The organism is Micromonospora cathayae (assembly GCF_028993575.1).
In the GTDB taxonomy this organism is placed as follows: Bacteria; Actinomycetota; Actinomycetes; order Mycobacteriales; family Micromonosporaceae; genus Micromonospora; species Micromonospora cathayae.
The window spans coordinates 1592423-1648543 of the sequence record NZ_CP118615.1; the positions used below are offsets into that span (position 1 = coordinate 1592423).

Annotated in this window: 53 protein-coding genes and 1 tRNA gene (2 of these 54 only partly in view); 31 read left to right on the forward strand and 23 right to left on the reverse strand. The window is 73.1% G+C overall.

The features are described from left to right. Positions 1-1263, forward strand: partial view of an AfsR/SARP family transcriptional regulator gene (locus tag PVK37_RS07440; protein WP_275033032.1) — the 3' portion only. 921 nt of this gene lie to the left of the window's left edge; the window shows 1263 of its 2184 coding nt (coding positions 922-2184); its start codon lies off the left edge, out of view; it ends in the stop codon at positions 1261-1263. Positions 1264-1295: 32 nt separating this feature from the next. Here the strand turns inward: PVK37_RS07440 and PVK37_RS07445 are convergent, their stop codons facing one another. Both PVK37_RS07445 and PVK37_RS07450 read right to left on the reverse strand, forming a co-directional pair. After that, positions 1296-1850 carry a murein hydrolase activator EnvC family protein gene (locus PVK37_RS07445; protein ID WP_275033033.1) on the reverse strand — a complete coding sequence of 185 codons (555 nt, stop codon included), beginning with the start codon at positions 1848-1850 and terminating at the stop codon, positions 1296-1298. A 212-nt stretch (positions 1851-2062) separates the two neighbouring features. After that, positions 2063-3484: a hypothetical protein gene (locus PVK37_RS07450; RefSeq protein ID WP_275033034.1), complete on the reverse strand. Its 1422-nt coding sequence runs from the start codon at positions 3482-3484 to the stop codon at positions 2063-2065. 192 nt (positions 3485-3676) lie between these two features. Here PVK37_RS07450 and PVK37_RS07455 point away from each other — a divergent pair. From PVK37_RS07455 to PVK37_RS07475, 5 genes are all read left to right on the forward strand, one after another. Next, positions 3677-3749, forward strand: a tRNA-Lys gene (locus PVK37_RS07455). A 1073-nt stretch (positions 3750-4822) separates the two neighbouring features. Beyond that, positions 4823-7186 carry a beta-ketoacyl synthase N-terminal-like domain-containing protein gene (locus tag PVK37_RS07460; protein WP_275033035.1) on the forward strand — a complete coding sequence of 788 codons (2364 nt, stop codon included), beginning with the start codon at positions 4823-4825 and terminating at the stop codon, positions 7184-7186. Then, the gene (locus PVK37_RS07465; protein WP_275033036.1) at positions 7183-7515 is read left to right on the forward strand and encodes a PqqD family protein; all 333 of its coding nucleotides are present in this window, start codon (positions 7183-7185) and stop codon (positions 7513-7515) included. The genes PVK37_RS07460 and PVK37_RS07465 overlap by 4 nt, the downstream gene beginning before the upstream one ends. Positions 7516-7522: 7 nt before the next feature. Continuing rightward, positions 7523-8497: a TIGR03560 family F420-dependent LLM class oxidoreductase gene (locus tag PVK37_RS07470; RefSeq protein ID WP_275033037.1), complete on the forward strand. Its 975-nt coding sequence runs from the start codon at positions 7523-7525 to the stop codon at positions 8495-8497. Further along, a complete protein-coding gene (locus PVK37_RS07475) occupies positions 8490-8747 on the forward strand; it encodes an acyl carrier protein (RefSeq protein ID WP_275033038.1) in 258 nt (85 codons plus the stop codon). The genes PVK37_RS07470 and PVK37_RS07475 overlap by 8 nt, the downstream gene beginning before the upstream one ends. Before the next feature lie 26 nt (positions 8748-8773). On the opposite strand, the gene PVK37_RS07480 is transcribed toward PVK37_RS07475, so the two are convergent. Further along, a complete protein-coding gene (locus PVK37_RS07480; protein ID WP_275033039.1) occupies positions 8774-9511 on the reverse strand; it encodes a thioesterase II family protein in 738 nt (245 codons plus the stop codon). A 92-nt stretch (positions 9512-9603) separates the two neighbouring features. Between PVK37_RS07480 and PVK37_RS07485 the strand changes: the two genes are divergently transcribed. The 6 genes from PVK37_RS07485 (at position 9604) to PVK37_RS07510 (ending at position 17597) form a co-directional block, all read left to right on the forward strand. Beyond that, positions 9604-10461 (forward strand): hypothetical protein, encoded by an 858-nt coding sequence (locus PVK37_RS07485; RefSeq protein WP_275033040.1) that lies wholly within the window; start codon positions 9604-9606, stop codon positions 10459-10461. 200 nt (positions 10462-10661) lie between these two features. Beyond that, complete coding sequence (locus PVK37_RS07490) at positions 10662-11921, forward strand: MFS transporter (RefSeq protein WP_275033041.1); 1260 nt, start codon at positions 10662-10664, stop codon at positions 11919-11921. Between the two features lie 71 nt (positions 11922-11992). Next, positions 11993-12229, forward strand: a complete 237-nt coding sequence (locus tag PVK37_RS07495; RefSeq protein ID WP_275033042.1) for a phosphopantetheine-binding protein — start codon at positions 11993-11995, stop codon at positions 12227-12229. Next, entirely contained in the window at positions 12226-13803 is a 1578-nt protein-coding gene (locus tag PVK37_RS07500) for an amino acid adenylation domain-containing protein (RefSeq protein WP_275033043.1), read from the forward strand. Before PVK37_RS07495 ends, PVK37_RS07500 begins: the two co-directional genes overlap by 4 nt. Continuing rightward, positions 13800-17081, forward strand: a complete 3282-nt coding sequence (locus PVK37_RS07505; protein ID WP_275033044.1) for an amino acid adenylation domain-containing protein — start codon at positions 13800-13802, stop codon at positions 17079-17081. The genes PVK37_RS07500 and PVK37_RS07505 overlap by 4 nt, the downstream gene beginning before the upstream one ends. 195 nt (positions 17082-17276) lie before the next feature. Further along, positions 17277-17597 carry a DMT family transporter gene (locus tag PVK37_RS07510; protein WP_275033045.1) on the forward strand — a complete coding sequence of 107 codons (321 nt, stop codon included), beginning with the start codon at positions 17277-17279 and terminating at the stop codon, positions 17595-17597. Between the two features lie 81 nt (positions 17598-17678). Here PVK37_RS07510 and PVK37_RS07515 read toward each other — a convergent pair whose 3' ends face one another. From PVK37_RS07515 to PVK37_RS07530, 4 genes are all read right to left on the reverse strand, one after another. Further along, complete coding sequence (locus PVK37_RS07515; protein WP_275033046.1) at positions 17679-19919, reverse strand: DUF4153 domain-containing protein; 2241 nt, start codon at positions 19917-19919, stop codon at positions 17679-17681. Positions 19920-19989: 70 nt separating this feature from the next. Next, positions 19990-20691: a dihydrofolate reductase family protein gene (locus PVK37_RS07520; RefSeq protein ID WP_275033047.1), complete on the reverse strand. Its 702-nt coding sequence runs from the start codon at positions 20689-20691 to the stop codon at positions 19990-19992. Positions 20692-20789: 98 nt separating this feature from the next. Then, positions 20790-22004: an RNA polymerase sigma factor gene (locus PVK37_RS07525; protein WP_275035002.1), complete on the reverse strand. Its 1215-nt coding sequence runs from the start codon at positions 22002-22004 to the stop codon at positions 20790-20792. A 95-nt stretch (positions 22005-22099) separates the two neighbouring features. Next, positions 22100-22474 carry a YciI family protein gene (locus tag PVK37_RS07530; protein ID WP_275033048.1) on the reverse strand — a complete coding sequence of 125 codons (375 nt, stop codon included), beginning with the start codon at positions 22472-22474 and terminating at the stop codon, positions 22100-22102. Positions 22475-22555: 81 nt separating this feature from the next. Between PVK37_RS07530 and PVK37_RS07535 the strand changes: the two genes are divergently transcribed. Then, positions 22556-23641 (forward strand): NAD-dependent epimerase/dehydratase family protein, encoded by a 1086-nt coding sequence (locus PVK37_RS07535; protein ID WP_275033049.1) that lies wholly within the window; start codon positions 22556-22558, stop codon positions 23639-23641. A 33-nt stretch (positions 23642-23674) separates the two neighbouring features. Here PVK37_RS07535 and PVK37_RS07540 read toward each other — a convergent pair whose 3' ends face one another. The 3 genes from PVK37_RS07540 to PVK37_RS07550 form a co-directional block, all read right to left on the reverse strand. Further along, complete coding sequence (locus PVK37_RS07540; protein ID WP_275033050.1) at positions 23675-24910, reverse strand: hypothetical protein; 1236 nt, start codon at positions 24908-24910, stop codon at positions 23675-23677. An 82-nt stretch (positions 24911-24992) separates the two neighbouring features. Then, the gene (locus tag PVK37_RS07545; protein ID WP_275033051.1) at positions 24993-25742 is read right to left on the reverse strand and encodes a ZIP family metal transporter; all 750 of its coding nucleotides are present in this window, start codon (positions 25740-25742) and stop codon (positions 24993-24995) included. 40 nt (positions 25743-25782) lie between these two features. Then, a complete protein-coding gene (locus PVK37_RS07550; protein WP_275033052.1) occupies positions 25783-26988 on the reverse strand; it encodes a GNAT family N-acetyltransferase in 1206 nt (401 codons plus the stop codon). Positions 26989-27116: 128 nt separating this feature from the next. Between PVK37_RS07550 and PVK37_RS07555 the strand changes: the two genes are divergently transcribed. Further along, positions 27117-27866 carry a TetR/AcrR family transcriptional regulator gene (locus PVK37_RS07555; RefSeq protein ID WP_275033053.1) on the forward strand — a complete coding sequence of 250 codons (750 nt, stop codon included), beginning with the start codon at positions 27117-27119 and terminating at the stop codon, positions 27864-27866. Between the two features lie 3 nt (positions 27867-27869). Beyond that, complete coding sequence (locus tag PVK37_RS07560) at positions 27870-28607, forward strand: VC0807 family protein (protein ID WP_275033054.1); 738 nt, start codon at positions 27870-27872, stop codon at positions 28605-28607. On the opposite strand, the gene PVK37_RS07565 is transcribed toward PVK37_RS07560, so the two are convergent. The 4 genes from PVK37_RS07565 to PVK37_RS07580 all read right to left on the reverse strand — a co-directional run bounded on the left by PVK37_RS07565 (position 28573) and on the right by PVK37_RS07580 (position 31803). Next, complete coding sequence (locus tag PVK37_RS07565) at positions 28573-29292, reverse strand: PP2C family protein-serine/threonine phosphatase (protein WP_275033055.1); 720 nt, start codon at positions 29290-29292, stop codon at positions 28573-28575. The genes PVK37_RS07560 and PVK37_RS07565 overlap by 35 nt on opposite strands. A gap of 78 nt (positions 29293-29370) precedes the next feature. Further along, the gene (locus PVK37_RS07570; RefSeq protein ID WP_275033056.1) at positions 29371-29766 is read right to left on the reverse strand and encodes a hypothetical protein; all 396 of its coding nucleotides are present in this window, start codon (positions 29764-29766) and stop codon (positions 29371-29373) included. Between the two features lie 120 nt (positions 29767-29886). Beyond that, entirely contained in the window at positions 29887-30624 is a 738-nt protein-coding gene (locus PVK37_RS07575) for a 5-formyltetrahydrofolate cyclo-ligase (RefSeq protein ID WP_275033057.1), read from the reverse strand. 12 nt (positions 30625-30636) lie between these two features. After that, the gene (locus PVK37_RS07580; RefSeq protein ID WP_275033058.1) at positions 30637-31803 is read right to left on the reverse strand and encodes a helix-turn-helix transcriptional regulator; all 1167 of its coding nucleotides are present in this window, start codon (positions 31801-31803) and stop codon (positions 30637-30639) included. A gap of 234 nt (positions 31804-32037) precedes the next feature. Between PVK37_RS07580 and PVK37_RS07585 the strand changes: the two genes are divergently transcribed. From PVK37_RS07585 to PVK37_RS07595, 3 genes are read left to right on the forward strand one after another with little or no spacing between them, the layout of a single operon-like run. Beyond that, positions 32038-33246, forward strand: a complete 1209-nt coding sequence (locus PVK37_RS07585; protein WP_275035004.1) for a helix-turn-helix domain-containing protein — start codon at positions 32038-32040, stop codon at positions 33244-33246. Positions 33247-33249: 3 nt separating this feature from the next. After that, positions 33250-33480: a hypothetical protein gene (locus PVK37_RS07590; protein ID WP_275033059.1), complete on the forward strand. Its 231-nt coding sequence runs from the start codon at positions 33250-33252 to the stop codon at positions 33478-33480. 57 nt (positions 33481-33537) lie between these two features. After that, positions 33538-33930, forward strand: coding sequence for a YybH family protein (locus tag PVK37_RS07595; protein ID WP_275033060.1), 393 nt, complete (start codon positions 33538-33540; stop codon positions 33928-33930). A gap of 43 nt (positions 33931-33973) precedes the next feature. Here PVK37_RS07595 and PVK37_RS07600 read toward each other — a convergent pair whose 3' ends face one another. After that, a complete protein-coding gene (locus PVK37_RS07600; protein ID WP_275033061.1) occupies positions 33974-34519 on the reverse strand; it encodes a helix-turn-helix domain-containing protein in 546 nt (181 codons plus the stop codon). 63 nt (positions 34520-34582) lie between these two features. Here PVK37_RS07600 and PVK37_RS07605 point away from each other — a divergent pair, with 63 nt between their 5' ends. Beyond that, a complete protein-coding gene (locus PVK37_RS07605; protein WP_275033062.1) occupies positions 34583-35842 on the forward strand; it encodes a benzoate/H(+) symporter BenE family transporter in 1260 nt (419 codons plus the stop codon). On the opposite strand, the gene PVK37_RS07610 is transcribed toward PVK37_RS07605, so the two are convergent. The 4 genes from PVK37_RS07610 to PVK37_RS07625 form a co-directional block, all read right to left on the reverse strand. After that, complete coding sequence (locus PVK37_RS07610; RefSeq protein ID WP_275033063.1) at positions 35784-36152, reverse strand: hypothetical protein; 369 nt, start codon at positions 36150-36152, stop codon at positions 35784-35786. The two genes, PVK37_RS07605 and PVK37_RS07610, sit on opposite strands and share 59 nt — an antisense overlap. Positions 36153-36220: 68 nt before the next feature. Then, positions 36221-36517 (reverse strand): hypothetical protein, encoded by a 297-nt coding sequence (locus PVK37_RS07615; RefSeq protein WP_275033064.1) that lies wholly within the window; start codon positions 36515-36517, stop codon positions 36221-36223. 80 nt (positions 36518-36597) lie between these two features. Further along, positions 36598-37071: a large conductance mechanosensitive channel protein MscL gene (gene mscL / locus PVK37_RS07620; protein WP_275033065.1), complete on the reverse strand. Its 474-nt coding sequence runs from the start codon at positions 37069-37071 to the stop codon at positions 36598-36600. A gap of 40 nt (positions 37072-37111) precedes the next feature. Continuing rightward, positions 37112-37795, reverse strand: coding sequence for a FadR/GntR family transcriptional regulator (locus PVK37_RS07625; RefSeq protein ID WP_275033066.1), 684 nt, complete (start codon positions 37793-37795; stop codon positions 37112-37114). A 49-nt stretch (positions 37796-37844) separates the two neighbouring features. Between PVK37_RS07625 and PVK37_RS07630 the strand changes: the two genes are divergently transcribed. Further along, positions 37845-39170 carry an MFS transporter gene (locus PVK37_RS07630; RefSeq protein ID WP_275033067.1) on the forward strand — a complete coding sequence of 442 codons (1326 nt, stop codon included), beginning with the start codon at positions 37845-37847 and terminating at the stop codon, positions 39168-39170. Between the two features lie 20 nt (positions 39171-39190). Here the strand turns inward: PVK37_RS07630 and PVK37_RS07635 are convergent, their stop codons facing one another. Then, the gene (locus tag PVK37_RS07635) at positions 39191-39547 is read right to left on the reverse strand and encodes an STAS domain-containing protein (protein WP_275033068.1); all 357 of its coding nucleotides are present in this window, start codon (positions 39545-39547) and stop codon (positions 39191-39193) included. A 149-nt stretch (positions 39548-39696) separates the two neighbouring features. Here PVK37_RS07635 and PVK37_RS07640 point away from each other — a divergent pair, with 149 nt between their 5' ends. From PVK37_RS07640 to PVK37_RS07665, 6 genes are read left to right on the forward strand one after another with little or no spacing between them, the layout of a single operon-like run. Continuing rightward, entirely contained in the window at positions 39697-40563 is an 867-nt protein-coding gene (locus PVK37_RS07640) for an STAS domain-containing protein (protein ID WP_275033069.1), read from the forward strand. Next, positions 40563-40976 (forward strand): STAS domain-containing protein, encoded by a 414-nt coding sequence (locus tag PVK37_RS07645; RefSeq protein ID WP_275033070.1) that lies wholly within the window; start codon positions 40563-40565, stop codon positions 40974-40976. Before PVK37_RS07640 ends, PVK37_RS07645 begins: the two co-directional genes overlap by 1 nt. Next, positions 40973-41392 carry an ATP-binding protein gene (locus tag PVK37_RS07650; protein ID WP_275033071.1) on the forward strand — a complete coding sequence of 140 codons (420 nt, stop codon included), beginning with the start codon at positions 40973-40975 and terminating at the stop codon, positions 41390-41392. Before PVK37_RS07645 ends, PVK37_RS07650 begins: the two co-directional genes overlap by 4 nt. Then, positions 41389-42399, forward strand: coding sequence for a SpoIIE family protein phosphatase (locus PVK37_RS07655; protein ID WP_275033072.1), 1011 nt, complete (start codon positions 41389-41391; stop codon positions 42397-42399). The genes PVK37_RS07650 and PVK37_RS07655 overlap by 4 nt, the downstream gene beginning before the upstream one ends. Continuing rightward, the gene (locus PVK37_RS07660) at positions 42396-43754 is read left to right on the forward strand and encodes a sensor histidine kinase (RefSeq protein ID WP_275033073.1); all 1359 of its coding nucleotides are present in this window, start codon (positions 42396-42398) and stop codon (positions 43752-43754) included. The genes PVK37_RS07655 and PVK37_RS07660 overlap by 4 nt, the downstream gene beginning before the upstream one ends. Before the next feature lie 2 nt (positions 43755-43756). Continuing rightward, the gene (locus PVK37_RS07665; RefSeq protein WP_275035005.1) at positions 43757-45295 is read left to right on the forward strand and encodes a SpoIIE family protein phosphatase; all 1539 of its coding nucleotides are present in this window, start codon (positions 43757-43759) and stop codon (positions 45293-45295) included. A 19-nt stretch (positions 45296-45314) separates the two neighbouring features. Here the strand turns inward: PVK37_RS07665 and PVK37_RS07670 are convergent, their stop codons facing one another. After that, positions 45315-46133, reverse strand: a complete 819-nt coding sequence (locus PVK37_RS07670; RefSeq protein WP_275033074.1) for a helix-turn-helix domain-containing protein — start codon at positions 46131-46133, stop codon at positions 45315-45317. Between the two features lie 31 nt (positions 46134-46164). On the opposite strand from PVK37_RS07670, the gene PVK37_RS07675 reads away from it, so the two are divergent. The 3 genes from PVK37_RS07675 to PVK37_RS07685 all read left to right on the forward strand — a co-directional run bounded on the left by PVK37_RS07675 (position 46165) and on the right by PVK37_RS07685 (position 48351). Next, positions 46165-46743 (forward strand): TIGR03086 family metal-binding protein, encoded by a 579-nt coding sequence (locus PVK37_RS07675; protein ID WP_275033075.1) that lies wholly within the window; start codon positions 46165-46167, stop codon positions 46741-46743. Between the two features lie 168 nt (positions 46744-46911). Further along, positions 46912-47343, forward strand: a complete 432-nt coding sequence (locus tag PVK37_RS07680) for a hypothetical protein (protein WP_275033076.1) — start codon at positions 46912-46914, stop codon at positions 47341-47343. Positions 47344-47391: 48 nt separating this feature from the next. Then, positions 47392-48351 (forward strand): threonine ammonia-lyase, encoded by a 960-nt coding sequence (locus tag PVK37_RS07685; protein ID WP_275033077.1) that lies wholly within the window; start codon positions 47392-47394, stop codon positions 48349-48351. A 63-nt stretch (positions 48352-48414) separates the two neighbouring features. Here PVK37_RS07685 and PVK37_RS07690 read toward each other — a convergent pair whose 3' ends face one another. Next, on the reverse strand, positions 48415-50511 hold the full coding sequence (locus PVK37_RS07690; protein WP_275033079.1) for a S9 family peptidase: 2097 nt from the start codon (positions 50509-50511) through the stop codon (positions 48415-48417). Positions 50512-50612: 101 nt separating this feature from the next. On the opposite strand from PVK37_RS07690, the gene PVK37_RS07695 reads away from it, so the two are divergent. After that, positions 50613-52334 (forward strand): FAD-binding oxidoreductase, encoded by a 1722-nt coding sequence (locus PVK37_RS07695; RefSeq protein ID WP_275033080.1) that lies wholly within the window; start codon positions 50613-50615, stop codon positions 52332-52334. A gap of 138 nt (positions 52335-52472) precedes the next feature. On the opposite strand, the gene PVK37_RS07700 is transcribed toward PVK37_RS07695, so the two are convergent. Continuing rightward, positions 52473-54563, reverse strand: a complete 2091-nt coding sequence (locus tag PVK37_RS07700; RefSeq protein WP_275033081.1) for a SpoIIE family protein phosphatase — start codon at positions 54561-54563, stop codon at positions 52473-52475. A gap of 214 nt (positions 54564-54777) precedes the next feature. Here PVK37_RS07700 and PVK37_RS07705 point away from each other — a divergent pair, with 214 nt between their 5' ends. Further along, positions 54778-56121, forward strand: partial view of a hybrid sensor histidine kinase/response regulator gene (locus tag PVK37_RS07705; protein WP_275033082.1) — the 5' end (the start) only. It continues 3024 nt past the right edge of the window; only the first 1344 of its 4368 coding nucleotides appear in the window; the start codon lies at positions 54778-54780; its stop codon lies off the right edge, out of view.

Here is a 56121-nt window from a genome sequence, read left to right on the forward strand (position 1 = left end):
CGGTCACCGCTCACCGCTCTGCACCGGGCCGGGGCGTTCGCCCGTGCCCACGGCGGATTCGACGAGGCCGCGGACTGCTACCGGGGCATCCTCGAGCTGACCGACGAGCCGTCGACCCGCGCGGAGGCACTGCTCCGGCTGGGCGAAGCCCTTTACCACAAGTCCGGTCAGGGCCGGGCCGAACTGGCCCACGCGGAGCTGCTCTTCCAGCGACTGGGACAGGAGCACCGGGCTGCGGAGGCGCGATCCTGGCAGGCCCGGGTGGAGTGGCTCGCCCCCACCGACGGCCGGTCGGCGTCCGAGCGCGCGTTATCCGTCCTGGACCTCGTCGACGCCGGCCGCCCGGACGAAGCCGGCGCGAACGCCCTGGTCAACATCTGCGGCATCCTCGCCGTCACCGATCGGCACACCCATGCGGAGCGGGCCGGACAGCTCGGTCTCCGGTGGGCCCGTCGGCTCTCGCTCGCCACGCTGGTGCTGCGGGCCCGCGCCAACCTGGCGATCCTGAGCATCGAGGCCGGACGGCCGGACGTGATCACCGAACTGGTCGACGTCGCGCGGGAACACCAGTCCCGTCTCGGCTGGGTACCGTCGTCGCTGTACGTGACCCTGGCCGACGGGGCCGACCGCCTTGGTCGTCTCGACCGCGCCGCGGCCCAACGCAGGCTCGCCCGACGATCGGCCACCCGGACCGCGTCCCCGGTCGATCTGGAGTGGCTCGCGGCGGAGCACGTCCGCGAGGAGTACCACGGCGGACGGCTGCGGCCCGCCGAACGCGCGGCGCACGAGTACCTGGCCGGTCCCGGCGGTCGACACCGGATGGCGTCGGAGGTGCACGTCCTGCTGGCCCGCATCGCACTCGCCGGACGGGGCCTGCGGACGGCGCAGCGGCACGCGCGCAGCGCGGAGGCGATGGCCCGGCGGGACGGCGGCTGGTCGCTGCTCGGGCCCGCCCTCGTGGTGCAGACCCGGGTGGCGTTCGCCACCGGACGACCACGTCGGCGTACCGCCCCGCTGGTCGAGGAACTCCTGCACGTGATCGCCGGAAGGACGCTCACCAGCAGCTTCGGGGCCGACCTGCCGCTCGCCCTGCGGGAGGCGGGCCTGCGCCGGGCCGACCTGACCGGACTGTCGCCCGCCGACTCGCCGTGGTGGCGGGCGGCCGAGTCGGCCCTGTCGGGCGATCCCGGTACGGCACGCGAGGCGTACCGGCGGCTGGGTAGCCGACCGGACGCCTGGCGGATCGTGGCGGCGGACAGCTGAGCCGTCCGCCGCCACGGCAGCAGGGCCGTCGGTCAGTTCAGACCGACGAAGTCGAACGGGATCGAGTTCCCCCTGGTCACGCTCTGCCCACAGCTTCCGGCGGAGTTCCACACCTGGGGGCTGTTGTACCGGAGCATCTCGAAGTGGAGGTGGGTGCCGCCGACGCCGGGCGGGGAGACGCCACCGGTGTAGCCCATGTAGCCGATGCCGTCGCCCCGGTTGAAGTACTCGCCCACCCGCATCCGGGACACGTAGCCGTCGAGGTGGGCGTAGAGGGTGCTCCAGCCGTTGACGTGCGAGATGATCACGTAGTTGCCGTACCCGCCGGTGTCGTACCCGATGTAGCTGACCGATCCGCTGTAGGCGGCGGACACCACGGAGCGGTAGTTGCCGGCGATGTCGTAACCGTCGTGGTTGTCGTATCCGGGGCACCGGTCGTCGACCCTGCTGGTGATGACGCCGCTGGCCGGCCACTTGACGGCGCCGTACGCGGCGGAGGCCGGCGCGGGGCCGAGGGCCGCGCCGAGACCCACCGAGCCGAGCATCAGGCCGATGACCGTGAGCAGCCGGAGAAACCTGCTTCGCATAGCGGTTGGACTCCTTGCCTGGACGGAGAGGGTGGGGTCGCGCAACCCGTCCCCATCGTGCGGCAGGTGGATTTCATTACCCTTACACCCGCGAAGGCGGCGCGGGAGCGGGGCACGGTCCGGAGTACGGCGACGGGCGCCGTGCCCAGCCCGGCAGCGGGGCCGGGACGAGCAGCCGGCGGGCCACCCGGCGCTCGGCCGGGCCGTACCTGTCAGGACCGGCGGACCGTACAGGTCCAGTCAGTGTCGCCCGATCCCGCGTACGCCTCCAGGTCCAGGTAGTAGGTGGCCGAGCCGGATGCGGTCCGGGTCAGGGTGACCGCCTCGTCCGCCCCGGCACCGTCGTTCACCGAGCGGGTCAGCGTGCTCCCGGTCGAGCTGAGCAGGTAGAGGTCGGCGTCGTACGCGTCCGGGATGGCGCAGTTCGCGGTGAACGTCTCCCCGGCGGCCAGCGTGAACGCGAAGTAGTCCCGGTCGCTGTCGCTCTTCATGTCGCCGCTGAGGGCGACCGGCCAGGTCAGGCGGCTGATGTCGTCGGCGGCGGAACGCGAGTCGTTCGGCTCGACCTCGGCGTGGCTGGACCCGTCGGAAGGCGGCGTCGAACAGTCGGTCACCGGAGTGCCGCTGTAGAGGTTGCCGTCCGGCACCCCGGCTCGCACGCTGCGCAGGTAGTAGCCACAGGACGGACGGTTGGCGAAGTCGTACGTCTGGCCGTTGGTGAGCTTCCAGATCTTGAAGTTGGTGTAGGTCAGTGGCCGCCCGGGGACGGCCACCTCGGGCTGGTGGTCGCCGAGGACGACATGAGCACTGGGTCCGCTCAGGGTGGCCAGGCCGTTGCGGTCGAGGTAGAGCGAGGCACCCTCCTCGACGCCGACGGCCCATGCTCTGCCGCCCGGGGCGAGCCCGTCCTTCACGGCCCGGGCCACGAACGCCATGCTCCGGCCCATCCGGTCCCGGGCGACGAAGTGCGAGTCGTTGACGGTGCCGGCGTAGTGGGGCCACCGGAACATGCCGGTGGTGAAGGTCATCGACCGGTCGTACGGGTCGGCCAGCGCGGTCGACGAGGTGGCGCTCGCCGTGCAGGCGTCGTAGACGATGTCACTGTTGACGTGATGACCGGCGCTGCCGCCGCCCACCCCGCCGCCCTTGCTGACCACCGACTCCACCGACGCCTCGAGCGCGGTGCCCTTCCACGCCACGTAGTCGCACTGGTCACCACCGGCGAAGTAGACGAACTCGGCGTTGCGGACGTCGGTGTTGACCCGGCTGTCGTCACCGTCCCGGGCTGCGGTCAGGGTCAGCGTGGTGCAGGAGTTCACGCCGACCAGCGGAGTGATCACGTCACATTCCGGGGTGCCGGTGCCGGAACCCGCCACGACCACCACGTCGATGCTGCCGCTGCCGCCCCGGATGGCGTCGATCGCCCGGGTCATGGTGGGGACGACGATCCCGCCGGAGCCGTTCATCGTGTAGGCCGGACCCGCCCAGCCGGCCCGGCTCACATCGGAGGCGTTGCCCTGACGAACGCGGCTGACCTGGGCGTTCGCGGCGGTGACATCGATCGGAGCGAGGGTGAGCAGGAGGGCGACGACGGCCAGGAAGCAGACTCGGCGAGCATCGCGGGCAGCGGACACGGGCACCTCCGAGGGCGTCCAGCTGAGGGAGTACAAGGAACTCACATCTCCATCGACGTGACGGCTCGATGCGTAACTCCTGCCGCGCCTTCCGACGCGGCTCAGGCAACCCCGGCCCGGCCGGGATGGAACTCCCGGCACCCTGCGCCCCCGAGCGCCGGGCATGGGGGTTCGGGTAGCCTACGTGCCAGCGGGCCGTTAGCTCAATCGGCAGAGCTGAGGACTTTTAATCCTTAGGTTCTGGGTTCGAGTCCCAGGCGGCCCACTTCCATCCGCTCCTGAGCTGCGAAAACGTCCGGCGAAGATCATCGGGCACAGCCAGGGTGCCACTCCAACGGCAGTTGGTCCCCGAGCTGGTCGCCGGCTGGTTGCCCTCGGCTCCGCCTCCTGCGGGCACGGCGCTGCGTCGTATCGCCGACAATCACCCGCATGATTCCACCCCGCTGACGATCCAGTCGCCATACCGAGCTGGCCAAGAACACTCGCTGTAGCAGAAACCCCGACCGTCGTCGACGTGCCGACCAGCCTGGCCCGCCTCTCATCGATCATGAAAAAGCCCACGTCAGCCGCGCTTCCGCCGACACTTTCCAAGATTCTCCATGGAAAGGACGTTCACGGTAATCGATCACCGAGCGTGTTCCTAAAAGATCAGGTCCCACTCCTTGGGATGGTGTTGGTGGCGTTATCATGATCTACATAGGCTGCTCCGGTAGTGCCTCTTCAGGCGGGGGTGATCGGGAAGTTCGCGGCGAGCGGAGTCGCCGTGACGACAATTTTTGCAGAAGTCAGTTTACCGACATTAACGGACATCCTACGGGGGGCTGTCTTGAATATTGTCTTTGCGTCTTCCGTCCAGCGCACAATTACGTACCCGTCGGTGGGGATGTCGCTGTCGGCGGCGGGCCCGGACGAGGTGCCTGCCCACCGGACCGGGTCGTCCGTCTCGTCTGCACCGCACTGAGGTACGTCGACGCCAACGTCCACGGGGGCGAGACGCCAGCCACCCCGCCTGGATCCGGTCGGGGCACCCCGGGCCGCTGCCCAGCGTCGGGCCGAAGGGCTGACCGGTGCGATCGAACCGCTGATCAAGCGACGGCTCCTCCCCGGTGCAGCGGGCCGACCTTCTCCCGCCCGCACCGACGCAGCCGAAGGAGCACGATCAGTGAATGCGGCACCGGTGCCGCAGCGCGAATTTCCTGACGGGAGAATTGGAATGCGCCTCATTGCCGTGTACGACGTTCCCGCTGCTGTCCGCGAACCGGAAAGCGAACTGTCCGTACGCCGCGCGGCGGTCCCCGTGCCGAAGTCGTCGCAGGCGGGCGGCGGGGGGCCGGTCCGATGAGTCGCGAGCCACGTCGTAGCCACCCGGTCGCCGTAATCGGTATGGCCGGCCGCTTCGCCGGTGCCGGAGACATCGCGCAATACTGGAAGAACCTTCTCGACGGTGTCGAATCGATCAGCCGGACGGACCGTACGGCAGATGAGCGTCCGGTTTCCGACGGTGCGGGCGACGGCCGGTTCGTGCCGGCGGTAGGAAAGGTGAGCCACGTCGACCGGTTCGCCGCGGACCACTTCCGGGTGCCGCCGGCAGAGGCGGTCACCATGGACCCGCAGCAGCGGATCCTGCTGGAGGTGGCGGCCGAGGCCCTGGACGACGCGGGCTACGCGGGTGACCGCGACGCCGTGGTCGGGGTGTTCGTCGGGTGCGGGGAGAACCTGTACTACCGCGACTTCGTGGCACCCACGGAAAGCAGCGCCGGGCGGCTCGGTGACGTCCGGGTCACCCTGGCGAACGAGAAGGACTTCCTCGCCCCACGGCTCGCGTTCAAGCTCGGGTTCACCGGACCGGCGATCACCGTGCAGACCGGCTGCGCCACGTCGCTCAGCGCGGTCGCGCTGGCCTGCTCGGCGCTGGCCGCCGGGGAGTGCGACATCGCCCTGGCCGGCGGCGTCAGTCTCCTGCCGCCGGACACCCACGGTTACACGTACCACAAGGGCGGCATCCTGTCGGCCGACGGATACTGCCGTCCCTTCGACGTCGGGGCGTCGGGGGCCGTGCCCAGCTCCGGCGCCGGGATCGTGGTACTCAGACGTGACGACGACGCGCGGGCCGCGCGCGACAACCGCCGGGCCGTGATCCTCGGCTGGGCGGTCAACAACGACGGCGGGGCCCGCGCCGGATTCTCGGCACCGAACGTCGACGGGCAGGAGGCGGTGATCCGGGCCGCGCTCGGCCGGGCCGGTCTCGCTCCCCGCCAGGTCGGCTACGTCGAAACCCACGGCACCGGCACCGCCATCGGGGACATGGTCGAGTTCGAGGCGCTCCGCCGGGTCTTCGCCGGCGACGACGCACCGGCCGGCACCGTCACCCTGGGCGCGGTCAAGGCGAACATCGGCCACGCCGATGCGGCATCCGGCGTGGCGGGTCTGATCAAGGCGACCCTGGCCGTGGAGAGCGGCACCCTGCCGGGGACGGCACACTTCCGGGCCCCCAATCCCGAACTCGGCATGGGCTCGACGCCGTTCGGCATGACCGCCGACACCCGCCCCTGGCAGCCGGACGGTCCACGCGTCGCCGGTGTGAGTTCCTTCGGGCTGGGCGGATCCAACGCCCACGTCATCGTCGGAACGGCGGCGCCCGCGCCGGCCGTGGCGACCACGAAGCCGCGCTCCGTACTGGCGCTGTCCGCCCGTACCGGCGAGGAACTGCACCGGATGCGCGAGCGGCTCGCCGAACGGCTCGAGACGATGACGCCGGACGACTCCGTCGAACTCGCCGACGTCGCCTACACGCTCGCCGTCGGGCGCGGCCGGTTCACCAGACGGTGGTCGGCGGTGGTCAGCAGCAGGGCCGACGCGATCGCGAAACTGCGGGCACCCCAGCAGACCGGCCGGGCCGCCGCCCGGTGGTCGCTGGCGATCGCCGGCACCCCCGGCGACCTGGCGGAGCTGGGAAAGCGGCTCCAGGAAGCCGAGCCGGTGATGCGGTCCAGCCTCGTCCGGTTGACCGGGTCGGCGGAGCTGAGCGGGCTCCCCACCGAGCGGGCCGGGGCGCTCACGGCGGCTGTGGTCGGCTGGATCCTGCAGCGACTCGGGCTGACCTTCGCCCGGGTGGACGCGCAGGACTGGGCGCGACCGGTGGCGCAGTGGCTCGCCGGTGGTGCCGACATCGCGGCGCTGGCCCCGGCGCTGGACGCCTGCACCGGCACCGCCGGGGGCAGGGACGCCCGCCACAGCCCCGGCAACGTGGTGATCGGGCCGTCGTTCGACCTGGACGAGGTGCTGGCCATGGCGTGGCAGGCGGGAGCCGGGATCGACTGGGCCACCTACTACGCCGACGAACCGCGACGGCGGGTCTCGCTGCCCGCGTACCCGTTCACCCGTCAGCGCTTCTGGCTCGACCGCCCCGTCGTCACCTCCGGTGGCTCCGCCGGCGGGTCGACGGGCCGCAACGGCGTGGACATCGTCAACTACGTCGGGCAGGTGTGGCGCGACGTACTAGGCGTCGAGCACATCCCGCTCGACGCGCACTTCTCAGACGACCTCGGCGGCGACTCCATGTACGCGGTGGAGGTCGCGGCCCGCCTCCGCGAGGGGCTCGGGCTCGACCTGCCGGTCGACCTGCCGTTCGTGGCCCCCACAGTCGCTGCCTCGGCAGCTTTCGTCGAGGAAGCCTCGGCCAAGAAGGAGACAGCCTCATGACCAGCATCAACGACAACACGGTCCTCGTCCGCGGGCTGGACGTGACCGCCCGCATCGCCAAGGCGGTCACCGAACTCAGTGACCGGGCCGAGGGCGGCGTCCTGCTGGAGACCCTGATGGGCCGCTACGTGCTCGACCGCGACGCGCGGGTGGTCTGGCTGCTGATCGACGGGGACCGCAGCGTCGGTGAACTGCTCGACGGCGTCGCCGAAACGTCGGGGCTGCCGCTCGACCAGATCCGGCAGCCGACGTACGACCTCTGCGAGCGGCTCCTCGAGTTCGGGCTGGTCGAGGTCGTCACGCCGGCCGACGCCCTGACCAGCCGTTAGGCTCCGGATGGCCCGCCAACCGGTCACCCGCGTCGGCCTCCAGTTCAGCGGCTACTCGTTCGCCGGTGTCACCGACGACAAGCTGTTCCAGCAGGTCGCGGACGCCGCCCGAGCGGCCGAGAACGCCGGCTTCGACAGCCTGTGGACCATGGACCATCTCCACCAGATCTCCACCGTGGGGAGTCGGGACGAACCGGTCCTGGAGGCGTACACCACCACCGCCGCCCTGGCGGCCGTCACCTCGGTCGCCCGCCTCGGCGTGCTCGTCTCCGCCTGCGGCTTCCGGAACCCCGCGCTGCTGGCCAAGATGGTCACCACCATCGACGTCATCAGCGGTGGTCGGGCGATCCTCGGCATCGGCGCCGGTTGGCACGAGGAGGAGTACCGCGCGTACGGTCTGGACTTCCCGTCCCCGAAGGAGCGGCTGGCGCAGCTCGCCGAGGCGGTGCAGATCTGCCGGGCGATGTTCACCGAGTACGCGCCGCGCTTCGTCGGGACACACCACCGCATCGACGAGCCGATCAACGTGCCCCGTCCGATCCATCCGGACGGGCCGCCCATCCTCATCGGTGGCGGCGGTGAGCGGGTACTGATCCCGATGATCGCCAGGCTCGGGGACGCCTGCAACTTCTTCGGCGGTCCGGCGACCGTACGGCGGAAGATCGAGATCCTGGAGCGGGCCTGCGCGGCGGTGGGCCGTGACAGCAGTGAGATCACCAAGACCTGGCTGGGACACGTGATCATCGCCGATTCCGAGTGGGAGCTGCACGAGGAGCTGGACCGGCTGGGGGCCCTGCTGGACCTGACCCCGAGCGCCGCCCGTGGCTTCGCGCTCTGCGGCACCAGGGACCAGGTACGGCAGCAGGTGCGGGCGTACCGCCGGTCCGGAGTGGAGGGTTTCATCCTGGCTGTCCTCGACCCCACCGACCATGCACACCTGCACGCCGTCGGGACCACCTTGCGGGAGGCAACGGATGACTGATCGGACAATCGTCGCGGAGGCCGGTCGTGACCTCGACGGAGACCCGGTCGAGGTGCTGCGAGCCGTCTGGGCGGACGCTCTCGGCGTCGACGAGGTCGACCCGGACGAGGGCTTCTTCGACCTCGGCGCGACGTCGGAGATGATCCTCGGCGTGGTCCGCGAGCTCCGTCGGCGCTGGCCCGACCTCAGGATCGTGGACGTCTTCTCGCACCCGACCGTCGGGCAGCTCGCGGCGTTCCTCAGCCGATGAACAGGCCGTTCACCGGACCTGTGCGGTCACGTCAGGGCGTCCCGGACCGTTTCCGCGAGCTTCGGCCAGGCGGCACCGCCGAAGAGGTGATCGGCCCCGGCGATCTCGTGGAAGCTCGTCGGGCCCGTGGTCTCCCGCCGCCAACCGTCCAGCCGGGGCCTGCTCAGCTGGTGGTCGTCCGCGCCGTACAGCACGGTGAGCGGCACCGTGAGCGGATCGTCGGGCTGGTAGACGTAGCCCGACATCAGGCTGGTGTCGGCGGCGATGACCGGAAGCAGCAACTCGACGAAGTCGGGTTCCGCGCGGAGGTCCGCCGGCACGTACTGGGTGAGGTCGTGCTCCGCCTCGGGGCCGAGCCGGGCGACGTCGGGTGGCGGCAGTTGCGACGCGACCAGCAGATGGGTGACCTGGACGTCACCGCCGGCCCGGCCCAGGGCCTTCGCCAGCTCGAACGCCAGCACCGCACCGGAGCACTGACCGAACAGGGCCACCCGCGGCACGCCCAGGTCGGCCAGTTCGGCGGCGACGTCGTCGACCACCTCGGCGACGGTGGTCGCCGGCGGCTCCGCCCGTCGGCTCTCGCGCCCCGCGAGCCGCAGACCGTACACGGTGGACACCGCGCCGAGCACCGGGGTCCACGGACGGAAAGGGGCGGCCCCGGCACCCGCCCACGGAATGCACACCAGGGCCCGGTCGTTGCTCGCCGGCGTACCCCAGGAAACGAGCGACCGGCTCTTTTCCGGTGCCGGATCCGACTGGTTCATGGCAATGGATACTACCTTGCCGATGGTCCACTGTGTAGTGCAGGGGAATCGTCGACGGCGATACTTGCGTACCTTGTCAGAAGCTCCAGACGATGACCTGGGAGGGATTTAAGATGTTCAACCCCACTATTGACGTCATTGTGGCGCAGTCGAAGTTCCGGCGGCCCCCGGACATGACTTTCGAGGGCATTCTCAAGCGCTTTCCGGGCCTGGCGGAAGCGGACGCCGTCTGCTGGACCGGATCGACCGCGATCGGTTGGGGCAACGTCTTCAGCGACTTCGACCTCTTTGCGTTCTCGGACCGGACGCTCGAACTTCCGGTGGACGAGACCATGGAGCGGTGGCCGGGGTCGGACAAGAGCGGCATCAGCTGGGAAAACTGGATGGGCGAGTACGAGAAGGCCCGCGTCGACCTGACGATATGGTCGCCCGACGCCTTCGCCACCGTGCTCCAGCCCTACCTCGACGACGAGGTCGAACTCTGCGGCACGAGCGACGCCATGCTGGCGTTCGTCTACCGGATGTCCATCGCGGTCCCGCTGAAGAACGACGATTACTTCCGGGAGATGCACGAACTGCTCGCCAGGTCGTCGTTCCGGCGGGCCCGGGCCCGGACCCCCAAGGTGTGGGCGGAGAACGCCCTCACCGATGTCGCGGGTCAGCTCGACGCCGGCGACCACGCGTCGGCCCTCATCTCCGCCAGGGTCGCCGCCTTCCGGGTGACGGACGCCTGTCTCGCCCTCTACGGCGACTACTGCCACGCCGAGAAATGGACGATGCGCCGGTTGGAGAGCAAGCCCGAGTGCGGAATCAGTGTGGACGAGTTCCGGTCCGAGGTGCTGGCGGGCATCCGCCCGGGCGAATCCGACGGTGACGCCGCGCTGCGCATGGCGCGCTGGGCCCAGAAGCACATCGTCCGGTTGGAAGGCGAGTTCCTGGCGGTGTCCTGACCGCATCACGTCACAGCGGGAGTGCGGCCTTGCAGCAAGAAGTGAGACAACGATGACGAGGAGACCGAGCTGAAAACCGTCGGACCTGTCACAGAGGTCGTCGCGCGGCCGGGTGGGTGCGGGCGGGCGGGCGTCGACGCCGCCCGGACCACCCCCGCGCAGGCGACCAGCGTCGTGGTGCTGCCGGTCAGGAGTGGCCGATGAGCGGCACGGGCCGGGTGACCCGGCTCCTCACGGCGCTGCGCGCGCCGGGAGACCACCGTCAGCAACTGCTGGCGCGGGCGACCCTGGTGAACACCATCGGCATGGGGATGTTCCTGTCCGCCGGCACGATCTTCCTCATCAAGTTCACCGGGCTGAGCCCGGCCGCGGTGGGCGCCGGGCTCACCATCGGCTCCCTGGTCGGGGTCGGAGCCGGTGTGCTGATCGGCGACCTGGCCGACCGGCGCGGCTCGCGTGAGGTCCTCATCGCCGCCACCCTGCTGGAGGCCGTGGGCAGCATCTGCCTGCTCCTGGTCAACAACCTGTGGACCCTGATCGCGGTGGCCGCCCTCGCCGCGATCGGACGGGCGGGATCCGGCAGCGCCCGTGGCGCGCTGATCGGCGTACTGGCCGAAGAGGGCAAGGGCGCCAAGTTGCGGTCCTACCTGCGTGCCGTGACGAACGTCGGGCTCGCGGTCGGCATGCTGGCCGCCGCCGTCGCGCTGGCCATCGACACACGCCCCGCCTACTTCTTCCTCATCATCACCGACGCGGTCACGTTCGTGCTGGCCGCCGTCATCCTGTCCCGGCTGGCGCACGTTCCGCCGACCCGCGTCGCCAAGGTCACCGACTCCGTCGAGAAGGAACGCAAGTGGATCGCCCTGGGTGACCGGCACTACCTGGGGCTGACCATCGCGTCGTCGGTGGCGAGCCTGCAGTACTGGGTCCTCGTCCACGCGCTGCCCGCGTGGATCGTGTTCCGGACGGACGCACCACGGTCGATGGCGGCGCTGGTGCTCTTCGTCGGGGCGATCTTCGTCGCGGTGATGCAGGTCCCGGCGACCCGCTCGATCGACGGCCCCCGGTCGGCCGCGCGCCTGATCACGATCTCGGGACCGTTCTTCCTGGTCGCCTGGGTCATGATGGCGTTGTCGTCCGGCACCTCCGCGTGGGTTGCCGTGGTACTGCTGGTCGTCGCCGTGCTCGTGCACTCGCTGGCGGAGGTGTGGCAGGCCGGCGGGACCTTCGAGTTGTCCTTCGCCCTCGCCCAGCCGGAGGCGCTCGGGCAGTACCAGGGCGTCATGGGCTTCGGGGAGTCGCTGGCCGCCGCGGTGGCACCGGTCATCGTCCTCACGCTGTGTCTCGACGGCGGCATGTACGGCTGGGTCGCGCTCGGCGTGGTGGTCTCCGTGGCCGGGTTCGTCTGCGCGCTGATCGAGAAGCACTGGTCCCGGTCCCGGGCCGTGGTCGCCAGTTGAGCGGGTGCCGGGCCCGGCAGGCCCGGCACCGCACGACCGTCGCCGACGTGGCGGGTGGAAGGAGCATGGTGATGTCACAGGTGGCCGACGTGGAACTCGTGCCGAGACTCACGGCGATCTGGGAAGCCGAACTGGGTGTTCCCGTCGCACCCGACGACGACTTCTTCGACCTCGGCGGTGACTCGCTGATGGCGCTCGTGGTGGCCCGTCAGGCGACCGCGTCGGGGATGCCGATGCAGCCGGGGGCCGTACTGCGGCATCCGACGGTGGCGGCACTTGCGGACGCGGTGCGCCGGGGAACGGCATGACCCGAGCGTCGTCGCGGACCGTGCACGGTGTGTTCGCGGGCCTCGCCCACGCCACACCCGGGGCGGTCGCCGTCGAGGACGACCGGGAGCGGATGACGTACGCCGAACTGGATCGGCGGGCCACCGCCCTGGCCAGGGAGATCGTCGAGCGTGGCGGCCGGAACGGGTTCGTCGGTGTGCTGCTCGGCCGGTCGACGCGGGCCATCGTCGCCCTGCTCGCCGTCCTGAAGGCCGGCGCGGCCTACGTCCCGCTCGATCCGACGTACCCCCGGGCGCGGCTGACGGATCTGATCGAGCAGTGCGGCACCACGCTGGTGCTGACCACCGCCGCCGTGCACGGCGACCTCGGCGGGCTCGCGGCGGACGTCATCCTGCTGGACGAGGAGCGGCGGGACCGGGTGGCCGCCCCGTTCGCCGAGCCCGAGCGCGGGCCTTCCGACCCGGCGTACGTGATGTTCACGTCGGGCACCACCGGCCGGCCCAAGGCGGTCGTGGTCTCGCACCACAACGTGGTCAACCTGGCGACCGGCGCCGACTACGTGGAGCTGAGCCCGGCCCGGACGGTGCTCCAGTTCGCGCCGCTCTCGTTCGACGCGTCGACGTTCGAGATCTGGGGTGCCCTGCTCAACGGCGCCAGACTGGTGGTCGCCCCCGAGGACCTGATCGGCAGCGACCGGATCGGCGAGCTGCTGGAGGGCCACCGGGTCGACACGATGTGGCTGACCGCCGCGCTGTTCCACCGGATCGTCGACACCGACCTGCCGGCGCTCGGGCCGGTGACCCAGTTGCTGGCCGGCGGTGACGTGCTCTCCGCCGACCACGTGCGGCGGGCGCTGGCGGCGGTACCGGGCCGGGTCGTGGTGAACGGCTACGGCCCGACGGAGACCACCACCTTCGCCTGCTGCCACCGGATGTCCGCCGTCGGGGAGGTCGGGCAGCCGGTGCCGATCGGACGGGCCGTCCCCGGCGCCCGGTTATGGATCATGACCGGGGAGGGCGTGCCGGCGGCCCCCGGAGCGGCCGGTGAGTTGTGGATCGCCGGCGACGGTGTGTCGCTCGGCTACCTGGGGGACCCGGACGAGAACAGCCGTAGGTTCGTTCCCGAGCCGGGACGGCCGGACTCCCGCGCCTACCGGTCCGGCGATCTGGTGCTGCGCCGCGGTGACGGGTCGCTGGAGTTCCTCGGCCGGATCGACGACCAGGTGAAGGTGCGCGGGTACCGTATCGAGCCCGGCGAGGTGGAGGCCGCCCTGGTCGGGCACCCCGCCGTGAGCCGGGCCGTCGTCACCGCCCACGAGTTCAAGCCCGGTGACAAGCGGCTCGTCGCCTACCTCGTCCTCGCGCCCGGGGCCGAACTCCGGGTACCCGAACTCCGCCGGGCGCTGTCCGGACGGTTGCCGTCCTACCTGGTGCCCGCCCGGTACGTGGTGCTGGACGAGCTGCCGGTGACCAGGAACGGCAAGGTCGACCGGCGTGCGCTGCCCGCACCGGAGTGGACGGCACCCGGCCCGCGCCGGCCGACCGACCCGCTCCCGTCGACCCGGGTCGGGGACAGATCCGGGACGCCGACATGACCGGGCGGACGAGCCGGCTGTCCCGGGGCCCCGGGCCGGCGACGTACGCGAACGGCGACCGGATCGAACAGATCGTCCGTCACCACGAACGGCTCGCACCGGATGCCGTCGCCGTACGGCAGGGGGAGCGGGTGCTCTCCTACCGGGACCTGGTCGACATGGCGGACCGGGTGGCGGCCGGCCTGGTGGAGCGGGGGGTGACACCCGGTGACGTCGTCCCGGTGCGCCTACCGCGCTCGCCGGAACTGGTGGCCGTCCTGCTGGGCGTACTCACCGCCGGCGCGGCCTACCTGGCCATGGACCCCGGTTGGCCGGCCAACCGGCAGGAGTACGTGCTGGCCAGCAGCGGTGCCGGCTTCCTGATCACCCCGGCCGGGGACCCGCCCCCGCCGCCCGGTGTGCACCCGCTGACCACCACGGACCTGCTGGCGGGCGGCGGCGCGGCCGTCCCGTCCGGGCTGAGCGGCACGCAGGCCGCGTCCGTCTTCTACACCTCCGGCTCGACCGGGCGGCCCAAGGGCGTCGTCTCCCCACACCGGGGCACGGTCCGGGTGCTGGTGGGCAACGACGGGGTCCCGCTCGACGCGGACACCGTCTTCCTCCAGGCCGCGCCGCTGCCGTGGGACGGCTTGTCGCTGGAGCTGTGGGCCCCGTTGCTGAACGGGGGGTGCTGCGTCCTGCTCGACGAGGGAGCGCCGCTGCTCGACGTGGCGGCCCTCCGGAACGCCGTGGGGCGGGGCGTGAACAGCCTCTGGCTCACCAGCTCGTTGTTCAACGTGTTCGTCGACGAGGCGGTCGAGCTGTTCGGCGCGGTCCGGTTGGTGCTCGTCGGCGGCGAGCGCGTCTCCGTGAGCCATGTGCGGCGGCTGCTCGACCGGTTCCCGGAGCTACCCGTGATCAACGGCTACGGGCCGGCGGAGAGCACCATCTTCACCACCACGCACGTCATCCGTCAGCGGGACGTCCGACCGCCTTCCGTCGACATCCCCATCGGGCGTCCGGTACCGGGCACCGGCGTGGTGGTGGTGGACGAGGAGCTGCGACCACTGCCTGCGGGTAGTCCCGGCGAACTGCTCGTCTCCGGTGACGGTCTCGCCGCGGGCTACCTGGGCGACCCGGACCAGACCTCGCGTGCCTTCGTCGAGGTCGACGGCGTGCGGTACTACCGGACGGGCGACCTGGTGGTCCTCGACGACCAGGTGTTCCGCTACCGCGGCCGGATCGACCGGCAGGTCAAGGTGAACGGCGTCCGGATCGAACCGGGCGAGGTGGAGGCGGCCCTCGAACGGCACCCGGCGGTCCGGGTCGCCTCGGTGGTCCGGGTGGAGACGGACGGCCGGCCCCGGCTGGTGGCGCTCTTCGAGAGCGCCGGTGGGGTCGCCCCCACGACGGAGGAGCTCCGTACCTTCGCGGCGGAGCGGCTGCTCCCGGCGATGATCCCCGCCATCCTGCACCGGGTCGAGCGGCTTCCGCTCGGGTCGACCGGCAAGGTCGACCTGTCCCGGGTACGGAACATGGCGGAGCTGCTGGTCCGGGCGGGCGTACCGGAGACCGGCCCGGCCGCTCCGACGGTCCCGGACCCCGCCCGCTCGCACGTGGAACCTGCCCGCTCGGGCCCGGACCCTGACCGACCGCGCGCTGATCCCGCTGCGGCGGGTGCGGGGCCTGGCGGCGCGGACGTGCCCTTTCTCGCGGTGGTCCGGTCCGTGCTGGGCGTTCCGGATCTCGGGCTCGACGACGATCTCTTCGCCGCCGGTGCCACCTCACTCGACCTGGTCCGGCTGACGTCGCGGTCCGCCGTGGCGTTGCCCGCCCCGGTGAGCCTGGCGGACGTCTACCGGGCGCGAACGGTCCAGGGGCTGCTGGAGGTGGCCGCCGAGCGGGCCGAGACGGAGTCGGGTCGCGTGGAGGTGGCCGCCGTGCGCGCCGAGACGGAGTCGGGTCGCGCCGGGGGTGCTTCGGCGGACGACGCGCCGCTGTCGCACGCGCAGACCCGGTTCTGGCTGTCGGAACAGTTCCAACCGGGGGCCGCCGACAACATGGTGGTGCTCGCCTACCTCGTCACCGGCAGGTGGGAACCGGGGGTCCTGCGCCGGGCCGTCGCGGACGTCGTCGAACGCCATCCGGTACTCCGGACGGTCTACGCCCCGGCCGGGCGGACGGCGGCGCCACGGACCGTCGGGACCCCTGTCACCATCGAGACGGTCCCCGCCCCCGCCGGCACCGGGCCGTACCCGGGACGGGGCGGGCAACCTGGCGGGAACGACGTCGACGTCGACGCGGCGGCCCACCTGATGACCGAGGACTGGTGGCGTACCCCTTTCGACCTGGCGACCGAACCACCCCTGCGGATCAGGGTGGGTCGCCTCGACGAGGACCGGTACCTGCTCGGCCTGCACATCCACCACATCGCCTTCGACGGCTGGTCGGAACGGATCCTGATGGCCGACCTGGAAACCGCCTACCGGGCCAGGGCGACGGGCGCGGCACCGGTCTTCCCGGACGTACCGACGTACCTCACGTACAGCCGGGCGGAGCGGGGAAGCCCGGCGACCGGCGTCGAGGCGAAGCTCCGGCACTGGCGGGACGTCCTGGAGCCCCCGATACCGCCGGCCTTCGCGCCACCGCACCCGGACACCCCCGAGGGACCGCGCTGCGAGCTGACCCGGACGCTCCCCGGTGCCCTGGTGGGCCGGCTGCGGGCGGTCGCGTCCCGGTACGGAGCACCGGCCGCCTCGGTGCTGTCGGCGGCGGTGGCCCACGCGGTGGGTCGCACCTTCGGCGTCCCCGAGGTCTGCGTCGGTACGGTCGCGCCGTCCCGACCTGACCCGTACTTCGACGGTGTGATCGGCTACTTCGTCGATCCGCTGCCGTTGGCGCTCCGTACGGCCGGGGACCCGGGCGGGCAGGCGGTGCTGACCGAGTCGACCGCCCAGCTGCGGGCCGCCATGGACGGGAACGTGGTTCCCTTCGACGAGTTGGTCCGTGCGCTCAAGCCGGCCCGGGGCCGGCACCCCTGGTTCCAGACCTGGGTGGTCGTGCAGCACGAGCCGCCCCGGGGCGAGCTGAGCCCGCACGTCCGGTACCGGCCGGTGCGGGTACGTCCGCCGTCGACTGCCATGGAGCTGCTCGTCGAGGCGGTTCCGCAGGAGGTGGGGGGCTGGGAACTGGTGCTCTCCTGCCGGGCCGACGGGATCGGTACGGCCACCCTGCGGAATCTGGCGGAGACGCTGGTCGGGGCGCTCGTGCGGTACGCCGACCACGACACGTCAGCGTGACCGCCGCCCCTGGCGGGCTCTGTCGGGGTCGGTGCCGCCGTCCAGGTGGTACGGCCGTCGCCCACACCACCGGCGGCGTCGCGGCGCGGGAGCCGGTGACACCCGGGTGGTCCAGGGCACAGTAGGGACAGCGGCATCCACGGCGGACGCAGCCGTACCCCCGGAGGGCAGCCGTACCCGGAGGAAGGAATCAGCATGGCGTACGTGCTGCTGGCGCTCGCGATCGTGGCCGAGGTCGTCGGTACCAGCCTGATGAAGGCCACGGAGGGCTTCACCCGGCTGTGGCCGACGCTCGGCCTCGCCACGGCGTACCTGGTCTCGTTCTACCTGTTCTCGCTGGCGGTGCGGGACATCCCGGTCAGCGTCGCGTACGCCTTCTGGGCCGGTATCGGGACCGCGGCGATCGCCGCGATCGGGGCGGCCTTCCTCGGCGAGCCGCTGACCCTGACGAAGGTGGTGGGCATCGCCCTCGTCGCCGGCGGCCTGGTGGTGCTCAACCTGGGCGGCACCCACTGACCCCGGCCGGCGGGAACCGCTCCCCGACCGGGCCCCGCTCCGGCCCGGACCGGGTGTCGACCCGGGCCGAAACGAGGGCGGTCAGCGGGGTCGGCGACTCTTCGGCAGGTCGTACTGGTCGGCCGCCCGGCAGTCGCTCGGGCCACCGATCGCGTCCGGACCCACCCGGTCCAGGGCCTGCCGGGCCCGGAGCCGGCCCAGGTTCCAGGCGTACCAGGGGTCCGGCTCGTCGAGTTCATCGGCGATCCAGCTCAGCGTGCAGCGGCGGACCGGGTCGGGCAGCCCGGTCAGGGCGGGCGTGGCGTCGGCCGACAGCGCACGCAGGTACCACGCGTCGATCTTGCCGGTCTCCCGGTACCGGTCGATGTTGCGGCCGGCGGCGTACCCCTCCGGGTTGAGCACCGCCAGGCTGAGCAGCATCGTCACGGCCAGCGCCACCGTCCCGCGCGGCACCCATCCGCCCCGCAGCCGCAGCCCGGCGGCCAGGATCATCAGGAAGACACTGCCGAGCAGCAGCTCGAACGCCATCACGAACAGCCGCTCGCCGGTGAAGCTGTAGACCTTCTGGTACGCGTACATCCGGGACAGTGCCGAGATCACGATGACGACGCTGAGTACGCTCAGCGCGCCGAGCAGCACCCGGAGCATGATCCGTTCGGTCCGGTGTTCCCGCCGAGCCCAGCGACCCACCCCGCCGAGCACCGCCAACGTCAGCAGGGTGACCGCGACGAGCTGCCAGAAACCGCTGCGGGCGTATTCGGCGTAGCTGAGCCCGGCGGTCCGCAGCACGTGCCGCTCGCCGCCGAACAGCACGGTGAACTGCACCGCCACGAAGCCGCCGAACAGCAGCGTGAGCGCGGTGATGGCCGGCGCCCACTCCAGCATGCCGAAGCTTCGGCGGGTCGGCCGGTCCACTCCGGACAGGTCCGGTGGCGCGGCCAGCGTCCAGACGGCGGCCACCGCACAGAGCGCCCCCACCGCGGCGAGGAAGAACCAGCGGAACACCGTACCCAGGTCGATCTCGGGGACGACCGCGCTGAGCAGCACCGAGAATGCGCCGTCGGCGGAGGCGAGCAGGTTGCCGAAGACCACCAGCGCGGCGATGGTCGCCACGGCCGAGCCGACCACCCGACGGGCCAGCCCCGGATCGGCGGAGGACCGGACGTGGGCCCGTACCCAGGGCAGCCCCCGGAACGCGGCGACCGGCCCGGCCACCAGACTGAACAGGATCGACCGGATGCGCCGGCCGCCGATCACCGCGAGCGCCGCGCAGCCCAGCGCGGCCAGTACACAGAACGTCACCAGCCACCAGGCGTTGCGGAACGCCGGTACCGCCAGCAGTGCCAGCGCCGCCCCCGCCCAGCCGGCCCGGACCCACCGCTCGGTACGCGGCAACTGCGCCACCGGCCCCCGGACCGCGGCCACGACGCCCGCGGTCAGCGCCAGCCAACCGAGGAACCAGCCGATGCCGGTCCGGCTGAGCGGTACGAAGAAGGCCACCCCGAGCGCGCCGACGAGGACCGCGAGGGGTACCGCCCGACCCTGAGCCGGCTTCGGGCCGGGCCAGTACCGCTGGAAGAACGTCGGTCCGGGCGGCTTCGGCCGGTAGTACCCGCCGGGCGTCGGCGGGTACGGCGGACCACCGACGGCACCCGGACGGCCGGGTTGATCCACCGCCCAGGCGTACGGCGGGACGCCGTGGACGGCCGGTGCGCCGGCCGCCGCCGGCCCGTCCCCGTGCGGCCCGTCCGCCGCCGCGCCGTCGGCCACCGGCTCGTCCGTCGTCGGCTTGTCCGCTGCGGCGTCGTCCACCGGCGGCCGGTCCGCTGCCGCGTCGTCTGCCTGCGGGCTGCCCGTCGGCGGGGTGTTCTCGGGCCGGTTGTCCCCCGCCGGGGTCGTCGCCGCTGCGGACGGGGTCGTTCCCGCCACCGGGGCGGTAACCGGTGCCGGCGTGGTGGTACCCGGGCCGGCCCCGGCCCTGACCCCGTCCCGCGTGACCCCTTCCGGCGTGGTGTCGGCCGGCGTGGTGTCGGCCGGGGCCGGCGTTCCGGCTGGTCCGTGGCCCGTCGCCAGCACCGTGCCGGCCGAGGGGGCTGCGGCGGCGTCGGCCACCGGCACCAGGGGGATGAACACGGCGTACCCACGGGTGCCGGGCGGCAGGCTGACCGGGATCGCCCACGCGGGCTGCCCCTCCGGCCACGGAATGACCCCGGGGGCACCGGAAGCGCCGTCGACCGCCGGCATGGCCAGCAGGTACGGCGGTGGACCGTCGTCGCCCGGGTCCTCGGCCGGCCGGCGGGGCGCCGGTGGTGGCTGCGTCACGGCACGCTCCTTAGTCGAGGGTGGGGGCACACTGTACGACCCGCGTGTGCCGCCGCACTGCCCCACCCGGTCAGCCCACGGTGGTGCGGCCACCCCCACGGCCCCGGTCGTCCAGCAGCAGGGGAGCCCGTCCGGTGACCGCGTACCGGATGTGGGTGACGTCGGGGGAGTGCACCACCCGGGTCGGGACCAGCTCGATCCCCTCCTTCTCGCCGAGTCCCAGACCGGCGTCGAGCAGCCGCAGACCGGTGCCGAGCACGACCGGTACGACGTGCAGTTCCAGCTCGTCGAGCAGGCCGGCGGCGAGGACCTGGCGGACCAGGCTGCCGCCGCCGGCCACCGCCACGTCCCGGCCGCCGGCCGCGGCACGGGCCTGCTCGACGGCGCTGGTCAGGCCGTCGGTCACGTACGTGAAGCTGGTGCCGCCGCCGGAGACCAGGGTCTCCCGGGGGCGGTGGGTGACGACGAAGACCGGTGCCCGGAACGGCGGTTCGTCCCCCCAGGGCACCTCGCCCCCGTCGGCCATCCGGCGGCCCATCACGTACGCGCCGGCCGCCGCGAAGTGCTCCGCGACGATCTCCGAGTCGGCGTCGTGCGTACCGCCGTCGAAGCCCTGCCGTTCCCGCCACGCGGTCGCCTCGGTCGCCCAGCGGGTGACCCGGAAGAAGGCGGCCGCCTCGGCCGACTCCATCCAGTTTCCGTCGCCGGTGTGGCGGGGGCCGGCGTAGCACCCGTCCAGCGACACGGACAGCTGCGCGGTCACCCTGGTCATGTGGTTCGTCCTCTCCGGTGGGGCACCGCTGCGGTGCCCGTACGGCAGGAGGTCGGAGCGGACCGGTCGCGTTCGACGTCGGCCTGCTGTGAGCCGGGTCACTCCAGGCGGGCGGCCTGGCGGTCGAGGAAACGCCGCTCGGGCAGGCTGCCGGCGAGCCGGGCGGCCTCCCGCCAACCCTGCGCGGCGGCCTGCGGCTCGCCGGCCCGTTCCAGCAGGAAGGCCCGTACCGCCAGCAGTCGGTGGTGGGCGGCCAGCGGGCCGGCGGCCAGCCCGTCCAGCAGGGCCAGCCCGGCCGCCGGCCCGTGCACCAGGCCCAGCGCCACGGCCCGGTTGAGGGTCACCGCCGGCCCGGGGGCCAACCGCTCCAGCAGCTCGTACAGGCCCAGGATCTGCGGCCAGTCGGTGTCGGCGACGGACGACGCCTCCGCGTGCACCGCGGCGATCGCCGCCTGCACCTGGTACGGCCCGACCGGCGCGGTGGACAGGGCGTGGGTGACCAGCGCGGTGCCCTCGGCGATCGCGGACCGGTCCCAGCGGGAGCGGTCCTGGTCGGCCAGCGGCACCAGGTCGCCCTCCGGCCCGGTGCGGGCCGGGCCGCGTGCCTCGGTCAGCAGCAGCAACGCCAGCAGGCCGGCCACCTCACCGTCGTCGGGGAGGCTCCGGTGCAGCCGGCGGGTCAGCCGGACCGCCTGCCGGGTCAGGTCCACCCGGCGCAGCGCCGGCCCGCTGCTCGCGACGTACCCCTCGTTGAAGATCAGGTAGAGCACCCGCAGGACCACCGCGAGCCGGGCCGGCTGTTCCGACCCGGGCGGCGGCGCGAACCGTGCGCCCGCCGCCCGGAGCCGCTGCTTGGCCCGGACGATCCGCTGCGCCATCGTCTTCTCCGGGACCAGGAAGGCGGCGGCGATCTCGGTGGTGGTCAGGCCGCCGACCGCGCGCAACGTGAGCGCCACCTGCGCCGCCGGGCCGAGCGCCGGATGGCAGCAGAGGAAGAACAGCTCCAGCAGGTCGTCCCGGGCCGGTTCGGTGTCCGCCGGTGGGGCGACGAGGGCGTCGCGGGGGGTGGCGGCCAGCAGGGCCAGCTCCCGTCGCTGCCGGGCCGCGTCGGCCCGCACCTGGTCGACGTAGCGGCGGGCGGCCACCGTACGCAGCCAGCTCGGCGGGTGCTCCGGCACCCCGTCGGCGGTCCAGCTCCGGAACGCGGCGAGCAGCGCCTCCTGCACGGCGTCCTCGGCGCGGGCGAAATCGCCGTACCGGCGTACCAGACCGCCGAGGACCTGCGGGGCGAGCTCGCGGAGCAGGTCGGCGATCCGGTCGCGGCTCCGGTCGTCGCCCGGAGCACCGACCCGGCCGCCGGTCGGGCGGTCGGGGGCGCTGCCCTGGTCGCTGGGCGGTTCGACGCGGGTCAGTGGTCCCCGCCGGTGCCGGTCATCAGCGGCCACACCTCCAGCCCGCCGCCGCTGCGGCCGGTGCCGAACCGCAGCGCCGGATACGACCGGGCGATCTCCAACGCCCGCTCCTCGCTGGCGACGTCCACCAGGAAGTACGAGCCCACGTACTCCTTCGCCTCCAGGTACGGGCCGTCGGTGACCACCGGTGTGTCACCGACCATCCGGACCGCCCGGGGGTGGGAGACCAGCCCCTGGCTCTCCACCAGCTCGCCCGAGGCACGCAACGCCTCGTTGAACGCGTCGACCTCGCCGATCAGGGTGGTCAGCTCGTCGGCCGGCAGACTGTTCCAGATCTGCTCGTTCCCGTAGATCAGCATCAGGTACTTCACCAGGGCCTCCTTCTCCGTTCTGTTCTAGCAGGATCGCGTCGGCAGCGGTTGGCGGCGGGCAGACCGGGTACGGCAACCGGCATGCGGATCGTGATCGTGGGGGCGAGCGGGAACGCCGGGACGGCCCTGTTGCGCCGACTGGGCCGGGAACCGGACGTCGACCTGGTCGGGGTGGCCCGGCGGCTGCCCGGCCCGGCGGCCGGTGACCCGTACGACCGGGTGGAGTGGCACTCCTGCGACATCGGGGAGCCGGGCGCGGCCGACCGGCTGGCCGAGGTCTTCGCCGGGGCCGCCGCGGTGGTGCACCTGGCCTGGCAGATCCAGCCCAGCCACGACCAGCGCGTCCTGCACCGGACCAACGTGGGCGGCAGCCGCGCGGTGGTCGACGCGGTGCTCCGGGCCGGGGTGCCGGCCCTGGTGTACGCCTCGTCGGTCGGTACGTACGCGCCCGGCCCGAAGGACCACCCGGTCAGCGAGCGCTGGCCGACGACCGGGGTGCCCGGCTCGTCGTACAGTCAGCACAAGGCGCAGGTGGAGGAGCTGCTCGACCGGGTGGAGCGCCAGCACGCCGAGCTGCGGATCGTCCGGCTCCGACCCGGGTTGATCTTCCAGCGGGAGGCGGCCACCGAGATCGTCCGGTACTTCCTGGGGCCGTTCGCCCCGGTGAAGCTGCTCCGCTACGGGCGCATCCCGCTCGTACCCACCCATCCCCGACTGCGCCTCCAGGCGGTGCACGCCGACGACGTCGCCGACGCGTACGCCCGGGCGATCCTTTCGCCGGACGCGCGCGGCGCGTTCAACGTGGCGGCCGACCCGGTGCTCTCCCCGGCGCTGGTGGCCCGGCACTTCCACGGCTGGACGGTGCCGGTGGCCGCGCCGGTGCTGCGTGCGGCGGCGGCGCTGAGCTGGCGGGCCCGGTTGCAGCCGGTCGACCCGGGCTGGGTCCAGCTCGCCCTGGCCGCCCCGCTGATGTCCAGCGAGCGGGCCGAGACCGAGCTGGGCTGGCGGCCGGGGACGGACGCGGCGAGCGCGCTGCGTGAGCTCGTCGCCGGGATGGCCGACGGCGGGCACACCGCCAGCCCGCCGATGTCCGGCCGGGACGACCTGGCCGGTCGGCCGGGTGGCCTGGTCAGGGGCCGTCCGGCCGGCGAGGGCAACCCGTACTGACGGCTCCCGGCCGGCTGAGCCGCGGGACGTGGCTCAGCTCAGCCGGGAGCCGGTCACCGTGGGGTTGCGGGCACCGAGGAAGAAGATCCCCGGGTAGCCGCGCGTCTCGAAACCGGCGCTGGGGTTGCCCCGCAGCGTGGACTTCTCGATCGTCATCGTGCCGGTCCGGTCGTTGCTGACGAAGAAGACCGCCCCGCCGCCCTCGTTGGCCCGGTTGTCCTCGACGATGCTGCCGGCCAGCCGGACCGTGAACCGGTTCCCGTCGCAGTAGACCGCGCCGCCGCTGCCGCCGCCAGGCGTGCCGGAGCGGGCCGGGTTCGCCCCGGCACCGACCGCCCGGTTGTCCCGGAACACGCTGTTCAGGATCGACCAGGACACGCCGATGCTGCTCAACGCCCCGCCGTTGGCGCACCGGCCACCGGTGAAGGTGCTGTTCACCACGTACACCGGCTGGTTGTCGTGCTGGCTGAGCACCCGGACCGCCGCACCGCCCAGGTCGGGGCCGGTCCGGTCGCAGCGGTTGTCGACGAACCGCGCGTTGACCACCTTGAACCGTCCACCCCGGACGAAGATCGCGCCGCCGCCCCCACCCTCGGCCGTCTCGCCGGTCGAGTTGCCGTCGGCGAAGGTGATGTTCTGGACGGTGAGCTGCGGGTGGTCCTGGTTCTGGCAGGTCGACGTGGTCCAGCCCTGCGCCTGGTCGCAGGTGTTCTGGTAGAGGATGCGCCGGGTACCGCCACCGCTGAGGGTGACCTTCCCGCCGCCGTCCAGCACCACCTTCGGCCCGTTGGCGTTGTGCACCTTCGCGGTGGCGAGCATCCGGATGGTGACCGGGTCAGGTCCACAGTCGAAGGTGATGATCCCGCCGGCCGCGACCGCCCGCACCACCGCCGCCGAGGTGCAGCTCGCCGGGGTGCCGGTGCCGACCACCCGGGTCGGGCGGGAGACGTCCACCGCGCGGGCCGCCGCCGGCACGGACGCGCCGCCGTCCGGGTTGCCCGCCCGCAACACCCCGCCGGCCGGCCGGGTGGGCGTCGGGGTCGCCCGTCGGCCGCCCATGCCGACCGACGCCGAGGGCGACGGTGCGACGGTGGTGGCGGGGGCGCTGGTCGGGGCCGGGCCGGCGGTGGTCGGGCTACCGGCGGTCGGCGTCCCCGACGACCCGGACGAGCCGCAGCCGGCGAGGACGACGGTCACCACGGCGAGCAGGGCGAGCGACCCGGCCGGTCCGGTGGACGGGCGGCGGGGGCTCACGGAGGTCGGGCGCACCGGTCGATGCTAGGCCCTGCGTCGACGTCCCTGTGTCGATGTCCCTGGTCGGCTCATGGCGGGCGTAGGCGAGCACCACGGCTCAGGTGTGGGAGAGGGCGAAGGCGGTCAGGAAGCCGGCCACGGTGACCAGCCCGACCAGCAGGTGCGCGTTCTCGAACGCCTCCGGGACCATGGTGTCGGTGATCATCGCCAGGATCGCCCCGGCGGCCAGCGCGGTGATCGCGGCCAGCACCGTCGGTGGCGCGCCACCCAGCAGCGTGTACCCGACCAGCGCGGCCACCCCGCTGACCAGCGCGATCCCCGCCCACAGCAGGAAGACGTACCGGCTCGACCGCCCGGCCCGGCGCATGCCGGCCGCGCTGGACAGCCCCTCCGGCACGTTGCTGAGGAACACGGCTGCCACCGTGACCACGCTGACCGGGCCGCCGCTGAGCAGGCTCGCCCCGATCACCACCGATTCCGGTACGCCGTCCAGCAGCGCCCCGACCGCCATCGCCGTACCCGAACCGGGCTTCTCCCGCTCGGAGGGCTGCCGTTCGCCGGAGCGCTTCCGGTGCCGGGCACCCCGCCGGGCCAGCGCCAGGTTCGCCAGCGTGTACGCCAGCGCGCCGCCGGCCGCGCCGAGCGCGGTCGGCAGCATCCCGCCCTGCTCGTGCGCCTCCGCGATCAGTTCGAACGACACCGCCGACAGCAGCACGCCCGCCCCGAACGCCATGATCAGGGCGATCACCCGTTGCGGGACGGGAAGATACCAGCCGGCCAGCGCGCCCAGCAGCAACGCCGAGCCGGCCACCAGCCCCCAACCGCCCGCCTGCAACCACTCCGGCACGTGCACCAGTCTGCCCCGTCGACCGGGGGCGGCAAACCGCTCAGAAGCCGGCGTGCAGGTACGGCAGTTCGCGCGGGAAGAGCCGGCGCAGCTCCCCGACGGCGTCGGCCGGTACGGCACCGAGCCCCCGGACCACCACCTCGGCCGGGTCGAGCACCCCGTACGCCAGGGCGGACAGACCGGCGGCGGTGAGCGTGGCGGTCGGCGTCGCCGCCCCGCCCGCCGTACCCGTCGTTCCCGGTAGCACCTCCAGGTGCCCGGTGGTGCCGTCCAGCAGGTACGTCCCGGCGAGCCAGCGGTCCCCGGTCAGCTCGACCCGGCAGCGGCCGGCCCCGGCGGGCAGCCCGGCCAGCGCGTCCGTGGACAGCAGCCGGACCATCGGCGCGGAGTGGTCGGGGCGGGTCACCCGCGTCTCGCAGACCACCGCGAGATCGGTGAGCCAGAGCTCGGGCAGCTCACCGGGGGCCACCACGACGCTGACCCGGTCCACCTGGTCGACGTGCCGGGCGAGGAACTGCAACAGCAGGGTACGGGCCAGCGGGCTGAGGGCGAGCAGGCCGTCGGCGTGGACCGTGCCCCCGTGATCGTCGATCCGGTACGTCAGCAGGCCCTCGGTGACCCCGTCGACCCGCGCGGTGACCAGCCAGCGGCTGTCGTCGTCGCGGACCCAGACCCGGCGGCGCTCGGGGAACACCGCGAACCCGTGCCACTCGCCGAGGCAGCGGTCCAGAAAGGCGGAGTACTCGTCGTACCCGGTGCCGGTCCGGCCCCAGGTGACCTCGCCGGGCAGTTCGGCCCGGAGCAGCGCGGCCAGGTCGGCGACCGGGAAGGTGACGGTACGCGGCGCGGGTACCCCGACGTAGCCGAACCGCTCGTAGAACGAGGGGCGGAACGGGTACAGCGCGGAGAGCAGCTGTCCCTCGTCGTGTGCCTCGTCCAACAGGTGGTGCAGCAGCTTCTTGACGTGTCCCTGCCGGCGGGCCAGCGGGTGGCTCGCCACGCCCGCGACGCCGGCCATCGGCAGCACCCGGCCGCGCAGGTTCTGCCGCATCGGGATGGCGGTCGCGGTGGCCAGGGCGGTGCCGTCCTCCTCGACGACGAGGGTGCGGCTCCCCTCCTGGTACGGCAGCCAGGTCCGACGCAGCTCGTCGTGGTCGGCGACCTTCGGTGACGCGTCGAAGGCGTACGCCCGGAGCGGGTGGCTGAGCGTCAGGATCTCCTCGCCGGAGACGCGGCGGATCGTCATCCGCTCATCCCAGCCCGGTCGGCGGTTCTCCGCAAGCCGATTCGCCGGCCCTGGCCTGCCCGGGGCCGGACGGCCACCGCACTGCCCGCCGGTACCCGATCCTTGCTTGGCTGTGCTAATTTTTGCTCATGCGAGCAAAGGGTGGTGCTGGTCGATCGGTCACCGAGCAGGCCCGCCGGGCCCAGATCGTCGCGGCGACCATCGGGACCATCGCCGAGCTGGGCTACCGACGCACCTCCTACGCCGAGATCGCCCGCCGGGCCGGGCTGAGCAGCACCGGGATGATCTCCTACCACTTCGCCGGCAAAGCCGAGCTGATGAGCGAGGTCCTCGCCGAGGTCCACGCCGGCATCGGCGCGTTCATGGCGGAGCGGGTGGGCGCGCAGCCCGGCCCGCCGGAGCAGCTCCGCGCGTACCTGGAGGGCATGGTCGAGTACCTCGACCGGCACCGTGCCCCGATGCGGGCGCTGCTGGAGATCTTCCTCAACGCGCCCGCCGAAACCACCGGCACCGCCGCCGAAACCACCGACACCGCCGCCGAAACCACCGACACCGCCGCCGAAACCACCGGCGGCGACGCCGGCACCACGACTCCCGGTGGCACCGCCGGCACGGGGGAGGGCGGTGCCACCGGGCCCGGCGACCGGTCGTCGGCGGACGCCGACCGTCGGGCGCTCGGCGCCCTGGAGGGCATCCTCGCCGAGGGACAACGTCGGGGCGACTTCCGCGACTTCGACGTACAGATCATGGCGATGACCATCCAGCGCTCGCTCGACATGCTGCCCTTCGCGCTGGCCGCCGACCCTGACCTCGACCTGGCACGCTGCGCCCGCGAACTGACCACCCTGTTCGACCTCGGCACCCGCCGGGAGCCGTGAACCGTGCCCGGCCCGGTCGAGCCCGACGAGAGCACGGCGACCACCACCGCCCCCGGGGCGACCGGCGGGCCACCGACCCGGCCCGGCGACCTACGACCGCTGCTCCGCCGAGGGCTGGTCGGTCTGCTCGGCCCGCTGTTGCTGTACCACCTGCTCCGGCGGCTGGGCGTCGACCCCGCCCCGGCGGTCGTGCTCAGCAGCACGCCGGCCGCACTCTGGACCGGGTACGGGCTGCTCACCGGCCGGGCGGTCGACAAGGTCGGCATCGCGGGCCTGGCCGCCACCGCGCTCGGCGCGGCCCTGACCCTGGCCGCCGTGGACCCGCGACTGGTCTTCGGCCGCAGCGCCCTGATCACCGGCGGCGTCGGCATCTGGTTCCTGTCCACCGCCCGTGGCCCGCGCCCCGCCGCGCTGCGACTGTCCCGGCCGGTCCTGGAACGGATCTTCCACCGGGCCGACTGGGACGACCTGTGGGCGCGGCAACCGGAGTTCCGGCGGATCTGGCGGGTGACCACCGTGCTGATCGGCACGGTGCAACTGCTCGACGCGGCCCTGCGGGCCACCCTGGCCTGGACCGTGCCGCTGGACCTGATCCCCGCCCTGACCACCGCCACCAACCTGACCGTCGGACCGGTCCTGCTGGTGCTGGTCAACGCCTACCACGTCCGCGCCGGCCTCTACCGGATGCTGGCCGGCGGCCGGTGGATCAGACCTCGGTCAGGTCGGAGACCACCACGGTGACGTTGTCCGGCGCACCGGCCTGGTGCGCCAACTTCACCAACTGCTCCACGCACTGCTGCCGGTCACCGTACGTGAACACCGTCGAGGCGACGGTGCTGTCGTCGACGTAGTCGGAGAGCCCGTCGCTGCACAGCAGCAGCCGGTCCCCGGGCAGCACGGTGTACCGGGCCACCGTCGGCGGCGCGTCCACCCCCTGCACGGCCCGGGTCACCAGGGCGCGTTGCGGATGCCGCCGGGCGTCGGCCGGGCTCAACGCGCCCTGGTCCACCAGCGCCTGCACGAAGGTGTCGTCCTTGGTCAGCTGGTGCAGCGTGCTCTCCCGCAGCAGGTAGCACCGGGAGTCACCGACCTGGGCCACGACCAGGGTGTTCCCGGCCAGTAACGCGGCCGTCAACGTGGTGCCCATCCCGTCCCGGGCCGGATCGGCGTCGATGGCGGCGCGGATCCGCTGGTTCGCGGTCTGCACCACGGCCCGCAGCGCGTTCTCCGCCTCGTCCGGCGTCTCCGGCGGTATCAACTCGTCCAGGATCCGGATGACGATCTCGCTGGCCACCTCGCCGGCCGGCAGCCCACCCATGCCGTCCGCCACCGCCACCAACCGGTCACCGGCGAGAGCGGAGTCCTCGTTGTTGGTCCGGACCAGGCCGACGTCGTTGAGGATGGCCGAGCGGAGGATCAGCGTCATGACGTGAAGTCTGCCAAGAAGACCGGGCCGCCGTCTCCATCCCACCTCGGTAAGGATCGCCGTGGCGCGGGTGCGCGGTCAGGAGCAGATCTCCTTCGGGCCGGTCGCCTGCGGCCGCAACCGGAACGTCACCACCGGGCCGCTGGGGTGGTGGAACTCCGCCTCGGTCGGCGAGATGATCCGCATGGTGCCCTGGGTGGTCAGGAAGCCCCAGTCCGCCGGTGGCCCGCCGTCGCCGTCCGTGAGCACCTGGACCGCCTCGTACCACCGCCCCTCGATGTTCGCCTCCCGCACACCGCAGTGGGTGTACAGCGAGTACGGAAACTCGCGGTATCCGGTGGGTTCCGCCGGCACGCTGGCCGAGGTCGGCATCGTATTGGGCGTCGGCCCGCTCCGGTCCGTGCCGGTGCAACCACCGGCCAACGTCCCGCCTGCCAGCAGCAGTGGCACGACCAGCAGCATCCTCGTCCGCAACTCAGCTCCCCGTCCGTCGCTCCGATGCTCGTTCGGATGGGACGGACGGGCGGCCACTCCCGTTCCCGCCCATCGAGGCGGCGGGGGCCGGAGGCGTACGAGCCGCGCCGTTCCACCTGATCAAGCGTTGCGGCGTAGCAGGCGGGCGAGGGCGGGGATCTGGTCGCGCTGGTCGGGGCGTAGGTGAGCTTCGATGATGCCGGTCAGGGCCTCTCGTCGTGGCCCGAAGTCCAGTACCTCGTGCGGAGTCGCCGCGAGACCCACCGGGAAGTCGTGGGTCGCGTGGGGCAGTGCGTCATCGATGAGTTGGCGCTGATGAATAGTGGTGGCTATGACGGTGTCGATGGTGACGAGGTCAGCGTCGGCGAGCAGAGCGACCTCCAGGTCCGAGTAGCCGGCACCCTTGCCGATCCGTACGCCGTCCTGTCGGCTGACGGCGACGCTGCCGCAGACGACCAGGTCGATCGGCTGCATCTCGTCGGGGTCGACGGTGGGAGCGGCGTCGGCTGCTCCGGTGCTGGTGGCGGCGACTTCGAGCGGGACGTCGAGGGCGTGGGGATCGAGCAGGTAGAAGGGCTTGGGGGCGGCGAGGCGTGGCACCGCCATGTACAGCAACTTGCCTTCCTGAAGCGCCCGCATCCGTACAGGGAACTGCGCCAGGTCGGGGTTGCACTTGACGACCTGCGCTGCCTTCCACGCGTCCGTGTCGGCGAGTCGGGCGGCGGCGGTTTCCTTGCCGACGAAGTCGGGGATGTGTCCGTGGACGCCGGGCGGGACGGCACGGCTGTGCTCGAGGAGGTCCCAGACGCGGTGTCGCACCTGCTGCTTGGCTCGATCGACCTCGTTCAGACTGGTCACGTGGGCGGCTCCCTACGGGGTCATGAGGGTCAGGAGTCGGTCGTTGACGTCCTGGACGGCGGGCTCGTCGCGCCAGGGACGTAGCTCGCGGGCTGCGGTGAAGGCGAGGTTGAGGCCACCTCCGGCGCGGGTTCGCTCGATGACGTCGATGGTCTCGTGCAGGTAGGCGGTGGCGGCGTCCACGTCGCGTTGCGCGATGCTGGCGCGCGCCAGGTTGCCCAGGACGACGGCGGTGGACTTGCGGCTCGCGGCGGTCAGCTGCCGGGCGCTCTCCAGGGCGACGATCGCGTCGGCCGGGCGGTTCAGGAACAGCCAGCAGGAGCCCGCGAGTCGCGGGTAGTGGCTCGGGCAGAACAGGACGGTGGCTGGGTCGTGGCCGTCGACTGCGGCGAAGTGGACCTCGGCGGCGGTGAGGGCGTCGGCGCAGTCCCGGGGCCGGCCGAGCATGGCGTGTGCCTCGGCACGGTGCAGGTGGGCCAGCCCGGCGATGACGTGGCTGGTGTGCTGGCCGACGGCTGCGGCGTTCGCGGTCAGGGCGAGGCTGTCCGTGGGCTGCTTGGTGCCGTACAGGGAGAGGTAGCTCTTGCGGAGCAGGGCGTTGGCCTCGGTGACGGCGTCGCGGGTTTCCCGGGCAGCATGGATGGCCTGATCGAAGTATGCGGCGCTGACGTTCTGGTCGCGGCGTTGAGAGGCGTCCCAGACGAGCTGACCCATGAGGGTGGCGGATTCGGCGACCGCTGCCGCCAGGTCCCGCTGGACCGGTCCGGTGCCGGCGTGCTGCCGGAGGAAGATCGCTTGGCCGTGGAGCTGCCCGGCTTCGGCGAGTAGGAGCGTGGAGGGCAGCCGGTCGTAGCGCTCGTCAAGGTTCTGCACGCGTTCCCGCAGGTAGGCGACGCTGACCAGGTCGACGCGACGGGGATGCCGCAGGACGTACTCGAGACGTTCCTCCGGTGCTGACGGCGGCTGGCCGACATCGGCCAACAGGTCGGCGAGTTCCTCGACCGACAGCCGGAGGGCCGCCGCCAACCGTGGCCGGTGCCATGGCTGGGGATCGGTTTCGGCCCGTTCCCAGCGGACGACGGTCGAGCGGTCGACGCCGAGGGACTCGGCCAACCGTTCCTGGCTCAGCCCGACCGCCTTGCGGCGCTGGGCCAGCCGGTGTCGGCGTCTACCCGGCACCTGTCCTCCCTTACCCCCGTGGCTGTTACGGAATCCATTCAGTCAGGTCACGCTGCGCAACGCAATGGGGATGCATCAGTTCTGCGCCGCTGGCGCCCTGGGAGCCCCGGCCGGTTGGCGATTGGCTGGACGCACGGACCCAGCGGCACGGGCCGCTGTCTGGGAGAGGTGATGTCCGGTGACGACACACGTACCCGCCGGGGTTCTGCACCACCGCTTCCTCGGGTGGACCAGATGAACGCCGGCCGGTTGGATTCGGTGCCGATCGGGCGGCGGGTGGCGTACTGGCGGGGCCGGCGGAAACTCTCCCAGCAGCTGTTCGCCGACCGGCTCGGCAAGTCGAAAAGCTGGGTCGACAAGGTCGAACGCGGCGTCCGGAGGCTCGACAAGCTGTCCACGCTCCAGGAGATCGCCGCCGTGCTGCGCGTCGACCCGGTGGTGCTGCGCGACCCGGACACCCAGCCGGTCGAATTGACCGAACGCCATCAGGGCGTCGAGCGCATTAGGGCGGCGCTCTGCCGGTACGAGATCCCGCTCGGTAGGCCGGCCGGCCGTCGTCCGGTGCTGCCCGCCGACCGGATGGCCCGCCAGGTCGGGTACGCGTGGACGGCCTTCCAGCATGCCCGGTACGCCCAGCTCGCCGACCTGCTGCCGGACCTGCTCACCGACGTCCAGCGCACCCACGCCCACCAGCCCGGCCCCGGACGGGTGCCGCTGGTCGAGGCGTACCGGATCACCGCCGGACTGCTGGTCAAGCTGGGCGCGGCCGATGTGGCGTGGCTGGCCGCCGACCGCGCGATGCTCGCCGCGACCGGGGACCGCAGCCTGGTCGCCGCCGCAGCCGTGCAGCTCGGCCAGGTGTTACGCGCCGCCGGGCGGGCCCGGGAGGCGCAGTCGCTGCTGCGGGCCGCCGCGTACCGGATCGCCCCATCGGTCATCGAGTACGGCACCCCGCCTGAGCTGTCCCTGTGCGGCACCCTGCTCGTCCAGGCCGCCCTGGCCGCCGCGAGCCACGAGGGCGACAGCGCCACCGCCGAGCTGATCGACGAGGCCGCCGGCATGGCCGAGCGGGTCGGCGACGGGCACGACCACTACCGCACCGGTTTCGGACCCACCGCCGTCGACCTGGCCCGTACCGCCGTCGCCGTCGAGTCCGGCGACGCCCGCGCCGCGATCGGCTGGCACGGGAAGGCCACCGGTCGGGCCGGCTGGCGGTGGCTGCCCGCCGAACACCGCGCTGCACACCTGCTCGACACCGCCTGCGCCTACCTGCACACCGACGATCCGACCAACGCCGCCCACGTCCTGCTCGAAGCCGAGCGCACCGCACCGTCCGAGATCCGGTACCGGCCCGCTGCGTGGGACCTGCTCGGTCAGCTCGCCCGCGACCCGTACGCCCCCACCACGATCACCCGGCTCGCCACCACCCTCGGCGTGGGCTGAACCGTGACCGCCCCGTTCCTGTCCCTGGCGCAGATCCGCAACCGGCTGATCCTCACCGCCCGGACGGTCCTCCGCCAGCACCGGCCCGGACCCGACGGACACTGCCCGACCTGCCGTACCCCGGCCTGCCGGGTGGGGACCGCCGCCCGCGACCTGCTGCGGGCGGCGGGCGACCCGCCACTGCCGGGCACCGCCACCGATCCGCCGTCATCCGATGTCGCTCAGCCGGAATGAGCCACATCCCCATAAGGAGCGACGTGGCTCGGGTACGAGGTGGAAAGGTGGGCAGCCATGGACAGGAAACAGGTGACGGACTGGATCGCGGCCTACGAGCGGGCCTGGCGTACCCCGGGCACGGACACCCTCGGCACGATCTTCACCGAGGAGGCGAGCTACCGTCAGGGGCCGTACTGGACTCCGGTCGTCGGTCTGCCGGCCATCGCCCGGATGTGGGACGCCCAGCGCGACGGTCCCGACGAGGTGTTCCGGATGTCCGGCGAGATCGTCGCGGTGGACGGCGACACGGCGGTGACCCGGATGGAGGTCCGGTACGGCGACCCGGTCCGCCAGGAGTACCGGGATCTGTGGATCATCCGGTTCGCCGGGGACGGCCGGTGCCGGTCGTTCGAGGAGTGGCCCTACTGGCCGCAGCAGCCGACCGGTCTCGAGTCCGCCGGTAGCTGACCGGGAGCCGCCGTTCCCGCCACCGGGAACAGGCCGCTCCTTCCTACTCGCGGGGGTAGCGGAGCAGCAGGCTGGCGGTGACCTCCTCGTCGCCGACCGCCGCGTAGCAGTGCGGTACGTCCGACGTCCAGCGCAGGTGCCCGCCGGTGGCGGCGGTCAGTGGCGCGTCCACCGGGCCGGCCCGGAGCACTCCGGTGAAGACGGTGACGTGTTCGGTGACGCCGGCCCGGTGCGCGGGCGAGACCTGCCCGGCCCCCGGTGCGACCCGCAGCCGGTACAGCTCGTAGGTCGCCCCGGCCTCGGTGAACACCTCCAGCAGGGTGGCGCGCACGGCGGCGCCGCGCACCGAGGGCGCGCTCGCCGGCCCGGCCAGCACCGCACCCAGGGGTACGCCGAGCTGCGCGGTCACCGCGTAGAGCGTTTCCAGGGTCGGGTTGCGGGTGCCGTTCTCCAGCCCGGAGAGGGTGGCCTTGCCGACGCCGGCCAGCCGGGCCAGCGCGGAGAGCGAGATGCCCCGCTCCTCGCGGAGTACCCGGACCCGCTGGCCGATCGCGGCGGCTCCGGGGTCGCTGGCTCCGACGGTGGTCATGACGCTATCGTGCACCACAGCGCCGTTCCGTATACGGAACGACCTGTCCGGAAGGGGCCGCGCATGACGGGGAGCCTGCAACCCGTACTGGCCGGTGTGGTGACCGCCCTGGTCGGCTTCGCCAGCTCGTTCACGGTGGTGCTGGCCGGGTTGCGGGCCGTCGGGGCGACCGACACGCAGGCGTCCTCCGGACTGCTCGCGGTCTGCGTGCTGTCCGGGGCGAGCGCCGTCTGGCTCGGGCTACGGCACCGGCTGCCGATCAGTATCGCCTGGTCCACGCCCGGGGCCGCCCTGCTGGTCGCCACCGGGCCGGTGGCCGGTGGATGGCCGGCCGCCGTCGGCGCGTTCGTGGTGTCCGGTTTGCTGATCGTCGCCGCCGGGCTCTTCCCGCCGCTCAGCCGGGCGGTCGCCGCGATCCCCAAGCCGATCGCGGCGGCGATGCTCGCCGGGGTGCTGCTGCCGCTGTGTACCGCGCCGGTCCGGGCACTGGTCGAGGTACCCGCCCTCGCCGGGCCGGTGGTGCTGGTCTGGCTGCTGCTGCACCGGTACGCCCGGCGCTGGGCGGTGCCCGGGGCGCTCGCCGTCGCCGTGGTGGCGATCGCGCTGACCGCCCCGCCGGCCCGGCCCGGCTCGGCCGGACTCTGGCCGGTACTCGACCCGACGGTGCCCAGCCTCAGCCTGTCCGCCCTGGTCGGGCTGGCGGTACCGCTGTTCCTGGTCACCATGGCCGCGCAGAACGTACCCGGCATGGCGGTGCTGACCGGCTACGGCTACCGGCCGCCGTTCGGTTCCGCGCTGCGCGTCACCGGGCTGGCCAGCGCGGTGGCCGCCCCGGTCGGCGGACACGCGGTCAACCTGGCGGCGATCACCGCCGCCCTCGCCGCCGGCCCGGACGCCCACCCGGACCCGGACCGCCGGTGGATCGCCTCGGTGACCGCCGGTGTCGGGCTGGCGCTGCTCGGCCTCGGCGCGGGCGTGGCGACCACCCTGGTACTGCTCTCGCCGCCGGTGCTGATCGAGGCGGTCGCCGGCCTGGCGCTCGTCGGCGCGCTGGCCGGCGCGCTCGCCGCCGCCCTCGCCGAGCCGGACGCGCGGGAAGCGGCGGTAGTGACCTTCGTGGTCACCGCGGCCGGGGTTTCCCTGCTCGGGGTGGGTGGGGCCTTCTGGGGGCTGCTCGCCGGCGGGCTGATGCTGCTGCTCTTCCGACGCCCCCGCCCGGCTACCGCCCCCGCCCCGGAGGACGGGGGGACGGTGGCGGGAGCGGCTACTCCTCGACAGCCAGGTCGGCGGCCGGGACGGAGAGGCGTACCTGCTGGTCGGTGACGGTGGCGATCTGGTCGGCGGGGGCGTACACCGCGCCGTCGGGGGCGGAGACCTTCAGGTAGCCGGTACGCAGCAGTCGGGCCGCCAGGTCGGCCGGTACGTCGGGTTCCTCGACGGCGGCGGACTCGATCAGCTCGTCCAGGCTGCTGCCCGGGTCGGCGGTGGTCGGGGCCTGCACGGTCACCGCGTTCGGGTCACCCCGCTGGACCATGTCCACCGTGCCGACCGGGGCCCCGGTCGCGTCGACCACCGTCATGCCGGTGGTGATCCGTGCGATGACCGTTTCCGCGTCCGTGTCCTGTCGCGTCATGCTGGGGCGGTTCCCGGCCGGTCGGACGCCTAAACGCCGGGCCGGTCGGGCCGTTGGCCGCCGTTCGGTCAGGCTGTCGAAGGCCGGGGGTGGTGGACGCCCGGCCGGTCGGGGTGATGGGCGGTCGGTGGTGCGCCGGCGGACGGGCGCGGGGACAGCTCACGCCAGGTGTCCGCGCCGTCGAGCAGGGCGCGGACCGTCTCCTCCGCCTCCTCCGGGCTGTCGTACTCGTAGAAGCGGGAGACGCCCTCCGCGCCTCCGGCGCGCTGCTCCACGTACCAGCGGTCGGCGTCGGTGCGGAGGAAGACGTCCCGTCGGCCGAGCCGCCCCCACTTGCCGTTCCACCAGTGCTTTCGCTGCTCCATGCCGGCACTGTATCGAACATGCGTACGAAGAAAGTCGGCCCCCGTGAGATTCCCACGGGGGCCGATGTGCGTGCGGCGGGTCAGCGCGGGGCGGGCGGCTCCGGCCGGCGGCCCAGCACGTCGTCCAGCGCGCCGCGCTGCTGGCCGGGGGTGGTGTGCCCGGCGGTCACCAGGGCGTCGCGGATCTCGGTGAGCAGCTTGACCTCCTCGCTGGGCGCCTTCGGCGGCGGCTCCTCGCCCCGCTGCCGCCGCTCGGCCAGCTTGTTCATCGGGTAGACGACCAGGAAGTACAGCGCCGCGGCGGTGAGCAGGAAGGTGATCAGCGCGTTGACGAAGGCCACGTAGTCGAAGTCGATGCCCCGGAACGACCACATCGAGCCCTTCAGGCCGTCCTTGTTGCCGGTGATCAGCACGATCAGGACCCGGACGAGCGGCTCCAGGAACGACTTGGTGAGCTGGGTGACCACCCCGGTGAAGGCGGCACCGATCACGACGCCGACCGCGAGGTCGACGACGTTGCCGCGCATGATGAAGTCCTTGAAACCCTTGAGCATCCGTGCACTCCCGCAGTCCGGTTACGACGTCGGCCACAACCTATGCCCCGGTCGGATGCTCCAGGAACTCGCCCGCCTCCCGGGCCGCCCACTCGGGGTCGCCGGCCCGGATCGCGGCCACCAGCCGACCGTGGTCGACGTACCGCTCGGGGGTCAGCACGTCCCCCATCGCCTGCGCGACGGTGGCTCGCAGTGCGGTGCCGAACGAGGCGTACAGCTCGGCGAGCATGGCGTTGTGCGCGGCGGCCACCACCGCGACGTGCAGCTTCGCGTCGGCCTCGACGAACTCGGCCAGCCGGTCGGCGTGCCAGGCCGCCTCCCGTTCGGCCAGCGCCGCGTCCAGCGCCGCCAGGTCGTCCGGGGTACGCCGTAACGCGGCCAGCCGGGCGGCCTCCACCTCGAACGCCCGGCGTACCTCGATCACCTCGGCCATCCGGTGGTCACTGAGCCGGCGGGCCACCACCGGGGCCAGCTCGTCGGTGGAGACCACGTACGTGCCGGAGCCCTGGCGACACTCCAGCACCCCGGCGTGCGCCAACGCGCGGACCGCCTCCCGGACGGTGTTCCGCCCCACACCGAGGGCGGCGACCAGTTGCGGCTCGGTCGGAATCCGCCCGCCCAGCGGCCACTCGCCGCCGAGGATGCGGGCTCTGAGCTGCTCGATCGTCTCGCTCACCCGACGGCCGCGCGGTGGCACGGGCGAGGAATCAACGGACGGTGTCACTGGTTACAGCTCCTGCCGTAATTCATCCCATGATTGTAGGTTCGAGGTCATGACCCCGCCAGCAGCCGCCCTCACGGAGCCCGCCACAGCGACCGTCACCCCCACCCCGGCACCGACGCCGGCCACCACTCCCGTCCCGGCCACCGCTGCCGCCCCCGACCCGAGCGCGGTTCCCGCCCCGACCGTACGGCCGGGGACCGGGGGCGCGCTGGTGCTGGCCGGGATGCTGCTGGTCGCGCTGAACCTGCGGGCCGCCATCACCAGCCTGGGCGCGCTCCTCGACGAGGTACGCACCGGACTGGCCCTCTCCGGCGCGCTGGCCGGGTTCGTCACCACGCTGCCCACCGTCGCGTTCGCCTTCTTCGGCGCGTTCACCCCGTGGCTGGTCCGCAAGGTCTCCCCGGCCCGGGTACTGCTGGCCGCGATGGTCGCCCTCGCCGCCGGCCAGCTGCTGCGGGTGCTCACCGACTCGGCGCTGGTGTTCCTGCTCACCAGCGCGCTCGCCCTGGCCGGGATCGCGGTCGCGAACATCCTGCTGCCGATGCTGGTCAAGCAGCACTTCCCGCACCGCACCGGGCTGGTCACCGGGGCGTACACGGTGGCGATGACGCTCGGTACGACGGTGGCCGCCGCTGCGGCGGTGCCGGTGGCGCACGCGTTCGGCTCGTGGCGGGTCGGGCTCGGCGTCTGGGCCGGGCTGGCCGCGGTGGCCGTACTCCCCTGGGTGCCGTTGGCGCTGCGGGCGCGGGCCGCTGCGCGGCGGGCGGGACGGCCGGCGGGCGCGTCGACCCGGATCCGGATCCGGCCGGAACGGACCCGGCTCGGCTGGGCCATGGCGGTCTACTTCGGGGCGCAGTCGCTGAGCGGGTACGTGACGATGGGCTGGCTGGCGCAGCTCTTCCGGGACGCCGGCTACCAGCCGCAGGACGCCGGGCTGCTGCTCGCCGGGGTGACCGCGTTCGGGGTGCCGATCGCCCTGGTCATGCCGACCATCGCCGCCCGGATGCGGACGCTACGCCCGCTGGTGCTGTTCCTGTCGGCGGCGATGATCCTGTCGTACCTGGGCATGGCGGTCGCGCCGCACGACCTGGCCCTGCTGTGGGTGTTCCTGCTGGCCGTCGGACAGGGCGCGTTCCCGCTGATCCTGACCACCATCGGGCTGCGGGCGCGGACGGCGGAGGGCACCGTGGCGCTGTCGGCGTTCGCGCAGAGCACCGGCTACCTGATCGCCGCGCTCGGCCCGCTGCTGGTCGGCATTCTGTACGAGGCGACCGGCGGCTGGCACCTGCCGATCGGCTTCCTGCTGTTCGCCGCCGGGGTGCAGGCCGGCGCCGGCCTGGCGATCGCCCGCCCCCGCTACATCGAGGACGAGTGACCGGGCCCGGTGCGGGAGCCTCAGGGGGTGGCCGGGGTCTCGTCCCCGGCTACCGCCTCGTCGACGGTGGGGTAGGTCTGCAACACCTCGACCAGCCCGCTGACCTCGAGGATGCGCAGCACTCCGCGCTGCGGCGCGGCCAGCCGCACCACCCCGCCGGCCTCGTCGCAGCTGTTCTTGGCGCGCACGAACACCGACAGCCCGGTCGAGTCGCAGAACGAGACGTCAGCCAGGTCGAACACCAGGCGGCTGCGCCCCTTGTCGAGCAGGTCGGTGATCTGGTCCTGCAACTGAGGAGCGGTCGCCATGTCCAGCTCACCCGCGACCGAGACCACGACCACGTCGCCACGCTGTTCCGTGTGCACCGTCAAGGACATTCGCCAGACCTCCTGTTGTCGGTGGAACCGTATCCCACTCCAGGGGTCGGACGCAGGACGGGAGCGCTCCAACGTTCCTTTGCCGTGCGGCAACTAGTTCCGACCGGCCCGGTGATAGAGTCCGCCCCGTCCAGCTGGAGGGGGAACCGATGGCACTGAGCGCGGAAGCAAGCGGACGCCTGATCGCCCTGCTCACCGAGCATGTCGAGCAGATCACACAGCGCTGGACCGAGGCGGTCGCCGCCTCGCTGCGGGGCCGACTGAGCCACGCGGAACTTCGCAGCCAGGTACAGGATCTGCACCGTAGCATGATCATCGCTGGCGAGGGCGGGGTGCTCGACCTGGAGTCGGAGCGGGCCGCCGAGCTGCGGGCCGTGCTGGCCGAACTCTCCCGGGGGCGTGCCCGGCAGGGCTTCACCGCCACCGAGACCGCGGTCAGCATCTACGCCCTCAAGGACGTGCTGCTGGAACTGCTGGAGTCCGGCGGGTACGAGGGCGACCGGCTGCGTGACTACGTCGCGTTCTCCACGCTGATCGACCAGATGGGGCTGTTCACCTTCGAGAGCTTCGTCCGGACCCGGGAAAGCCTGATCGCCGACCAGGCCGAGCAGCTCCTCGAACTCTCCACCCCGGTGGTGAAGCTCTGGGAGGGCGTGGTCGCCGTGCCGCTGGTCGGCACCCTCGACTCCGCCCGCGCCCAGGTGGTGATGGAACGCCTGCTCCAGACCCTGGTCGACACCAGCTCGCCGTACGCGATCATCGACATCACCGGGGTACCGGCGGTCGACACCCAGGTCGCCCAGCACATCCTCAAGACCGTGGTGGCCGCCCGGCTGATGGGCGCCGACTGCATCATCTCCGGCATCCGGCCGCAGATCGCCCAGACCATCGTGGCGCTCGGCATCGAGTTCGGGGACATCGCCACCAAGGCCAGCCTCGCCGACGCGCTGCGGCACGTGCTGCGGCTCACCGGCGTCGAGACCGCCCAGCGTCGCGCCGCCCGCCGGGAACACTGATGGAACGGGTGCCGGTCCTGAAGATCGGCGACATCCTGCTGGTCTCCATCCAGGTGGACATGGAGGACCAGACCGCCCTCCAACTCCAGGAGGACCTGGCCGAACGGATCGTCGCGACCGGCTGCCACGGGGTGATCATCGACATCACCGCGCTGGACATCGTCGACTCGTTCATCGGTCGGATGCTCTCCACCATCGCCTCCATCTCCAAGGTCCTCGACGCCGAGACCGTGGTGGTCGGGATGCGGCCGGCGGTCGCCATCACCCTGGTCGAGCTGGGCCTGTCGCTCAACGGCATCCGGACCGCGCTGAACGTCGAGCGCGGCATGGAACTGATCGCCGCGGCCCGCGCCGACGACCTCGCCCCCGACCTCGACGACATCGACACCGAGACGGCGGCGACGTCGTCATGACCACCGGCGTCGACCTGGGCCACCCGCAGGCGCAGGCGATCCGGAGCGACGAGGACGTGGTCCGGGTACGCCAGTTGGTGCGTACCGTCGCGGTCGCCGTCAAGCTGTCCCTGGTCGACCAGACCAAACTGGTCACCGCCGCCAGCGAACTGGCCCGCAACACCCTGGTCTACGGCGGTGGCGGCACGGCCGAGGTGATGACCGTCGACAACGGCCGGCGACGCGGTGTCCGGATCGTCTTCGCCGACACCGGTCCGGGCATCGTCGACCTGGACCTGGCGCTGACCGACGGCTACACCACCGGCGGTGGCCTCGGGCTCGGGCTCAGCGGGGCCCGTCGCCTCGTCGACGAGTTCGACATCGAAACCGCGCCCGGCAAGGGCACCCGGATCACCGTGACGAAGTGGTCCCGATGACCGAGGACCTCGTCTCCGACCAGGGCCTGTGGTTCCGGGTGGAGACGAGCAGCACGGCCAGCGCGGTACGCCGGGCCGCCGAACGCCTCGGCGGGCAACTGCACCTCGGTGCGCGACGCACCGCCGACCTGGCGATCGTCGCCGCCGAACTGACCAGCAACCTGGTCAAGCACGCCGAAGACGGGGTGATCCTGCTCCGGCCGGTACGCCGCGACAGTGAGGCCGGGGTGGAACTCGTCGCCGTCGACTCCGGGCCGGGCATGGCCGACCTGACCGTCTCCTCGCGGGACGGCCACTCCACCACCGGCACCCTCGGCATCGGCCTGGGCGCGATCACCCGGCAGGCGAGCTGGTACGACGGGTACTCCCGGCCCGGCCGGGGCACCGTGTTCGCCGTACAGGTCTGGCCGGCCGCCGCGCCGCAGCCGACCTGGTTCGCCGGGCTCACCCGGCCGCTCACCGGGGAGACCCGGTGCGGCGACGGGTTCGCCGCCCGGACCGTCGACGGCCGGCCCCAGCTGCTGCTCTGCGACGGTCTCGGGCACGGCCCGCTCGCCGCGGGCGCCACCGACGCCGCGGTGGCCGCCTTCCGGAACGCCCCGCCCGGATCACCGAAGACAGTGGTCGAACACCTGCACCGCTCGCTGTCCCACACCCGGGGGGCCGCGCTCGCCGTCGCCGAACTGGACCCGGCGGCGGCGAAACTCCGCTACGCCGGGCTGGGCAACATCGCCGGCACCGTGGTCGAGGACGACCGGCGGCGCGGCCTGGTCTCGCTGCCCGGAATCGCCGGCCACCAGCGTCCGGTGGTCCGCGAGTACGACTACCCGTTCGGCGGGAACGCCCTGCTGGTCATGCACACCGACGGGGTGGCCGACCGCTGGCGGCTCGCCGAGTACCCCGGCCTGGTCGAGCGGGCCCCGCTGCTGGTGGCCGCCACCGTGCTGCGTGACTGCGGGGTGCGCCGGGACGACGCCGGGGTCCTGGTCGCGCGGGCCCCGGCATGACCGGTACCGTCGCCGCTCCGCTGCTCCAGATGGCGCTCCGGGTCGAGCACGACATCTTCCTGGTCCGGCAGCGGGGCCGGGAGGTCGCCACCGCCGTCGGGCTGGAACACCAGGACCAGGTCCGGATCGCCACCGCGCTCAGCGAGGTCGCCCGGGACCTGCTCCGTACGGTCGGCGGCGCGGACGTGGCGTTCTACGCCGCCGGCACCGACGAGAGCCGGCCGGCCCTGCGGATCGACCTGGCCCCGGTCGGCCCGCTGCCCGGAACCGGGTACCAGCCACAGTCCGGGGCGGTGGCGCGTCTGGTCGACAGTCTGGACGTCACCACGGACGAGGGGGTTACGGTCGTACGGATGTCACGTCGGATCCCGGCCAACGCCGAGGCGTTGACGCCGCAGCGTCTCGCCGAGCTGCGTACCCGGCTCGGCAGCACCGCGCCGGGCACGGCGCTGGACGAACTCGCCCTGCAGAACGAGCAGCTCGTCGCCGCCCTCGACGAGGTACGCAGCCAGCGTGACGAGCTGGCGGTGCTCAACGAGGAACTCCAGGAGACCAACCGGGGCGTACTGGCGCTCTACGGTCAACTCTCCGAGGAACTGGAGGAGACCAACCGGGGCGTGGTGGCCCTCTACGCCGAACTGGACGAGAAGTCCGCCCAGCTGAAGGCGGCCAGCGAGTCCAAGAGCCGGTTCCTGGCGAACGTCAGCCACGAACTGCGCGCCCCGGTCACCGCGATCATCGGGCTGGCCCGGCTGCTCGCCGACTCCGCGTCCGATCCGCTCACCAGCGAACAGGCCCGCCAGGTCGGGCTGATCCGGTCCTCCGCCACCGACCTGCTGGTCCTGGTCAACGACCTGCTCGACCTGGCCAAGGCCGAGTCCGGCCGGATCGAGCCGGACTGGGCGGACGTCGACCTGCGGGTGGTCTTCGGGCAACTGCGGGGCACCCTGCGGGCGCTCGCCACCCGGCCCGGCGTGGAACTCGTGGTCGAGGACCCGCCGTCCCCGGCCACCATCCGCTCCGACGAGGCGCTGCTGGCCCGGGTGCTGCGTAACCTGCTGCACAACGGGCTGAAGTTCACCGAACGGGGCGAGGTACGGATGCGGGCCGAACCGGTCGACGACCGGTGGCGGCTGGTGGTCTCGGACACCGGCCCGGGGATCGCTCCGGAGCTGCACGAACGGATCTTCGAGGAGTTCTACCAGGTGCCCGGCAGCGCGACCGGCACCGGCACCGGGCTGGGTCTGCCGTACGCCCGGCGGCTGGTCAATCTGCTCGGTGGCACCCTGGAGGTGGCGAGCGAGCCCGGCCGGGGCAGCACGTTCACCGTCACCCTCCCGGCGGGTGGGGCGTGACCATGGAGGACGGTCCGGCGACAGTGCTGGTGGTCGACGACAGTCGTACCAAGCGCTACCTGCTGGTGAGCTGGCTGACCCGGGCCGGCTTCAAGACCCTGGAGGCGGAGACCGGCGGCGAGGCGCTGGAACGGGTCGGGGTGGACCCGATCGACCTGGTGGTGCTGGACGTCCGGCTGCCCGACATCAACGGCTTCCAGGTCTGTGAACGGATCAAGGCGACCCATCCGGCCATGCCGGTCGTCCACGTGTCCGCGCACGCCGTGGACGTGGCCGACCGGGCGCAGGGGCTGACCCGGGGCGCGGACGCGTACCTGGCCGAGCCGATCGAGCCGGACGAACTGGTCGCCACCGCCCACGCGGTGCTGCGCTACTACCGGGCCCGCAAACGCGCCGAACTGATGGCCGAGCGGCTCACCCGGCTGGCCGAGACCACCGTCGCGGTGCACGCCGCGCCGAACTTCGCCCGGCTGCTGGAGGCGGCGGCGGTCGGCGCGGCGGAGATCTTCCGGACCCCGGCGGCGGTGGTGGCGGAGACCTTCGACGGGGACTGCCTGGCCGGCGTCTGCGCCGGACCGGGGAAGGCGGGCAGCGTCGTCCCGTGGGTGGTGGACGACACCGGCGTACCGACCGGAGCCACCTCCCGGATCGACGACCCGGCGGCCTGGGGACTGGTCGACTGGCCGGCCGACGACCGGGTGGCGGTGGCCGCGGCCCGGCTGCGGGAAGACCGCGCCCCGCTGTACGTGGTGGTGCCGGCGGGCGTCAACACCCCGGGCATGCCGGTGCTGCTCCAACTCGCCCAGGCGGTCGCGGCGGCCGTCGAGGCGCAACGCTCGTACGACGAGGAACACCGGATCGCGGTGACCCTCCAGCGCAGCCTGCTGCCCCGGCGGATTCCCGAGATCGCCGGGCTGGACCTGGCCGTCCGGTACGAGCCGGCGAGCGCCCAGACCGAGGTGGGCGGCGACTTCTACGAGCTGGTGATGCTCGACGGGCACCTGCTGATGGCGATCGGCGACGTCGCCGGGCACTCGCTGCACGCCGCCACGGTGATGGCCGAGCTGCGGCACGCCGTGCGCGCGTACGCCGTCGAAGGGCACCAGCCGGGGGTGATCCTGCACCTGGTCAACGAGCTGATGCGGACGTTGCTGCCGCAGGAGCTGGCCACCATCTGTGTGCTGCTGGTGCACCCGGGCACCGGTCACGTGCGGATGGCCAGCGCCGGCCACCTGCCGCCGCTGCTCAGCGTGGACGGCCGGGTCGAGTTCGTCACGCACTCCGCGCCACTGCTCGGCGTACGGGCCAAACGGCCGGCGGACCTGGAGTTCGTGGTGCCGCCGGGGGCGACGCTGGTGCTCTACACCGACGGGCTCATCGAGCGCCGGGACACCACCATCGACGAGGGGTTGGCGGCGCTGGCCGCCCGCGCCGAGCACATCGATCCGGACCTGGACGGTTTCTGCGAACGACTGCTGCGGGAACTGGCCCCCCTGGAGATCCACGACGACGTCGCGGTGGTCGCCCTCCGCCGGACCTGACAGGCTGCCGGCGGGCACCTCAGGGCAGCGCGAGCGAACGGACGTAGGCGGTCGGGGACACCCCGGTCGTGGCGGTGAACTCGCGTACCAGATGAGCCTGGTCGCTGAACCCCAGGTCGGCGGCGAGCCCGGCCCAGTCCGGTGGCGCGCTGCCGGCCCGCTCGATGGCCTCCTGGAGCCGGTACCGCCGGATCACCCACTTCGGCCCGACCCCCACGTACCCGAGGAAGAGCCGTTGGAGCCGGCGGGTGGACAGGTCGTGCCGGTCGGCGAGGTCGGCCACCCGCAGGACGGTCCGGTCGGTGCGGATCTCGTCGGCCAGGCGCACGGCCTCGTCGGCCAGCGGGTCGGCTACCGGCCGCCAGCCGAGCAGGACGTCGTCCAAGGTGCGCCGGCGGTCCTCGTCGCTGCCGGCACAGACCTGCTGCGCCGGGGGCACCGGACCGGGGGACGACCGGCTGTCGAGCGGAAGCCGGCGGTCGGTCAGCTCGGCCACCGACCGCCGCCAGAACGGCCGGAACCCGCCGGGCCGGAACTGGACACCGCAGACCCGTCCGGTACCGGTCAGGGTGGTCGAGAAGAGACGTCGCCCGACCCCGGACACCTCGGCCGAGCCGCTGTCGTCGCCGTCCTGCTGCTGGAAGACCACGTTCACCGCCGGATGCGGCACGATCCGCTGCGTGAACGGTTCGGTCAGCGTCCAGTCGACGAACCAGTAGTGCTCGACGTACCGGCCCAGCAGCGGCACGGCCGGCAGGTACCGCCGGAACCGCAGCCCGCGCCGGAGCCGGGCGGGGTCCAGGATGCCCCGGTGGTCGCGTCGCGGCTCGTGTCGCATTTGTTCAAGACCGCCCTCATACGCTGCCCGTATGGCGACCAAGACTAGTGACCTGCTGACCGCAGCCGCCCCGGCCACCGTGGCGGTGGTCCGGGGAATCTCCGACGACCAGCTCGACCTGCCCACGCCCTGCCGGGAGTACGCGGTGCACGCCCTGCTTGACCACCTCTTCCAGGTGGTGGTCAACTTCCAGGAGCTGGCCGCGAAGCGGGCCGTCGACTGGTCGGTCCAGCCGGACTCCCGTACCGACGGGTGGCGGGACCGGTTCGCGGCGGAGACCGACCGGGTGATCCGGGCCTGGTCGGAACCGTCCGCGCTGGTGGGGGTCTCCCCGGGGATGGGCCTGCCGCAGCAGGTCGTGGGCGGCATGGTGCTGCTGGACCTGACCGTGCACGGCTGGGACCTGGCCCGGGCGACCGGGCAGCCGTTCCGGGCCGACCCGACCGTGGTGGCCGACCTGCTCGACCTGGCCGCCATGCTCGGCCCCACCGCCCGCCAGCAGGGTGTCTTCGGGGCGGTGGTGGACCTTCCCACCGATTCCGTCGACCCGTTCGACCGTCTGCTGGGGGCGACCGGCCGCGACCCCGCCTGGACCCCGGACCAGCGTTGACCCCCCTTCCGACGGCACCGACCTGGGGGAACTCAGAACCTTAGGGGTGTCTGAAGGGTGTAACGCGGCCGGAGCAGGTGGCGCTGTTGGCGCGGGAGGCCCGACGGGACGGGACCCTGCCCGGCGGCCGGCTGGCCGTCGGCAGCCAGCAGCGGGAGACATGACCAGATGCACAGCCAGCCGGGCGGTGGGCCGCCGGTGTTCGTGGACCGGACCGGACGGCGTCGCCGTCTCAGTATCGTCGCCGGGACAGCCATGGGCCTCGGCCTGCTCACCAGCCTCGGCCTGATCGCCGCCGGCCTGTTCACCGGCTCCTCCGTGCCGCTGCCCGGCTGGTCCGAGAACCAGCTCCAGAACAAGCCCATCGAAGCCGGGGTGGGCGGGACGGAGGGCCTCGGTTCCGCGCCCACCGGTGGTCCGTCCCCGTCCCCGGCGACCAGCATCACCGTCCCGGTCCGGCCGGAGCCGACCACCGCGCCGCCCGCCGCGTCCGTTTCGGCCGACCCGGGCGGCCCCCAGGTGACCGGCACCGACCGGCCGGGCCGGGGCGACGAGCGCCGGATCGTCAAGCCGGGCCGGTCCCCGGGCCGCCCCGGGTAGCCGGTACGACCCGGCACAGGTGACCGGTCGACCGGGCAGGATGGTGGGATGGACCTGGTCTCGCTCGCCGACATCCGTGCCGCCGCCACCGCCGTCGCGCCGACCGTGCTGCGAACCCCGCTGCTGCCGGCCGGCTGGGACGACCACCTGTGGCTGAAACCGGAGAGCCTGCAACCGGTCGGCTCGTTCAAGCTGCGCGGCGCGACCAACGCGGTGGCCGCCCTCGACCCGGTCGGGCGGCAGCGGGGCGTGGTCACCCACTCCTCCGGCAACCACGGGCAGGCCCTCGCGTACGCGGCGCGCGCCGCCGGGATCGGTTGCACGGTGGTGGTGCCGGAGGGCGCGCCCGCCGTCAAGGTGGACCGGATGCGCGCCCTCGGGGCCGAGGTGGTGCTGGTGCCGCCGCCGCGTCGGGGCGCGGAGGCGGACCGGATCGCCGCCGCGACCGGGGCGGCGCTGGTGCCGCCCTTCGACGACCGGCGGATCATCGCCGGCCAGGGCACCCTCGGGCTGGAGATCGTCGAGGACCGGCCGGACGTCGACGTGGTACTGGTGCCGGTGGGCGGCGGCGGGCTCTCCTCCGGGGTGGCGACGGCGGTGAAGGCGCTGCGCCCCTCGGCGGCGGTGATCGGGGTGGAGCCGCTGCTCGCCGCCGAGGCCCAGGAGTCCCTGGCCGCCGGGGAGGTGGTGGTCTGGGGCGAGGAGCGGACCTACCGGACCTGCGCGGACGGGCTGCGCCTGCCGCTGTCCCCGCTGACCTTCGCGCACCTGCGGGCCCACCTCGACGACATCGTCACCGTCACCGAGGACGAGATCCGGGCCGCGATGGCCCGGCTGGCCCGCGACGCCCGGCTGGTGGTGGAGCCGAGCGGCGCGGTGGCGCTGGCCGCCCGGCTGTTCCACCCCGACACGCTCCCCGCCGGCCGGACGGTCGCCGTCCTCACCGGCGGCAACGTCGACCCGGACGTCCTCGCCGGCGTCCTCGGGGCACCGGCCGCCCTCGGGTGACCGGCTGCCCCTCGGGTGACCGGCGTCCTCGGGGCACCGGCCGCCGTCGGCGGACCGGGCCGGTCAGGACAGGCCGAGCCGGTCCAGGATCCAGGCGTTGACGAACGCCTCCTCCTTCCAGGAGTCGTACCGGCCGCTCGGGCCGCTGTGCCCGGCCCCCATCTCGGTCTTGAGCAGGTAGTCGCCCTGCGGGGCCACCGCGCGCAGCCGCGCGATCCACTTGGCCGGCTCGTGGTACAGCACCCGGGTGTCGTTGAAGCTGGTCACCGCGAGGATCGCCGGGTAGTCGACGGCCGTCACGTTCTCGTACGGGGTGTACGACTTCATGTACCCGTACACCTCCGGGTCGGCCAGCGGGTTGCCCCACTCCTCCCACTCGGTGACGGTCAGCGGCAGCGACGGGTCGAGGATGGTGTTCAGCGCGTCCACGAAGGGCACCTGGGCGACGATCCCGGCGAACGCGTCCGGGGCGAGGTTCGCCACCGCGCCCATCAGCAGGCCACCGGCCGAGCCGCCCCGGGCCACCAGCCGGTCGGCCGCCGTCCAGTTGGCCTTGACCAGGTGCCGGGCGCAGGCCACGAAGTCGGTGAAGGTGTTCTTCTTCGCCAGCAGCTTGCCCTCTTCGTACCAGCGCCGGCCCAGTTCGCCGCCACCCCGGATGTGCGCGACCGCGAAGACCACACCCCGGTCGAGCAGGGACAGCCGGGCCACCGAGAACCACGGGTCCATGCTCGCCTCGTACGAGCCGTAGCCGTAGATCACGCAGCCGGCGGAGCCGTCCCGCGGCGTACCGGCCCTGCAGACCAGCGAGATCGGCACCCGGGTGCCGTCGTCGGCGAGCGCCCACTCGCGGTGCTGCTCGTAGTCGGCCGGGTCGAACTCCCGCCCGTCCGGGCCGGGCAGCACCGGCTTGCGCCGCCGCAGCACCATCTCCCGGGTCACCAGGTCGAAGTCGTACACCGACTCCGGGCTGATCAGCGAGGCGTACCGGAACCGGAGCTGGCCGGTCCGGTACTCCGGGTTGGCGTCCAGGCCGACGCTGTAGATCGGCTCCGGGAAGTCGATGTCGTACCACTCGGTGCTGCCGGCCGGGAGCACCCGCAGCCCGGTCAGGCCGTTGCTGCGCAGCGAGACGACCAGGTGGTCGGCGAACGCGTCGACCGACTCCAGCCGGGTGCCGGGGGAGTGCTCGATCATCGGCACCCAGTCGCCCGGGGCGTCCGCCGAGGTGTACGCCAGCGCGAAGTCCTCCGCGCCGTCGTTGTGCAGGATCAGGAACCGGTGGCCGTGGTGCTCGACGGAGTACTCCACGCCCTGCCGGCGCGGGGCGACGACGGCCGGCTCGCCGGTCGGGTTGGCCGCCGGGATGACCCGTACCTCGCTGGTGATCTTGCTGTGGACGTCGATCAGGACGAACCGTTCCGAGCGGGTCAGCTCGACACCCACCCAGAACCGCTCGTCCGGCTCCTCGTAGACGACCACGTCGGCGCTGGCCGGGGTGCCGATGGTGTGCCGCCACACCCGGTTCGGCCGCCACGCGTCGTCCACCGTCACGTAGAACAGCACCGAGGCGTCCGCCGACCAGGCGGTGCCGTAGAAGGTGTCCGGGATCTCGTCGGCGAGCACCTCCCCGGTGGTCAGGTCCTTGACCCGCAGGGTGTACCGCTCGTTGCCCTCGACGTCGGTCGAGTACGCCAGCCAGCGGCCGTCCGGGCTGACGTCGTACGCCCCCAGGGACAGGAAGTCGTGCCCCTCGGCGAGCTGGTTGCCGTCGAGCAGCACCTCCTCGCCCTCGAGCGGCGTGCCGTCCACGCTGACCGGGGGATCGGTCTCGCCGTCCCGGACGGCCCGCCGGCACTGGACGGCGTACTGCTGCCCCTCGACGGTGCGGGTGTAGTACCAGTAGCCGCCCTTGCGGGCCGGGACCGAGAGGTCGGTCTCCTGGATCCGCCGTCGGGTCTCCTCGAACAGCGTGGCCCGCAGGTCGGCCAGGTGCGCCGTGCGCGCCTCGGTGTGGTCGTTCTCGGCGGTCAGGTAGGCGACGGTCTCCGGGTCGTCCTTGGTGGCGAGCCAGGCGTACTCGTCGACGACCGTGTCGCCGTGGTGGACGCGCTCGGAGGGGACACGCTTGGCGACGGGCACGGGGGTCTCGGTGGTCACGGCGGTCAGGTTACCGGCGGGACGCGCCGGGCGGGGCGCGTGCGGGTGTCGACCGGCGGTTTCGACCCCGCCGCCGTTCGAACACATGTACGATGACCGCCATGTCGGGATCCACGTGTTCGACCCAGCGGTCCGGTTCGGCCGACATCACCCGTCGGCTCGTCGAGATCTGCGGTCCGCCCTTCGCCCGTCCCGCCGGCCCCGCCGACGAGGTCGCCGGCCAGGCCGCCACCTGGGTCGCGGTGCCGGGCGACGCCCGGGCCGCCGCCGAGGTGCTGCGGCTGGCCGCCGCGCACGACCTGACCGTGGTCCCCCGGGGCGCCGGTACGAAGATCGACTGGGGGGCGGCTCCGGACCGGGTCGACATCATGCTCGACACCGGACGGATCGCCGGCATCCGGCACCCGTCCGAGCCCGACCGGCACGGGGCGGCCGGGCTCGGACGGCACCGCCGAGCCGAGGCGGGTTCGGCCGACCGGTCCGGGGCGGGGTCGTCCGACCCCGGCCGGGCCGACGTGGGGCGGCCGGGTCCGCGCCGCTCCGGCGGGCCGGGGCCGGCCGGGCGGTCCCGGGCCGAACCGCCGGCCGGCTGGTCCTGGGTGGACCCACCGGCCGAACGTTCCCCGGCCGAGCCGGCGGTCGGCTGGTCCCGGGTGGAGCCGCCGGCCGGGCGGTCATCGGCGGAGCGGCACGGGCATCCGGTGGTCGAGATCGGCGCGGGCACCCCGCTGCGGGCCGTGCAGGCCGCCCTCGCCCGGTCCGGCCGACGCCTCGCGCTGGACGCCCCGTCGCCCGGGGCGACCCTCGGCGGGGTGCTCGCCGCCGACGAGTCCGGGCCACTGCGGCTGCGCTACGGCACCCCCTGCGACCAGCTGGTCGACCTGCGCTACCTGACCGCCGACGGCGACCTGGTCGACGCGGCGGGCGGCGCTTCCGGGCTGGAGACCGCCCGGCTGCTCTGCGGCTCGCAGGGTGGCCTGGGGGTGCTGGTCTCGGCGACCCTGCGGACCCAGCCGCTGCCGGCGGCCCGGGCCTGGGTGACCCGTCCGGTGTGGACGCCGCTGGAGGTGCACGAGCTGATCCAGGCGGTGCTGGCGGCCGGGCTCCAACCGGCCGCCATCGAACTGGACCTCCCCACCGCCCGTCGGCCGCCGGCACCCCGTGGTGCCGCCGACTCCGCCCCACCGACCGGGGCGGGCTGGTCCGGCCACCCGGCCGGCTCGGCCCGCGCGGCGCATCCGGCGGGTTCGGCCCGGGCCGCCCACCCGGCGGGCTCGGCGCGCACCGGCCGGTCCACCGGGTCGGCCCGGTCCACCCCACCCGCCGCCGGCGACCTGGTGGTGCTGCTGGAGGGCGGCCCGGCCGAGGTGGCCGAGCGGACGCGGCGGCTGACCGGGCTGCTCGGCGACACCGCCACCGTCGCCGACTCCCCGCCGGACTGGTGGCGGCGGTACCCGTTCCGCCCCGACGACATCGCGCTGCGGGTCGACGTACCCCTCACCGACCTGCACGCCGCGATCTACGCGCTGCGGGACGCGGTCGGTGCCCCGGTGCCGGTGCGCGGCTCGGTCGGCCTGGGCGTCGCGCACGCCGTACTGCCGGGGAACACCCGGGTGGACCGGGTCGCCTCGATCCTCACCGCCGTCCGGCAGGTGCTGCTGGCCCGCCAGGGCCGCTGCGTGGTGCTGGCCGCCCCGCCCGCCGTCCGGCAGGGCGTCGACCTCTGGGGCGAACTACCCGCCCTGCCGAGGCTGCTCGCCGCCAAGCGGTACCTCGACCCGCACCAGCGCCTGGCCCCCGGCCGGCTCCCCGGCGGCCTGTGACCCACCCGCTTTTCCGGACCGGCGGCCTGTGACCGACCGGCCCGCCTTCCCGGACCGGCGGCCCCGGGCCGGTCTGCGCTGTCGGCTGCCGGGTCGGTGGCTTTCGGCGTACGGGGGCCGCCGGTGCGCGGCAGGGCGTCAGACGGCGTCGTTCCGGAGCACCAGCACGGCGATGTCGTCCCGGGGCGGCTCGGCCGAGAAGTTGATCGTGTTGGCCCGGAGCCGGGCGGCCACCACCTCCGCCGAGAAGCCGGCGAGCGGGGCGGCCGCGTCCCGCAACCGTTGCGGACCGAAAAGCTCCCGGCCCCGCCGCCGCTCGGTCACCCCGTCGGTGTAGAAGATCAGCGCGTCGCCGGGGTCGAGCGGGATCACCGCCGCGGGCGAGGCGATCGTGTCGAGCAGACCCAGCGCGGTGCCGCCGGTGCCGACGAAGGAGGCCCCGCCCGCCGCGCGCAGCAGCACCGGCCGGTCGTGCCCGGCGAGGTGCAGCGACACCTCGAGCTGACTGCCCTCGCCCGGCCCGACCGCCGCCAGGGCCAGCGTGCAGTACCGTCCACCGCCCCGCTCGACCAGCGTCTCGTTCAACCGGGCCAGCGCCTCCGGCAGCGGCTTGCCGTCACCGACCAGCACCCGGATCACGTCGCGTACCAGCCCGGTCACCGCCGCCGCCTGGACGCCCTTGCCGGAGACGTCCCCGATCACCACCAGCCAGCGGCCGTCCGGCAGCGGCACCACGTCGTAGAAGTCGCCGCCGACCTCGGCGTCGTAGCCGGTCGGGACGTACTCGGCGGCGAAACCGATCCCGTCGATCAGCGGCAGCACCGGTGGCAGCAGCGACTGTTGCAGGGTCTGCGCCACCCGGCGGCGCTCGGCGTGGATGCGGGCGTTCTCGATCGCCAACGCGGCCCGCCGGGCCACGTCCTCCAGGACGGCGACCTCGTCCGGGTCGTGCCGGTGGCGCTGGTGCCGGCCGACCGCGAGGGTGCCGAGCCGCTGCCCCCGGGCGACGAGCGGAACGGCGAACCCCTCCATCGGGCCGCTCAACGGCACCTGCGACCCCAGCCGGGACGCCTCGCGCAGCCGGGCCTGGACCGAGTCGGGGCCGGTCTCCCGGAGCACCTGGTGCAGCTGCGGCAGGACCGACTCGTCGGCGTGGCTGGCGGCGGCCAACTTGAGCTGGCCCCACTCGTCGGCGGTGTGCACCGCGCACCACTGCCCGAGCCGGGGCACCACGAGCTGCGGGACCAGGGCCATGGTCAGCTCGACGTCCAGCGACTGGGCGAGCAGTTCACTCGCCTCGGCCAGGAAGGTCAGCCAGGCCTGCCGACGGACGTCGGCCCGGCGTAGCCGGTCGTTCTCCAGGTGCAGGGAGAGCCGTTCGGCGGCCAGCGCCGCCAGCGGCCGGGCGTACGCCGACGGGACGGCGTCCAACTCCAGTTCACCCGAGTACGGCCGCTGCACGGCCAGCGGCACCCGGAGCAGTTCACTGTCGGTGCGCGGCTGCCGGCCGTACCGGGCCAGCACCTGGGTGCCCTGCCCGTCCCCCCGGTCCAGTCGGAGCACCCCGCCGGTGGCCCCGACCATCTCGGCGACCCGGGTGAGCAGATCGGTGGCGAAGTCGGGCAGCGGGTCGTCGGCGTACGGGTCGGGGCGGGCCTGCATCAGCTCGCTCATCGACGCCGCGCTCGGCGCGGTGGTACGGGCCGGGTCGTCCGTACCGTCGGCGGTCGACCCGCAGGGCGAGAGGCGTCGCCCCTCGGCCAGGGCGTCCCGCCGTGGTGGGGTCGTCGTGGGCCGGTCCAGCCGGAACCACACGCCCTTGCCGGAGGGGAGGTACGTGGTCCCCCAGCAGCTCGCGAAGTGGTCGACCAGCAACAGTCCCCGGCCCCGCTCGGCGACCTCGGTGATGTCGGCCGAGTCGTTGCGTACCCCGACGGTCAGCTCGTCCACCGGCCCGGCGGCGTAGTCGGAGACCATCACGCTCAGCCCGAACCGGTCCGCCACGACCTCCATGTCCAGTTCGGTACGGGCGTGTTCGACCGCGTTGGTGGACAGCTCGGTGGTCAGCAGGAGAGCCTCGTTGAGCAGTTCCTCGAGGTCCGCCTCGGCCAGCACCGAGCGGACCACGGCCCGCGCGGTGGCCGGGGTACGGCGGTCGGCGGGGAGCCGGACGCGCCGGACGTGCTCGTCCGGGCCGGTGGTCGCCGCCGGCCCTGCCTCCGCTGCCACCCCCGTATCCTCCACCTCCGTTCGCCCCCAAGCCAAGTGGATCGGCCCGGCGACCCGGCGTGGCGCGTAACCCCTCCGGCCCGGTGTACCGCCGGGGCGCGCCCCCCTGCCCGGGCCGTCGCCGGGGGCGGCGCGCGGATGCGGCGGCCGGACGCAGGCACAATGATGGGATGGCCGGCACGAGCCCGAAGGCCCCCGAGCTGAGCGAGGAACGATGACGACGGCGAGACAAGCGGCCGGCGCGGACTCGTCCGCGGCCGACCACGAGGCGATCCTCGGCGAGCTGGCGGCCGCCCTGCGTCGGGTGGGCCAGGGGGACTTCAAGGTCCGGTTGCCGCGTCGGGCGGGGGCCGCCGGCGACGTGATCGACGCGTTCAACGACATCGTGTCGGTGCAGGAACGGCAGAACCTCGACCTGCGCCGGATCAGCCGGATCGTCGGCCGGGAGGGGCGACTCACCGAGCGGCTGGACGAGGAGGGGCTCGACGGTTCGTGGGCGGAGGGGCACCGGGCGATCAACTCGTTGATCGACGACCTGGGGCGGCCCACCACCGAGATCGCCCGGGTGATCGTGGCGGTCGCCGACGGTGACCTCTCCCAGCACATGGCGCTGGAGATGGACGGTCGGCCGCTGCGCGGTGAGTTCCTGCGTATCGGCAAGACCGTGAACACCATGGTCGACCAGTTGTCCTCGTTCTCCAGCGAGGTGACCCGGGTGGCCCGGGAGGTGGGCACCGAGGGCAAGCTGGGCGGGCAGGCCGACGTACGGGGTGTGGCCGGCACCTGGAAGGACCTCACCGACTCGGTGAACACCATGGCGTCGAACCTGACCCACCAGGTGCGGTCCATCTCGCAGGTGGCCACGGCGGTGTCCCGGGGCGACCTGTCCCAGAAGATCACCGTGTCGGCGAAGGGCGAGGTCGCCGAGCTGGCCGACACCATGAACTCGCTGACCGACACGCTGCGGCTCTTCGCCGAGCAGGTGACCCGGGTGGCCCGCGAGGTGGGCACCGAGGGCAAGCTCGGCGGCCAGGCCGAGGTGCCGAACGTCGCCGGCACCTGGAAGGACCTGACCGACAGCGTCAACTCGATGGCGTCGAACCTGACCGCGCAGGTCCGTAACATCGCCCAGGTGTCCACGGCGGTGGCCCGGGGTGACCTGTCGCAGAAGATCACCGTCGCGGCCCAGGGCGAGATCCTGGAGCTGAAGGACACCGTGAACACGATGGTGGATCAGCTGTCGTCGTTCGCGGACGAGGTGACCCGGGTGGCCCGGGAGGTGGGTACCGAGGGCAAGCTGGGTGGTCAGGCCCAGGTACGCGGGGTGTCCGGCACCTGGCGGGACCTCACCGAGAACGTCAACCAGCTCGCCGGCAACCTGACCAGCCAGGTCCGGAACATCTCCCAGGTCTCCACGGCGGTGGCGAAGGGTGACCTGTCGCAGAAGATCACGGTGGATGCCCGGGGCGAGATCCTGGAGCTGAAGGACACCGTGAACACGATGGTGGATCAGCTGTCGTCGTTCGCGGACGAGGTGACCCGGGTGGCCCGGGAGGTG

Excerpts from the sequence above, each read along its gene's own strand:
- PVK37_RS07445 (WP_275033033.1), bottom strand. The coding sequence starts at position 1,850 with ATGCGAAGCAGGTTTCTCCGGCTGCTCACGGTCATCGGCCTGATGCTC.
- PVK37_RS07460 (WP_275033035.1), top strand. The coding sequence starts at position 4,823 with ATGAGTCGCGAGCCACGTCGTAGCCACCCGGTCGCCGTAATCGGTATG.
- PVK37_RS07465 (WP_275033036.1), top strand. The coding sequence starts at position 7,183 with ATGACCAGCATCAACGACAACACGGTCCTCGTCCGCGGGCTGGACGTG.
- PVK37_RS07470 (WP_275033037.1), top strand. The coding sequence starts at position 7,523 with ATGGCCCGCCAACCGGTCACCCGCGTCGGCCTCCAGTTCAGCGGCTAC.
- PVK37_RS07475 (WP_275033038.1), top strand. The coding sequence starts at position 8,490 with ATGACTGATCGGACAATCGTCGCGGAGGCCGGTCGTGACCTCGACGGA.
- PVK37_RS07480 (WP_275033039.1), bottom strand. The coding sequence starts at position 9,511 with ATGAACCAGTCGGATCCGGCACCGGAAAAGAGCCGGTCGCTCGTTTCC.
- PVK37_RS07485 (WP_275033040.1), top strand. The coding sequence starts at position 9,604 with ATGACCTGGGAGGGATTTAAGATGTTCAACCCCACTATTGACGTCATT.
- PVK37_RS07490 (WP_275033041.1), top strand. The coding sequence starts at position 10,662 with ATGAGCGGCACGGGCCGGGTGACCCGGCTCCTCACGGCGCTGCGCGCG.
- PVK37_RS07495 (WP_275033042.1), top strand. The coding sequence starts at position 11,993 with ATGTCACAGGTGGCCGACGTGGAACTCGTGCCGAGACTCACGGCGATC.
- PVK37_RS07500 (WP_275033043.1), top strand. The coding sequence starts at position 12,226 with ATGACCCGAGCGTCGTCGCGGACCGTGCACGGTGTGTTCGCGGGCCTC.
- PVK37_RS07505 (WP_275033044.1), top strand. The coding sequence starts at position 13,800 with ATGACCGGGCGGACGAGCCGGCTGTCCCGGGGCCCCGGGCCGGCGACG.
- PVK37_RS07510 (WP_275033045.1), top strand. The coding sequence starts at position 17,277 with ATGGCGTACGTGCTGCTGGCGCTCGCGATCGTGGCCGAGGTCGTCGGT.
- PVK37_RS07520 (WP_275033047.1), bottom strand. The coding sequence starts at position 20,691 with ATGACCAGGGTGACCGCGCAGCTGTCCGTGTCGCTGGACGGGTGCTAC.
- PVK37_RS07535 (WP_275033049.1), top strand. The coding sequence starts at position 22,556 with ATGCGGATCGTGATCGTGGGGGCGAGCGGGAACGCCGGGACGGCCCTG.
- PVK37_RS07550 (WP_275033052.1), bottom strand. The coding sequence starts at position 26,988 with ATGACGATCCGCCGCGTCTCCGGCGAGGAGATCCTGACGCTCAGCCAC.
- PVK37_RS07555 (WP_275033053.1), top strand. The coding sequence starts at position 27,117 with ATGCGAGCAAAGGGTGGTGCTGGTCGATCGGTCACCGAGCAGGCCCGC.
- PVK37_RS07565 (WP_275033055.1), bottom strand. The coding sequence starts at position 29,292 with ATGACGCTGATCCTCCGCTCGGCCATCCTCAACGACGTCGGCCTGGTC.
- PVK37_RS07585 (WP_275035004.1), top strand. The coding sequence starts at position 32,038 with ATGAACGCCGGCCGGTTGGATTCGGTGCCGATCGGGCGGCGGGTGGCG.
- PVK37_RS07595 (WP_275033060.1), top strand. The coding sequence starts at position 33,538 with ATGGACAGGAAACAGGTGACGGACTGGATCGCGGCCTACGAGCGGGCC.
- PVK37_RS07600 (WP_275033061.1), bottom strand. The coding sequence starts at position 34,519 with ATGACCACCGTCGGAGCCAGCGACCCCGGAGCCGCCGCGATCGGCCAG.
- PVK37_RS07605 (WP_275033062.1), top strand. The coding sequence starts at position 34,583 with ATGACGGGGAGCCTGCAACCCGTACTGGCCGGTGTGGTGACCGCCCTG.
- PVK37_RS07610 (WP_275033063.1), bottom strand. The coding sequence starts at position 36,152 with ATGACGCGACAGGACACGGACGCGGAAACGGTCATCGCACGGATCACC.
- PVK37_RS07615 (WP_275033064.1), bottom strand. The coding sequence starts at position 36,517 with ATGGAGCAGCGAAAGCACTGGTGGAACGGCAAGTGGGGGCGGCTCGGC.
- mscL (WP_275033065.1), bottom strand. The coding sequence starts at position 37,071 with ATGCTCAAGGGTTTCAAGGACTTCATCATGCGCGGCAACGTCGTCGAC.
- PVK37_RS07630 (WP_275033067.1), top strand. The coding sequence starts at position 37,845 with ATGACCCCGCCAGCAGCCGCCCTCACGGAGCCCGCCACAGCGACCGTC.
- PVK37_RS07635 (WP_275033068.1), bottom strand. The coding sequence starts at position 39,547 with ATGTCCTTGACGGTGCACACGGAACAGCGTGGCGACGTGGTCGTGGTC.
- PVK37_RS07640 (WP_275033069.1), top strand. The coding sequence starts at position 39,697 with ATGGCACTGAGCGCGGAAGCAAGCGGACGCCTGATCGCCCTGCTCACC.
- PVK37_RS07645 (WP_275033070.1), top strand. The coding sequence starts at position 40,563 with ATGGAACGGGTGCCGGTCCTGAAGATCGGCGACATCCTGCTGGTCTCC.
- PVK37_RS07650 (WP_275033071.1), top strand. The coding sequence starts at position 40,973 with ATGACCACCGGCGTCGACCTGGGCCACCCGCAGGCGCAGGCGATCCGG.
- PVK37_RS07655 (WP_275033072.1), top strand. The coding sequence starts at position 41,389 with ATGACCGAGGACCTCGTCTCCGACCAGGGCCTGTGGTTCCGGGTGGAG.
- PVK37_RS07660 (WP_275033073.1), top strand. The coding sequence starts at position 42,396 with ATGACCGGTACCGTCGCCGCTCCGCTGCTCCAGATGGCGCTCCGGGTC.
- PVK37_RS07665 (WP_275035005.1), top strand. The coding sequence starts at position 43,757 with ATGGAGGACGGTCCGGCGACAGTGCTGGTGGTCGACGACAGTCGTACC.
- PVK37_RS07670 (WP_275033074.1), bottom strand. The coding sequence starts at position 46,133 with ATGCGACACGAGCCGCGACGCGACCACCGGGGCATCCTGGACCCCGCC.
- PVK37_RS07675 (WP_275033075.1), top strand. The coding sequence starts at position 46,165 with ATGGCGACCAAGACTAGTGACCTGCTGACCGCAGCCGCCCCGGCCACC.
- PVK37_RS07680 (WP_275033076.1), top strand. The coding sequence starts at position 46,912 with ATGCACAGCCAGCCGGGCGGTGGGCCGCCGGTGTTCGTGGACCGGACC.
- PVK37_RS07685 (WP_275033077.1), top strand. The coding sequence starts at position 47,392 with ATGGACCTGGTCTCGCTCGCCGACATCCGTGCCGCCGCCACCGCCGTC.
- PVK37_RS07695 (WP_275033080.1), top strand. The coding sequence starts at position 50,613 with ATGTCGGGATCCACGTGTTCGACCCAGCGGTCCGGTTCGGCCGACATC.